The 57,671-nt window shown below is 55.7% G+C and carries 44 protein-coding genes, 8 pseudogenes and 1 riboswitch; of the genes and pseudogenes, 35 read left to right on the forward strand and 17 right to left on the reverse strand.

Features of this window, described 5'->3' with window-relative positions; genetic code table 11:
• From GT019_RS28465 to gyrA, 9 genes are all read left to right on the forward strand, one after another.
• The coding region (locus tag GT019_RS28465) for a dynamin family protein (RefSeq protein ID WP_201755633.1) at window positions 1–1,965 on the forward strand (1,965 nt) is incomplete at its 5' end.
• Window positions 1,966–2,390: 425 nt separating this feature from the next.
• Window positions 2,391–4,172, forward strand: coding sequence for an ABC transporter ATP-binding protein (locus tag GT019_RS28470; protein ID WP_161746843.1), 1,782 nt, complete (start codon window positions 2,391–2,393; stop codon window positions 4,170–4,172).
• On the forward strand, window positions 4,169–6,004 hold the full coding sequence (locus tag GT019_RS28475; protein WP_328804055.1) for an ABC transporter ATP-binding protein: 1,836 nt from the start codon (window positions 4,169–4,171) through the stop codon (window positions 6,002–6,004). The genes GT019_RS28470 and GT019_RS28475 overlap by 4 nt, the downstream gene beginning before the upstream one ends.
• A gap of 117 nt (window positions 6,005–6,121) precedes the next feature.
• Window positions 6,122–7,303 (forward strand): formate-dependent phosphoribosylglycinamide formyltransferase, encoded by a 1,182-nt coding sequence (gene purT / locus GT019_RS28480; protein ID WP_161746844.1) that lies wholly within the window; start codon window positions 6,122–6,124, stop codon window positions 7,301–7,303.
• Between the two features lie 201 nt (window positions 7,304–7,504).
• Entirely contained in the window at window positions 7,505–8,332 is an 828-nt protein-coding gene (locus GT019_RS28485; RefSeq protein ID WP_161746845.1) for a GDSL-type esterase/lipase family protein, read from the forward strand.
• Between the two features lie 11 nt (window positions 8,333–8,343).
• Window positions 8,344–9,312: an ABC transporter ATP-binding protein gene (locus GT019_RS28490; RefSeq protein ID WP_161746846.1), complete on the forward strand. Its 969-nt coding sequence runs from the start codon at window positions 8,344–8,346 to the stop codon at window positions 9,310–9,312.
• Complete coding sequence (locus GT019_RS28495) at window positions 9,305–10,291, forward strand: ABC transporter permease (protein WP_161746847.1); 987 nt, start codon at window positions 9,305–9,307, stop codon at window positions 10,289–10,291. The genes GT019_RS28490 and GT019_RS28495 overlap by 8 nt, the downstream gene beginning before the upstream one ends.
• A 209-nt stretch (window positions 10,292–10,500) precedes the next feature.
• A complete protein-coding gene (parE, locus tag GT019_RS28500; RefSeq protein ID WP_161746848.1) occupies window positions 10,501–12,474 on the forward strand; it encodes a DNA topoisomerase IV subunit B in 1,974 nt (657 codons plus the stop codon).
• 21 nt (window positions 12,475–12,495) lie between these two features.
• Window positions 12,496–14,952, forward strand: coding sequence for a DNA gyrase subunit A (gyrA, locus tag GT019_RS28505; protein WP_161746849.1), 2,457 nt, complete (start codon window positions 12,496–12,498; stop codon window positions 14,950–14,952).
• Here gyrA and GT019_RS31670 read toward each other — a convergent pair.
• A complete protein-coding gene (locus GT019_RS31670; protein WP_201755634.1) occupies window positions 14,949–15,116 on the reverse strand; it encodes a hypothetical protein in 168 nt (55 codons plus the stop codon). The genes gyrA and GT019_RS31670 overlap by 4 nt on opposite strands.
• Before the next feature lie 196 nt (window positions 15,117–15,312).
• Between GT019_RS31670 and GT019_RS28510 the strand changes: the two genes are divergently transcribed.
• Window positions 15,313–15,720, forward strand: coding sequence for a MarR family winged helix-turn-helix transcriptional regulator (locus GT019_RS28510; RefSeq protein WP_161746926.1), 408 nt, complete (start codon window positions 15,313–15,315; stop codon window positions 15,718–15,720).
• Window positions 15,721–15,779: 59 nt separating this feature from the next.
• Here GT019_RS28510 and GT019_RS28515 read toward each other — a convergent pair whose 3' ends face one another.
• The 4 genes from GT019_RS28515 to GT019_RS28530 are packed head-to-tail and all read right to left on the reverse strand — an operon-like array spanning window position 15,780 to window position 19,524.
• The gene (locus tag GT019_RS28515) at window positions 15,780–17,183 is read right to left on the reverse strand and encodes a CapA family protein (RefSeq protein WP_235949574.1); all 1,404 of its coding nucleotides are present in this window, start codon (window positions 17,181–17,183) and stop codon (window positions 15,780–15,782) included.
• Entirely contained in the window at window positions 17,180–17,938 is a 759-nt protein-coding gene (locus tag GT019_RS28520) for an RluA family pseudouridine synthase (protein ID WP_161746850.1), read from the reverse strand. The genes GT019_RS28515 and GT019_RS28520 overlap by 4 nt, the downstream gene beginning before the upstream one ends.
• A gap of 1 nt (window position 17,939) precedes the next feature.
• A complete protein-coding gene (locus tag GT019_RS28525) occupies window positions 17,940–18,806 on the reverse strand; it encodes a class I SAM-dependent methyltransferase (RefSeq protein ID WP_161746851.1) in 867 nt (288 codons plus the stop codon).
• Window positions 18,793–19,524 carry a response regulator transcription factor gene (locus tag GT019_RS28530; protein WP_161746852.1) on the reverse strand — a complete coding sequence of 244 codons (732 nt, stop codon included), beginning with the start codon at window positions 19,522–19,524 and terminating at the stop codon, window positions 18,793–18,795. The genes GT019_RS28525 and GT019_RS28530 overlap by 14 nt, the downstream gene beginning before the upstream one ends.
• Before the next feature lie 49 nt (window positions 19,525–19,573).
• Here GT019_RS28530 and GT019_RS28535 point away from each other — a divergent pair, with 49 nt between their 5' ends.
• A complete protein-coding gene (locus tag GT019_RS28535) occupies window positions 19,574–21,718 on the forward strand; it encodes a sensor histidine kinase (protein WP_161746853.1) in 2,145 nt (714 codons plus the stop codon).
• Here the strand turns inward: GT019_RS28535 and GT019_RS28540 are convergent.
• Window positions 21,702–22,025, reverse strand: a complete 324-nt coding sequence (locus GT019_RS28540) for a helix-turn-helix domain-containing protein (RefSeq protein ID WP_161746854.1) — start codon at window positions 22,023–22,025, stop codon at window positions 21,702–21,704. The genes GT019_RS28535 and GT019_RS28540 overlap by 17 nt on opposite strands.
• 373 nt (window positions 22,026–22,398) lie before the next feature.
• Here GT019_RS28540 and araA point away from each other — a divergent pair, with 373 nt between their 5' ends.
• The gene (gene araA, locus GT019_RS28545; protein ID WP_161746855.1) at window positions 22,399–23,892 is read left to right on the forward strand and encodes an L-arabinose isomerase; all 1,494 of its coding nucleotides are present in this window, start codon (window positions 22,399–22,401) and stop codon (window positions 23,890–23,892) included.
• Between the two features lie 190 nt (window positions 23,893–24,082).
• Here the strand turns inward: araA and GT019_RS28550 are convergent, their stop codons facing one another.
• Entirely contained in the window at window positions 24,083–25,984 is a 1,902-nt protein-coding gene (locus GT019_RS28550; protein WP_201755636.1) for a terpene cyclase/mutase family protein, read from the reverse strand.
• A 373-nt stretch (window positions 25,985–26,357) separates the two neighbouring features.
• On the opposite strand from GT019_RS28550, the gene GT019_RS28555 reads away from it, so the two are divergent.
• The 4 genes from GT019_RS28555 (at window position 26,358) to GT019_RS28570 (ending at window position 31,347) form a co-directional block, all read left to right on the forward strand.
• Window positions 26,358–28,073 carry an ABC transporter ATP-binding protein gene (locus GT019_RS28555; RefSeq protein WP_161746857.1) on the forward strand — a complete coding sequence of 572 codons (1,716 nt, stop codon included), beginning with the start codon at window positions 26,358–26,360 and terminating at the stop codon, window positions 28,071–28,073.
• Window positions 28,074–28,219: 146 nt separating this feature from the next.
• Window positions 28,220–29,455 (forward strand): aminopeptidase, encoded by a 1,236-nt coding sequence (locus GT019_RS28560; protein ID WP_161746858.1) that lies wholly within the window; start codon window positions 28,220–28,222, stop codon window positions 29,453–29,455.
• Window positions 29,456–29,671: 216 nt separating this feature from the next.
• Window positions 29,672–30,316 (forward strand): nicotinamide riboside transporter PnuC, encoded by a 645-nt coding sequence (pnuC, locus tag GT019_RS28565; RefSeq protein WP_161746859.1) that lies wholly within the window; start codon window positions 29,672–29,674, stop codon window positions 30,314–30,316.
• Window positions 30,313–31,347 (forward strand): AAA family ATPase, encoded by a 1,035-nt coding sequence (locus tag GT019_RS28570; protein WP_161746860.1) that lies wholly within the window; start codon window positions 30,313–30,315, stop codon window positions 31,345–31,347. The genes pnuC and GT019_RS28570 overlap by 4 nt, the downstream gene beginning before the upstream one ends.
• A 69-nt stretch (window positions 31,348–31,416) precedes the next feature.
• On the opposite strand, the gene GT019_RS28575 is transcribed toward GT019_RS28570, so the two are convergent.
• From GT019_RS28575 to GT019_RS28600, 6 genes and pseudogenes are all read right to left on the reverse strand, one after another.
• A complete protein-coding gene (locus GT019_RS28575) occupies window positions 31,417–31,959 on the reverse strand; it encodes a GNAT family N-acetyltransferase (protein ID WP_161746861.1) in 543 nt (180 codons plus the stop codon).
• 68 nt (window positions 31,960–32,027) lie between these two features.
• The gene (locus GT019_RS28580; RefSeq protein ID WP_161746862.1) at window positions 32,028–32,660 is read right to left on the reverse strand and encodes a hypothetical protein; all 633 of its coding nucleotides are present in this window, start codon (window positions 32,658–32,660) and stop codon (window positions 32,028–32,030) included.
• 12 nt (window positions 32,661–32,672) lie between these two features.
• Window positions 32,673–33,080, reverse strand: coding sequence for a permease prefix domain 1-containing protein (locus tag GT019_RS28585; RefSeq protein ID WP_161746863.1), 408 nt, complete (start codon window positions 33,078–33,080; stop codon window positions 32,673–32,675).
• A 2-nt stretch (window positions 33,081–33,082) separates the two neighbouring features.
• Window positions 33,083–33,409 (reverse strand): PadR family transcriptional regulator, encoded by a 327-nt coding sequence (locus GT019_RS28590; RefSeq protein ID WP_161746864.1) that lies wholly within the window; start codon window positions 33,407–33,409, stop codon window positions 33,083–33,085.
• 451 nt (window positions 33,410–33,860) lie between these two features.
• Window positions 33,861–34,346: pseudogene (locus tag GT019_RS28595) on the reverse strand (transposase); the annotation flags it as partial.
• A 31-nt stretch (window positions 34,347–34,377) separates the two neighbouring features.
• Window positions 34,378–34,533, reverse strand: a pseudogene (locus GT019_RS28600) (IS3 family transposase); the annotation flags it as partial.
• Window positions 34,534–34,558: 25 nt separating this feature from the next.
• Here GT019_RS28600 and GT019_RS32730 point away from each other — a divergent pair.
• The 11 genes from GT019_RS32730 to GT019_RS28650 all read left to right on the forward strand — a co-directional run bounded on the left by GT019_RS32730 (window position 34,559) and on the right by GT019_RS28650 (window position 43,892).
• Window positions 34,559–34,789 carry a sulfite exporter TauE/SafE family protein gene (locus GT019_RS32730; protein WP_407945111.1) on the forward strand — a complete coding sequence of 77 codons (231 nt, stop codon included), beginning with the start codon at window positions 34,559–34,561 and terminating at the stop codon, window positions 34,787–34,789.
• Complete coding sequence (locus GT019_RS32340) at window positions 34,786–35,100, forward strand: TSUP family transporter (protein ID WP_161746867.1); 315 nt, start codon at window positions 34,786–34,788, stop codon at window positions 35,098–35,100. The genes GT019_RS32730 and GT019_RS32340 overlap by 4 nt, the downstream gene beginning before the upstream one ends.
• A 146-nt stretch (window positions 35,101–35,246) precedes the next feature.
• The gene (locus GT019_RS28615; protein WP_407945112.1) at window positions 35,247–36,023 is read left to right on the forward strand and encodes an alcohol dehydrogenase catalytic domain-containing protein; all 777 of its coding nucleotides are present in this window, start codon (window positions 35,247–35,249) and stop codon (window positions 36,021–36,023) included.
• Window positions 36,024–36,061: 38 nt separating this feature from the next.
• Window positions 36,062–36,184: a hypothetical protein gene (locus GT019_RS32345; RefSeq protein ID WP_268896098.1), complete on the forward strand. Its 123-nt coding sequence runs from the start codon at window positions 36,062–36,064 to the stop codon at window positions 36,182–36,184.
• A gap of 44 nt (window positions 36,185–36,228) precedes the next feature.
• Window positions 36,229–36,408 (forward strand): metallophosphoesterase family protein, encoded by a 180-nt coding sequence (locus GT019_RS32150; RefSeq protein WP_161746869.1) that lies wholly within the window; start codon window positions 36,229–36,231, stop codon window positions 36,406–36,408.
• On the forward strand, window positions 36,396–36,710 hold the full coding sequence (locus GT019_RS28625) for a metallophosphoesterase family protein (protein WP_161746870.1): 315 nt from the start codon (window positions 36,396–36,398) through the stop codon (window positions 36,708–36,710). Before GT019_RS32150 ends, GT019_RS28625 begins: the two co-directional genes overlap by 13 nt.
• On the forward strand, window positions 36,707–37,204 hold the full coding sequence (coaD, locus tag GT019_RS28630; RefSeq protein WP_161746871.1) for a pantetheine-phosphate adenylyltransferase: 498 nt from the start codon (window positions 36,707–36,709) through the stop codon (window positions 37,202–37,204). Before GT019_RS28625 ends, coaD begins: the two co-directional genes overlap by 4 nt.
• 73 nt (window positions 37,205–37,277) lie before the next feature.
• A riboswitch (ZMP/ZTP riboswitch) is annotated at window positions 37,278–37,357 on the forward strand.
• A 66-nt stretch (window positions 37,358–37,423) separates the two neighbouring features.
• Window positions 37,424–38,272, forward strand: coding sequence for a bifunctional 5,10-methylenetetrahydrofolate dehydrogenase/5,10-methenyltetrahydrofolate cyclohydrolase (locus tag GT019_RS28635; protein WP_161746872.1), 849 nt, complete (start codon window positions 37,424–37,426; stop codon window positions 38,270–38,272).
• 196 nt (window positions 38,273–38,468) lie between these two features.
• Window positions 38,469–38,702: a class I SAM-dependent methyltransferase gene (locus tag GT019_RS28640; protein WP_161746873.1), complete on the forward strand. Its 234-nt coding sequence runs from the start codon at window positions 38,469–38,471 to the stop codon at window positions 38,700–38,702.
• A 45-nt stretch (window positions 38,703–38,747) separates the two neighbouring features.
• Complete coding sequence (locus tag GT019_RS28645; protein ID WP_161746874.1) at window positions 38,748–39,092, forward strand: hypothetical protein; 345 nt, start codon at window positions 38,748–38,750, stop codon at window positions 39,090–39,092.
• Between the two features lie 387 nt (window positions 39,093–39,479).
• A complete protein-coding gene (locus GT019_RS28650; RefSeq protein WP_161746875.1) occupies window positions 39,480–43,892 on the forward strand; it encodes an S-layer homology domain-containing protein in 4,413 nt (1,470 codons plus the stop codon).
• Between the two features lie 135 nt (window positions 43,893–44,027).
• Here the strand turns inward: GT019_RS28650 and GT019_RS28655 are convergent.
• Window positions 44,028–44,504, reverse strand: a pseudogene (locus GT019_RS28655) (transposase); the annotation flags it as partial.
• 54 nt (window positions 44,505–44,558) lie between these two features.
• On the opposite strand from GT019_RS28655, the pseudogene GT019_RS32735 reads away from it, so the two are divergent.
• Window positions 44,559–44,924, forward strand: a pseudogene (locus GT019_RS32735) (GerAB/ArcD/ProY family transporter); the annotation flags it as partial.
• Here the strand turns inward: GT019_RS32735 and GT019_RS32800 are convergent.
• Window positions 44,905–45,212: pseudogene (locus tag GT019_RS32800) on the reverse strand (transposase); the annotation flags it as partial. The pseudogenes GT019_RS32735 and GT019_RS32800 sit on opposite strands and share 20 nt — an antisense overlap.
• A 655-nt stretch (window positions 45,213–45,867) precedes the next feature.
• On the opposite strand from GT019_RS32800, the gene GT019_RS28665 reads away from it, so the two are divergent.
• The 6 genes and pseudogenes from GT019_RS28665 to GT019_RS32740 all read left to right on the forward strand — a co-directional run.
• Window positions 45,868–46,566 carry a Crp/Fnr family transcriptional regulator gene (locus tag GT019_RS28665; RefSeq protein WP_161746878.1) on the forward strand — a complete coding sequence of 233 codons (699 nt, stop codon included), beginning with the start codon at window positions 45,868–45,870 and terminating at the stop codon, window positions 46,564–46,566.
• A 350-nt stretch (window positions 46,567–46,916) separates the two neighbouring features.
• The gene (locus GT019_RS28670; protein WP_161746879.1) at window positions 46,917–47,774 is read left to right on the forward strand and encodes a pyridoxamine 5'-phosphate oxidase family protein; all 858 of its coding nucleotides are present in this window, start codon (window positions 46,917–46,919) and stop codon (window positions 47,772–47,774) included.
• Window positions 47,775–48,613: 839 nt separating this feature from the next.
• Window positions 48,614–48,787 (forward strand): annotated as a pseudogene (locus tag GT019_RS28675) (diaminobutyrate--2-oxoglutarate transaminase); the annotation flags it as partial.
• A gap of 446 nt (window positions 48,788–49,233) precedes the next feature.
• Window positions 49,234–49,665, forward strand: a pseudogene (locus tag GT019_RS28680) (NADPH-dependent F420 reductase); the annotation flags it as partial.
• Between the two features lie 645 nt (window positions 49,666–50,310).
• The gene (locus GT019_RS28685; RefSeq protein WP_161746881.1) at window positions 50,311–54,108 is read left to right on the forward strand and encodes an S-layer homology domain-containing protein; all 3,798 of its coding nucleotides are present in this window, start codon (window positions 50,311–50,313) and stop codon (window positions 54,106–54,108) included.
• Window positions 54,109–54,162: 54 nt separating this feature from the next.
• Window positions 54,163–54,267, forward strand: a pseudogene (locus tag GT019_RS32740) (cupin domain-containing protein); the annotation flags it as partial.
• 170 nt (window positions 54,268–54,437) lie between these two features.
• On the opposite strand, the gene GT019_RS28690 reads toward GT019_RS32740, so the two are convergent.
• Window positions 54,438–55,289 (reverse strand): aldo/keto reductase, encoded by an 852-nt coding sequence (locus GT019_RS28690; protein ID WP_161746882.1) that lies wholly within the window; start codon window positions 55,287–55,289, stop codon window positions 54,438–54,440.
• 175 nt (window positions 55,290–55,464) lie between these two features.
• On the opposite strand from GT019_RS28690, the gene GT019_RS28695 reads away from it, so the two are divergent.
• Complete coding sequence (locus GT019_RS28695; RefSeq protein WP_161746883.1) at window positions 55,465–55,914, forward strand: MerR family transcriptional regulator; 450 nt, start codon at window positions 55,465–55,467, stop codon at window positions 55,912–55,914.
• Between the two features lie 634 nt (window positions 55,915–56,548).
• Here GT019_RS28695 and GT019_RS28700 read toward each other — a convergent pair.
• Window positions 56,549–57,292 carry an SDR family oxidoreductase gene (locus tag GT019_RS28700; protein WP_161746884.1) on the reverse strand — a complete coding sequence of 248 codons (744 nt, stop codon included), beginning with the start codon at window positions 57,290–57,292 and terminating at the stop codon, window positions 56,549–56,551.
• Between the last annotated feature and the right edge of the window lie 379 nt (window positions 57,293–57,671).

Below are 57,671 nucleotides of genomic sequence, written 5' to 3' on the forward strand. Positions count from 1 at the left end.
GCGATGCCCGCGGCCGCGGCGCGCGGCGGCGGCACGGGCGCGCCCGCGCCCGAGGCGGCGGCGGCAGTCCCCGCCGCCTCGGAAGCCCTCGCGCCCCAGCGCCAAGCGGCGGAGCGGCTGAGCCGTGCCGCCGCCCTGCTGGCGCCGCATCCGTCGTTGGCCGCGGCCGTGGAGGGCATGCGCGACAAAGCGGAGCGTCTGCGCAGCAGCCGGTTCACGATCGCGCTGTTCGGGGCGTTCAGCGCGGGCAAATCCTCGCTCGCCAACGCCCTGCTCGGCGAAGCGGTGCTGCCGGTCTCGCCGAATCCGACGACGGCGGCGGTCAACCGGATCGTGCCGCCGACGGCGGAGCGGCCGCACGGCACCGCGGCCGTCTGGATGAAATCGCGCGACGCGATGCTCGGCGACCTGCGCTATTCGCTCGGCTTGCTGGGTGAGGATGCCGCGAAGCTGGGCGACGCCGCGCTGCTGCAAGCGATCCACAAGCTCTCGCCGGACGGCGTGCACGCCGGCGGGCGGCCGCATTACAGCTTCCTGAAGGCGGCCGCCAAGGGCTGGGCTCAGCACGAGGCGCTGCTCGGGCAGCAGCTCGCCGTCAGCGGCGAGGAATACCGCCGTTACGTCGCGGAGGAGTCGCGTTCCTGCTTCGTGAGCGAGATCGAGCTCTATCATGCCAATCCGTTGACCGCGCAAGGCATCGTGCTCGTCGATACCCCGGGCGCGGATTCCGTCAACGCGCGGCATACGGGCGTGGCGTTCAATTACATCAAGAACGCCGACGCGATCCTGTTCGTCACCTACTACAATCACGCCTTCTCGCAGGCCGACCGTCAATTCCTGATGCAGCTCGGCCGCGTGAAGGATCAGTTCGAGCTCGATAAGATGTTTTTCATCGTCAATGCCGCCGACCTGGCCGCGAACCAGGAAGAGCTGGAGGGCGTGCTCGCGCACGTGGAGCGCAACCTCCAGCAGCATGGCATCCGTTTCCCGCGGATGTTCCCGGTGTCGAGCCTGCAGGCGCTGGACGGCAAACGCACGGGCGTGAGCCGGCTCATCGCGGAATCGGGCATCGGCGCGTTCGAGGAAGCGTTCCTCGGCTTCACGCGCAACGATCTGGGCATGCTCGCGGTCGCGTCCGCGGAGCAGGAGCTGGAACGCGCCCGCCGCACGATCGCCAACTGGCTGGAAGCCGCGTCCGGCGACGAGGCGTCGCGCGAGCGCGCCCGCGCTGCCCTCTCGGCCAACGCCGAGCAAGCGCTGCGCCTGGCAGGGGAGCTGGATCAGCCGAAGCAGCACGCGCAGCTGCAGCAGGAGCTGAAGGAGCTGCTGTTCTACGTGCTGCAGCGGGTGCAGTTCCGCTTCGGCGACCATTATCATTTTGCCTTTAATCCGGCCGCGCTGCAGGACGACGGCAGAGATTTGAAGAAAGCGATGTGGACGTCGTGGCTGGAGCTGCAGCGGCTGCTGCAGATCGAGCTTGCCCAGGAGCTGGAGGCGACATCGCTGCGCGTCGACAATACGCTCAACCGGCTCGCGGCGAAGCAGCATGCGGATACCGCGGAGCAAGCGGCCGAATTGCTGGACGGCTTCGCACCGACCCCGTATAAACCGCTGGCGCTGCCGACGCCGGAGGAACAGCCGGCCTGGACGGCGGATTCCGTCGACCTCAAGCTGCTCTGGAGCAAATTCAAGTCGCCGAAGCATTTCTTCGAAGGCGAAGGGAAAACCGCGCTTCGCGCCGTGCTGGAGAAAGAGCTCGCCGGGCCGCTGCAGGCGTGGATGCAGGAGGCGGAGCTGGCTTGGAGCGGCCGCTACGACGGCCTCATGCAGCAGGCGTCCGCCGCCGGCGCCGCCTTGCTGCGGGCCGATATCGAAGCGTTCTGCCATGGCAAGCTGGCCTCCTTGTCCGGCACGACGGATTTGAACGAGCTGCGCCGCGTGCAGGGGGAACTGCTCGCGCTGTAACATTTTCCGCTAACCATGCAAAGAAGCTTATCTGCGCCTTTAAGAGGCGATAGATAAGCTTCTTTTTGCTAGGCGGAGAAAGAGCGGCGCGCCAGGCGCCGAAGCGCGTGTCGGAAGAGGGCGCGGCCCCCTTCGTTTCCGCATGAAAATAATCATGCAAAAACGAAGGCAAATGTGCAAAAACGGAGGAATATGGCCCTATTTGCCACGATTTCAGACGATATCGAAGAATACCCCCTTACTTTTGAGCAGGATGGAAGCGGAAGCGAATATTGTCAACTATATGCCCCCGCACTCTGTTTGCCGTACCGGACGGAGGCTGTTAATATTCAGTCATATCGCGAAGAACGGCCGACGTCCAGCGCGGCGCGGCGCGTTTCTTCCCAGAAAAAACTCTATATCAGCACAGGGAGAGGGTTACCCAATTGGAAGTCTTCAGGCAGCTTAAACCGTATTACTGGAGCGAACGACGAAGTTTGATCGCGTCGATCGCCTTCATGATCTGCGCAACCGCGCTCGGACTCGTTTATCCGAACATGCTGCGCGTGCTCATCGACGACGTTATCGTCCCGAAAAATTTCACGTGGGTGCCGGGACTGTCGCTCGCGGTGGTCGGGGTCGTATTCATTAAAGGAAGCATGGCGTTCCTGTCCGGGTTGTTCGGCGGACGGTTAGGGAACCGGGTCGCGTACCGGCTGCGCAATGCCTGCTACGAGAAGCTGCAGTCGCTGTCTTTTCAGTATTACGACACCGCCAAGACCGGAGACCTGATGTCCCGGCTGACGGCCGATCTCGAGGCGGTCCGGAACTTCATCGGCTTCGGGTTTACCCAGATGCTGAACATGGTGCTCATGATCGTGTTCGGGGCGGCGATGATGTTCTCGATCCACTGGCAGCTGACGCTGATCACGCTGTGCACGATGCCGTTCCTGGCCTTCACCGCCATGCGGTTCGAGAAGCTGATTCACCCGGCTTTCCGCGAGATGCGGCAGGCGATGAGCAATCTGACGACCGCGGTCCAAGAGAACATCACGGGCGTGCGCACGGTCAAATCCTTCGCCCGCGAATCGTTCGAGATGGATAAATTCTCGCAGCGGAGCGAGTCGTACAAAAACAACCAAATCGGCGCGTCCGGCCTATGGGGCCGCTACTTCCCGGTCATGGAGCTGCTCGGAAGCCTCTGCGTCGTCATTCTGCTCGTCGCGGGCGGACGGCTCGTCATCAATCATTCCATCACGCTCGGCCAGATGGTCGCTTTCTACAGCATGCTGTGGTACATCATCGGACCGATGTGGAGCATCGGCTTTCAAATCAATAACTATACGCAGTCCAAAGCGTCCGGCGAACGGCTGGTCGGCCTGCTGAACGAGTATGTACACGTCAAAGACAACGAGCATGCGATCGTGCCGGACGAAGCGAATGTCAAAGGCCATGTGGAATTCCAAAACGTGACCTTCAACTACGCCGACAAAGCGCCTGCGCTGACCAATGTCAGCATCGACGCCAAACCGGGCATGGTCATCGGCCTCCTCGGCGGCACCGGTGCCGGGAAATCGACCGTCATTCAACTGCTGATGCGGGCATACAACGTCAAATCGGGCAAAATCCTGCTCGACGGCATCGATATCCGCGACTTGTCGCTGGAGAGCCTGCGCGGCCAAATCTCGACCGTCTTCCAAGAAACGTTCCTGTTCTCCTGCTCGATCCGGGACAACATCGCCTACGGCGTCGATGGCATCACGACGGAGCAGATCATCCAGGCGTCGAAGCTGGCGAAGGCGCATGATTTCATCATGGAGCTGCCGGAAGGCTACGACACCGTTGTCGGCGAACGCGGCATGGGGCTGTCCGGCGGGCAGAAGCAGCGGATCGCCATCGCGCGGGCGCTGATCAAGAATCCGCGCATCCTCATTCTGGACGACGCGACAAGCGCCGTCGACATGGAGACGGAACACGAGATTCAAGCCGGGTTCAAGGAAGTCATGGCCGGGCGCACCACGTTCATTATCGCGCATCGGATCTCGTCGCTTCGCCATGCCGACGAAATCATCGTGCTCGAGGAAGGCCATGTCGCGCAGCGCGGCACGCACGATCAGCTGGTTAACCTTCCGGGACGTTACCGGGACACGTACGACATTCAATATGCCGACCGTCCTTTGACCGCCGAGGAGATTATCGCACGAGTGGAAAGAGGGGTCGTACAGTGAGCGAGCAAGACGTAAAAAAGCCTCGCGGCGCGCATGAACGATTTATTTACAAAGATGACGACGCGATCGAGAAACCGTTCAACTGGTCGCAGATCAGACGATTGTTTACCTACATGAAGCCTTACCGCAAGCAGCTGCTGCCCGTCATCATCATCACGATGGTGCTGGGCACGCTGACCCGGCTGGCCATCCCGGCCTTGTTCATCAAGGCGATCGACGATGCGATCCAGCCGAAGGACGGCGGCGCGCCGAGCCTTCAGAGACTGTACGCGTACGCCGGAATCATGCTCGCGCTCTATATTATTCAATGGGCGGCTAACACGTTCCGGATCAAATTCACGAACATGATCGGCCAACAGGTCATCTACGACCTTCGCCATGATTTGTTCCGGCATATCCAGAAGCTGTCGTTCCGCTTCTTCGACAAGCGCCCGGCGGGCTCCGTCCTCGTCCGGGTCACGAACGACGTCAACGCGCTGCAGGACTTGTTCACGAACGGCGTCGTCAACCTGCTCATGGACATGGTGCAGCTGGTCGGGATCGTCATTATCCTGCTCGTCTGGAACTTCAAGCTCGGCCTCGCGATCATGATCACCGTGCCGCTGATGTTCGTCGTCTCGACGGCGCTTCGCCGGCGGATCCGGTTCGCCTGGCAGGACGTGCGGATGAAGCAGTCCCGCATCAACGCGCATTTGAACGAAAGCATCCAGGGCATGCGCGTCACGCAGTCGTATACGCAGGAGAAATCCAATTTTCAATTCTTCGAAGGCATCAACCAGACGAACATCAAAGCATGGAACAAAGCGTCGGCGCTCAACCAAGCCTTCGGTCCGATCATCGAGGTCACCTCCGCGGTCGGTACGCTGATCCTGTTCTGGTACGGCTCCCATCTGATCGCGATCGGCGCCATCACCGTCGGCTTGCTCGTCGGCTTCGCCAACTACGTCGGCAACTTCTGGGATCCCATCAACCGCCTCGGCCAGATGTACGCCCAGCTGCTCATCGCGATGGCTTCCTCGGAGCGGATCTTCGAGTTCATCGACGAGAAGCCGACGGTCGGCGAGCTGACGGAAGCCCGTTCGCTGCCGCGAATCTTCGGCGACGTTCATTTCGAGAACATCGTGTTCGAATACGAGAAAGGGCGTCCTGCCCTCAAGGGCATCGACCTGCATGTGAGAGCGGGCGAGACGATCGCGCTCGTCGGCCATACAGGGTCGGGCAAGAGCACGATCATGAACCTGCTGTGCCGGTTCTACGATCCCGTCGAAGGCGCCGTCAAGATCGACGGCGTCGACATCCGGACGGTCAGCCTCGAGAGCCTGCGCTCGCAAGTCGGCGTCGTGCTGCAGGATACGTTTATCTTCTCCGGCACCATCCGCGAGAACATTCGGTTCGGCCGGCTGGACGCGACCGACGACGAGATCGTCAAGGCCGCGACCGCGGTCGACGCGCACGATTTCATCATGAACCTGCCCGACGGCTACGATACGGAAGTGCAGGAGCGCGGCAATATCTTGTCCATGGGCCAGCGCCAGCTGTTATCGTTCGCCCGGGCGCTGCTCGCCGATCCGCGCGTGCTTATCCTCGACGAAGCGACGGCGAGCATCGATACCGAGACCGAGCTGAAGATCCAGGAAGCGCTGAAGAAGCTGCTTCAAGGCCGGACGTCCTTCATCGTCGCGCACCGGTTGTCGACCATCCGCAACGCCGATCGCATCGTCGTGCTGGATCACGGCCAGATCGTCGAGCAGGGCAGCCATGACGAGCTGATTCGTCACAAGGGCACGTATAACGGTTTGATCGAAGCGCAGTACCGGTTTTTATCGGCTTGATTCTTGATTTTTCGGCAAGGAACCTCCACAATGGAAGAAAACGCGCGCGACGGCAGGAATTGCGGGAACGATATCCCGGTCCTGCCCGCGCGATCTTCCAGGAGGTTCTTTTTTTCTATGCATGGATCGCCGCTTTCCGTTAATGCCCGTAAAATCATGCTGCTCGGCTCCGGTGAGCTCGGCAAGGAAGTCATCATCGAGGCGCAGCGCCTCGGCATCGAGACGATTGCCGTCGACCGCTACGAGAACGCGCCCGCGATGCAGGTCGCGCACCGCGCTTATGTCATCGATATGCTGGATCCCGAAGCGCTTCGGGAGCTGATCCTGAAGGAAACGCCGGATCTGATCGTGCCGGAGATCGAGGCGATCGCGACGGGCGCGCTGGTCGAGCTGGAGCAGGAGGGCTGGGGCGTCATCCCGACGGCCCGCGCCGCGCTGCTGACGATGGACCGCGAAGGCATACGCCGGCTGGCCGCGGAGACGCTCGGTCTGCCGACGGCGCCGTACAGGTTCGCCGACACGCTCGAGGAACTGAAAGCGGCCGTCGCCGAGCTCGGCACGCCGTGCGTGATCAAGCCGATCATGAGCTCCTCCGGCAAAGGCCAGAGCGTCTGCAAAACCGAAGGCGATGCCGAAGCGTGCTGGCAGTACGCAATGGACGGCGGACGCGCCAAGAAGCAGCGCGTCATCGTCGAGGGCTTCGTCCATTTCGACTCCGAAATTACGCTGCTGACCGTGCGCTCCGCGTCGGGTACCGCGTTCTGCGCGCCGATCGGCCATGTGCAGAAGGACGGCGACTACATCGAATCCTGGCAGCCGCACGAGATGCCGCAGGGACAGATCGTTCAAGCCGAGGAGATCGCCCGCAGGGTGACGAACGAGCTGGGCGGCTACGGCATTTACGGCGTCGAGCTGTTCTTGACGAAGGACGGAGTTTTATTCAGCGAAGTGTCGCCGCGTCCGCACGATACCGGCATGGTGACCATGGCGACCCAGGATCTGTCGGAGTTCGCGCTGCACGCGCGCGCGATTCTGGGCTTCCCGATTCCGACGATCCGTCTGCTTACGCCGGGGGCGACGCATACGCTCAAGGCCGACCGCGACGCGGACGCGTTCCGGATCGACGGCCTGCAGGAGGCGCTCGCCGTGCCGAACACGCAGGTGCGCGTTTTCGGCAAGCCGGTCACGAAGCCGGGGCGCCGGATGGCCGTCGCGCTGAGCACGGCCGCAGACACGGAGCAGGCAAGGGCGCTGGCGAAGCAAGCCGCGCAATCCTTGACGATTCATTACGACGAATAAGCATGCACGCATTCCGAGCATCCCGATTGCGGCTTTCTCCCCTAGGAGAAATGCCGCGGGCATGCCCGGATTTTTTATTTGCCGGCGATCCGCGGCGCTTCCTTTCGGTGGATGAATTTGCAAATTGAACCAGAAAGCATTAACTTAAAAAGACTAAGAAATTGTTAAAGCAGTTGATTTCGAATTGAGGAGAGCACCGAGATGAGAACGTTATCCTCCGCTAACTTGTGGAAATTCATCGGAATCGCGGCCGTATTGTGCACCGTGATGCTGCTTGCGGGATTCGGCTACGCCGTGAAGGACATGCTGTATCCCAAGAGCGAAGCGTATTCGGGAAGCGAAGACCTTCCCGCGCTGCCGGCAGGCGGCAATTTGAGCGAAAGCAAGGAAATCAACGTCACGGCCATCGGCGATTCGCTGACCAAAGGAACCGGCGATTCGAGCGGAGAAGGCTACGTCAAGCAGCTGGTCGCCCTGCTGAAAACCAAATATCCGGACACCGCCGTCCGGCTGAACAATAACCTGGCCGTCAACGGCATGAAGGCCGACCAACTGGCCAAGCTGCTGGATACGGACAAAGGCTATCGCTTCGCGCTTCGGCAAGCGAATTTGATCGTCTTCACGATCGGCGGCAACGATCTGTTCCAGATCGCGGCGGGCGCGAGTCCGAGCCGGATGACGGGAGAATTGAAGCTGGACAAGCTGCAGGCGGAGCTCCCGCAGGGACTCGATCGGTTGGACGCAATCACGAAGCGGCTGAACGCGATCAACCCGAACGCGCATGTCGTCTACGTCGGCTTGTACAATCCGTTTTACGATATCGGCGACTACCGCGAAGGCTCCCTGCAAATCCAGAAATGGAACGAGCGGGCGTACGCGCTGCTGCACCGGTACCCCAACATGTCGATGGTGCCGACGTTCGATTTGTTCGAGAATACGATCAGCCGTTACCTGTCGTCCGACCATTTTCACCCGAACCATAACGGTTACGCGCAGATTGCCGCCCGAATCGTGCAATCGCTGGAGTAGGAGGAAGCGCCATGCAGAAGACGAACCATTCCGACGTCGTGTTGTCGGTCAAGAACGTCAAGAAACAGATCGGCGGCAAGCCGATCATCAAGAACGTCACGTTCGACGTCTACGGCGGGGAGATTTTCGGCTTTCTCGGTCCGAACGGCGCGGGCAAAACGACGACGATCCGCATGCTCGTCGATCTGATCAAGCCGACCTCCGGCGAAATCACGATCTGCGGCGAGGACATTCAGCGGCACCCGGAAGCCGCCCTGCGGAGCGTCGGCTGCATCGTCGAGAATCCGGAAGCCTACTCGTACATGACGGGCTGGGATAACCTCGAACACTTCGCGCGCATGCAGCGCGGCATCGACGAGGCCCGAATCCGGGAAGTCGTCGCCATCGTCGGCCTTGAAACCCGCATCCACGACAAGGTGAAAACCTTCTCGCTCGGCATGCGGCAGCGGCTCGGCATCGCGCAGGCGCTGCTCGGCCGTCCGAAGCTGCTCATTCTGGACGAGCCCACGAACGGCCTCGACCCCAAAGGGATCAAGGAGCTGCGAGAGTTCGTTCGCATGCTGGCCGATCAGGGCATGAGCTTGTTTATCTCGAGCCACCTGCTGAGCGAGATTCAGCTGATGTGCGACCGCGTCGCGATCATCAGCCGCGGCGAGGTGCTGGCCGTCGGCACGGTGGACGATCTCTTACGCGGCACGGACAATTACGTCGTCTGGCAATTCGAGCAGCCCGATGCGGGCAAGCGGCTGCTGGCGGGCGAGCGGGACGTGCGCATCGTGCCCGGGAACGAGCATCGGATCGACGAAAGCGTGCTTGCCGGCATGAAGGACGCGCAGATCACGACGATGAACCAGGACCGGGTCGCGGCGCTGGTCGCGAAAGCCGTGCGCGCGGGGATCGGCGTCGTATCGGTGCAAAGCATCGCGCCGACGCTGGAACAATTATTTTTGCGGATGACGGAGGGTGAAAGCATTGGATAGGCTGTTGCCTCTCATTCAAAATGAGACGCTCAAGATATGGAAAAAGAAACGGTTTTTCGTGATCGTCCTCGTGCTGTTGATCCTGATCCCGGTCTTTACGTACGCGCAGCTGCGAATCGCCGAGACGAACAAGAAGAACTTCAAGGACTGGCACAATCAGCTGGTTCAGCAAATCAACGAATATCAGAACATGCTCTCGAGCGACCGGATTCCCGACGAGTGGAAACGCTCGCGGCGGATCGCGGTCCAGCAGCTCCAATATTATCTGGATCACGACGTCAACCCGAATTCGCCGGACGGCGTGACGTTCACGCGCAGCTTCATGTCGAACGCGGTGACGCTGTTTTTCCCGCTGCTGGTGCTGGCGATCGCGTCCGATCTGGTGTCGGGTGAACGGACCTCGGGGACGATCAAGATGCTGCTGACAAGACCTGTAAGAAGGTGGAAGATATTGCTCAGCAAACTCGTCGCGCTCACCTTCTATGTTTCTTTGACCGTTGTAGTCAGCGGCGTTCTCTGTTATCTTATATCAGGCGCGGTATTCGGCTACAATGGCTGGGAAATACCTGTATTTACAGGTTTTGTCATTCAAGGCTCCTCCATCGAGAGCAGCTTCGTGCATGCGGTTCCCCAATGGCTCTATATGTTGATGGAAGCCGGGCTCATCTGGGTTTCTTCCATGACGGTGGCCATTCTCGCCTTGATGGTGTCAGTTCTCGTCCGCAGCACGTCGGCCAGCATCGTCACGATGATGGCGGCCGTCATTTCCGGGACGATATTGTCCAGCATGTCTTCCTCCTGGCACAGCGCCAAATTCATTTTCTCCGTCAACCTGCAGCTGACGGATTATTTAGCGGGCTCGCCGCCGCCGATCACGGGCATGACGCTCGGGTTTTCCCTGCTCATCCTGGCGTTTTGGGCCGCCGTGTCCCTGGCCGTTTCGTTCTCCGTCTTTACGAAACAGGACATCATGAATTAGAATAGCTTGAAGCAAGCGGCGCGGAACGCGATGAATCGAAGATGGCTTTCGAAGCGCTCCGTGCGCGGAGAAGGTTTATGGGCAAGACATAGCGAAATCATTTATCGCCATTGAAGCGCCTTGGATTGGCGACTGCATCCGGCGCGGGCAATGTCGCGTCAGGAAGGCATACAAGCAAGGCTATCGAAAAATCTGTTAGGAGGCTCTCTATGACTGATCAGCTGGATCTGTTTGCGGGCGAGAAAAATTCGGCTGCCGGCAACTACGACGCGGATGACATTCAGGTGCTGGAAGGTTTGACCGCCGTTCGCAAACGCCCTGGGATGTATATCGGGAGCACGAGCACCTCGGGCTTGCACCATCTTGTCTGGGAGATCGTCGACAATGCCGTCGACGAGCATCTGGCCAAGCATTGCTCCGCGATCGACGTCACGATCAACGGCGACGGCTCGGTGACGGTCCGCGACAACGGCCGGGGCATCCCGACCGGCATGCACAAGACCGGCATCCCGACGCCGCAGGTCGTCTTCACGATGCTGCACGCGGGCGGCAAGTTCGGCGGCGGGGGATACAAGAAATCCGGCGGCTTGCACGGCGTCGGCGCATCCGTCACGAACGCGCTGTCGGAGTGGCTCGAGGTTGAAATCTATCGCGACGGGAAGATACATAAGCAGCGCTTCGAATACTGGGTCGGCAAGGACGGCAAGGAGCATGTCGGCGAACCGGTGACCGGCCTCGAGGTCATGGGGAACACGAACCGGACCGGCACGAAGATCACGTTCAAGCCGGATGCCCGCGTATTCCACGGCCATACGTCGATCAATTACGAGACGCTTTCGGAGCGTCTGCAGGAAATCGCCTTTCTGAATTCCGGCTTGAAAGTGACCGTCAAGGACAACCGGAACGGCAAAGAGGATCAATATTACTACGAGGGCGGCGCGAAGCAGTTCGTGCAGTTTCTGAACGAAGACAAGACGGTGCTGCACGACGTCGTTCATTTCACCGGCGAGCGGGACGATATCGAGGTCGAAGTGGCGCTGCAATACAACGACGGCTACACGGAAACGATGGCTTCGTTCGTCAACGCCATTCCGACGCGGGGCGGCGGCACGCACGAAACGGGCTTCAAAACGGCCTATACGCGCGTCATGAACGATTATGCCCGCAAAAACGCGCTGCTCAAGGAAAAAGACAAGAATCTGGACGGCAACGATCTGCGCGAAGGCATGATGGCCGTCATCAACATCAAGATGGCGGACGTGGAATTCGTCGGCCAGACGAAGGATCAGCTCGGCAGCTCGTCGGCCAGAAGCGCCGTCGACGCGATCGTGTCCGAGAAGATGCAGGTTTTCCTGGAGGAAAACCCGCAAGTGGCCCAGCTGCTGCTGAAGAAAGCGGTACAGGCGTCGAGAGCCCGCGAAGCGGCCCGCAAGGCGCGCGACGAGATCCGCAGCGGCAAGAAGAAGAGCGAGAGCTCCAACCTGAACGGCAAGCTTTCGCCCGCGCAGTCGAAGGACGTGTCGCGGACGGAATTGTTCATCGTGGAAGGCGATTCCGCCGGCGGTTCCGCCAAGCAGGGACGCGATTCCAAATTCCAAGCCATTCTTCCGCTCAAAGGCAAGCCGATGAACCCGGAGAAGGCCAAGCTGCTGGATATTCTGAAAAACGACGAATACAAGGCGGTTATCGCGGCCATCGGCGCCGGCATCGGCCCCGAATTCGACGCGGAATCGTGTAATTATAGCAAAATCATCATTATGACGGATGCCGATACGGACGGCGCGCATATCCAAGTGCTGCTGCTGACGTTCTTTTACCGCTACATGAAGCCGCTCATCGATTCCGGACGCGTCTTCATCGCCCAGCCGCCGCTCTACAAGATCACCCGCAAAACCGGCAAGCTGGAGACGGTGCGTTACGCCTGGTCGGACGAGCAGCTTCAGAACTACCTGAAGGAATTCGGGAAGAACTTCGAGCTGCAGCGCTATAAAGGACTCGGCGAGATGAATCCGGAGCAGCTGTGGGAGACGACGATGAACCAGGAAACCCGGACGCTGCTGCAGGTGCAGATCGAGGATGCCGCGAAGGCGGAACGCCGCGTCTCCACGCTGATGGGCGACAAGGTCGATCCGCGCAAGAAGTGGATCGTGGAGAACGTCGACTTCACGGAGTTCGAGGAATAATCAATTGAGGAGAGTATCGGCATGAGTATGCTGGAACAGTTTTTACCGGCGTTTCTGGAGGAGGTCGTCGGCGACCGCTTCGGACGCTACTCCAAATACATCATTCAAGACCGCGCCATTCCCGACGTTCGCGACGGGCTGAAGCCGGTGCAGCGGCGGATTCTGTACGCGATGTACGATGCGGGCAACACCCCGGACAAAGGCTACCGCAAATCCGCGAAAACGGTCGGAGACGTCATGGGCAATTACCATCCCCACGGCGATTCGTCCATTTACGAGGGCATGGTCCGGATGGCGCAGCCTTGGAAAATGGGCCATATGCTGATCGACGGCCACGGCAACTGGGGCTCGATCGACGACGATCCGGCCGCCGCGATGCGGTATACGGAAGCGCGTTTGTCGTCCATCGCCATGGAGCTGCTCCGCGATATCGAGAAGCGGACGGTCTTGTTCAAGGATAACTTCGACAATACGACGAAGGAGCCGGTCGTGCTGCCTTCGCGCTACCCGAACCTGCTCGTCAACGGCGTAAGCGGCATATCGTCGGGCTTTGCCACGGAAATCCCGCCGCATAACCTGCGCGAGGTCATCGACGCCTGCAAGGCGATCATGGATAATCCGGCGATCGAGCTGGAGCAGCTGATGACGATCGTGAAAGGCCCCGATTTCCCGACCGGCGGCATGATCATGGGCGAGGACGGCATCCGCGACGCGTATCAAACCGGAAAAGGGCGCATCTATCACCGTTCCAAAACGGAGATCGAGGAGCTGAAGGGCGGGCGCCAGCAAATCGTCATTACCGAGATTCCGTTCCAGGTCGTCAAATCCCGCCTCGTCACCGCGATGGAAAACATCCGGATCGAGAAGCGGGTGGAGGGCATCGCGGAGGTGCGCGACGAGAGCGGCCGCAACGGGCTTCGCATCGTCATCGAGCTGAAGAAGGAAGCCGACGCGCAGGGGATACTGGCCTATCTGCTGAAGAAAACGGATCTGCAGGTCGCGTACAACTTCAACATGGTCGCGATCGTCAACAAAACGCCTCAACAGCTTGGCCTGAAAGCCATCCTCGACGCGTATATCGCGCATCAGAAGGAAGTCGTCACGTTCCGGTCCCGCTACGAGCTGGAGAAGGCCGAGGACCGCGCCCACGTGCTCGAGGGCTTGGCGAAGGCGCTGAACCTGCTGGACGAGATCATCGCCACGATCAAGGGATCGAAGAACCGCCAGGATGCGCAGAACAACCTGGTTGCCCAGTTCGCGTTCTCCGAGCGCCAAGCGGACGCGATCCTGACCTTGCAATTGTACCGTCTGACGAATTTGGAGATCACGTCGATCGAGAAGGAACTGAAAGACATCCAGAAACGGATCGCTTACCTGCGTTCCATTCTCGACAGCGAGAAGAAGCTGCTCGGCGTCATCAAGGACGAGCTGACGGAGATTCGCGAGAAGTACGGCATCGACCGCCGCTCCGATATCCGGGGCGAAGTGGAAGAGCTGAAGGTCAATCTGGAAGTCATCGTCGCGGCCGAGGACGTGTTCGTCACGCTGAGCCAGGACGGTTACATCAAACGGACGTCGAAGCTATCGTTCACGCGCTCGGGCGGCGAATTGGCCAGCGCGGGGGTCAAGGAAGGCGACGTGATCCGCACGCTGCTGGACGTGAATACGATCGACCAGCTGCTGCTCTTCACGCGCAAGGGGCAGTATTACCAACTGCCGGTTCATCTCATACCGGAGTTCAAGTGGAAGGATACCGGAACGGCGGTCGTGAACGTCGTGCCGATGCCGAAGGACGACAGCATCGTCAGCATCGTTCCGGTCAAGGATTTCGAGATCCCGGGCCGTTCGCTCGTCTTCGTGACGAAGCGCGGGCAGGTGAAGCGCTCCGAGCTGAAAGATTATAAATCCTCGCGCTCGACGGCCATCGCGGCCGTCAAGCTCGCGGAAGGCGACGACGTGCTGCGCGTCATGCCGAGCGACAACGCGAAGGAGCTGCTCCTCATCACGAAGAGCGGCATGAGCATCCGTTTCGCGGAAAGCGAGGTCAGCACGATGGGCCGCGTCGCCGCGGGCGTCCGCGGCATCGCGCTTCGCGAGGACGACGAGATCGTGGCCGCGGAAATGGTCAGCGGCGACGAAGGAGAAGTGCTTGTCCTCACGGAGCTGGGTTACGGCAAACGCTCGCTGCTGCTGGATTATCCGATGCAGGGCAGGGGCGGCAAAGGCGTGGCGACCTTCGAGTTCAAGGAAGGCAAGCGCGTGCGTTCCAACGGGGAGCATCTCATCGGCGGCCTGCATTGCAAGGACGAGCGGGAGCTTGTTCTGCTGACGGCATCGGGCGCGGCGCTCTCGGTATCGACCGAGAAAGCGCCGATCGAGGACCGCAAGTCGACCGGACGCGCATTGTCCGCGATCGATAAGAAGGACGTCCTCGTCGCCTTGTTCGTCCGGGCGGATTTGCAGCAGCAGCCGGATTAATCGAACGGTTGATGCGGGGAATCCCGTTGCTCGAGCATCTCCACCAGCAATTCAAGCACGACCCACAATGGCGCCGGTTCATCAAGCCGGTCCAGCCATTGCGGGTCTTTTTGTATTCCGAATCGGGTCAGCTTGCGCAATAATTCCAGCTTGCGATCCTCCATATGCGATCACGCCCCTGTTCGATGATTCGAGCCGGTACAACAGCCTATGGCACCAGTGTATGTCTAAAGCTGTCAAATGGTTCTCTATTATCGCGATTAAGGGGACAAAATATTAACTGCATTAACCTTAAATTCGACAATGGCCCATGGTATAATGAGGTATAAGCATAAATCGGACAGAAAGCGGGTGATGGTCATCGTTTCTGCGGAATTTGCCCGGCTGTGGATGAAGATGACGAAGGAGTGGAAGACGCATCTGGAGGATGAGCTTGCGCCTCACTTGACGGAAGGCCAGTTGGTGGTATTGGAGCTGTTGGAGCAGCATCAGCCGATGAAGCCGTCGGATTTGCTGGCTTATTTGGCCACGACCCCGGCCGCGATCACGACCCTGCTCGACCGCATGGAGCGCGGCGGCCTCGTGGTCCGCAACCGGGACGAGAGCGACCGGCGGATCGTCTGGGTTACCTTGACGGAGAAAGGAACGACGGAAGCCTCGCGCGGCGTCGCCATCCGCGATGCGTACATCACCGAAGCGCTTGACCGGATCTCCCTGCACAATCAGCAGCTGCTCGTGTATTTGCTCGGCAAAGTCGCCAATTCGTAAGACCGTTCCCGACAAAAAAACCGTCCAACCCGGAATGAAGGTTGGACGGTTATTTGCCGTTACGGGGCGGCCTGCAGCTGCACCGGCACGCTGTGCATCGACGCGATCCGCTTCGATACCTGCGCATAGGTGCTCTTCAGCGTCGCGTAATCGGCGGCCGTCAGATCAGGCAGCGATTTGGCGGCCAACACGTCCGCGACCGGAACGACCGCATAGCGGCTGACGCCTTTGACGGTCGTGCGATGCACCCATGTCGGAATCGTCGCGACGCCGCCGATGGTCGCCAGGCCGTGTTCCTTATGGATCCGCACCTTGTAGATCACGCCGTAATCCTTGGTGTTCCCGCGTTGGTTGGAAATAAAATTGCCCATGGAATAAATGATAAGGCCTTTTCTGACGGAGCCGTCCGGATTGGTTACCTCAGCGAACTCGTAAGGCTGCACGACATGGGGGTGGGAGCCGGCGATGATATCGGCCCCGGCCGCGACGAGCGCGCGCGCCAGCTGCTTCTGGGCGTCGTTCGGCATCGTCTGGTACTCCGTGCCGAAATGCAGGCACACCGTAACGAAATCCGCGCCTGCCGCCTTCAGCCGGCCGATATCCCGAATCATCGCCTGCTCGTCGATCAGGGAGACGGCATACGGCTGCTCCTTCGGGAGCGGGATGCCGTTTGTGCCGTACGTGTACGCCAGCAGACCCATGGAGATTCCGTTATGCGTCACGATCGTCAGCTTGTCCGCTTCCGCCTTGGAACGCGCGGTGCCCTTCGTATCGAATCCGAGCGCCTGCAGCTTCGCAAGCGTCATGGCGATGCCCTGGGCGCCGCGGTCCATGGCATGGTTATTGGCGTTGGTCACCGTCGTGAAGCCCGCGTATTTCAGCGCGTCCGCCAGCTCGGGCGGCGCATTGAAGCGGGGATAGCCGGACAATCCGAGCGGCTTGCCGGCGATCGGCGTCTCCAGGTTGGCGAGCGTCCAGTCGCCCTGCTCGAGAATCGGTTTGACTTGCGCGAAGAAGGGCTTGAAATTGTACGTCTTCGTGCGCGCGTCGTAGGCGCCGGGAAGCTGCGGCGCGTGCATCATCACGTCGCCGACGGCGATCAGCGTCGCGTCGGACGGGCCTTCGTCGGCCGGCGGAGGGGGCGAACCGCCTTCGTCGTGGCCCTCGCTCGGCTGGTCCCCGGTTTGCTGGCCGTCGGCGTTCCCGCCGCCCTTCGTTTGATCGGCATCCGAAGGCGAGTCGCCCGCGGGCGTTTGATCGCCGCCGGGCGATGCGGGTTCGGACGGATGCGCGTCAGCGCCAGGCTGGCCGCCCTCCGTTTGAACCGGCGGTTTGCCCGTGTCTGCGGACGGTTCGGGCTTCCCGGGATCGAGCTCGATCCGCGACATGCAGCTGCCGATCAGCACGAGGGCGATCAAGCCGAGGAGGATCAAGTTGAGGCGATGATGCCGGCGGCGTTTCATCGGGATTCCCTCCCTTCGCGTCCCGGCAAGGCCAGCGCTGCGGCGAAATCCTCCTCCTCGAAACGGGTCCAAGGCTCGGCTGCGGGCGGCTGCGCGACGATCGTCAGCCATTCTTTCGAGACGGGATGCGCGACGCCGACGGACGTCGACCATAAGGCGATATCCTGTTCCCCTTGCACGGGAGGCGCGCCGTATTTGCGGTCGTAGACGAGCGGGCAGCCGACGGCCGCCAGCTGCGCCCGGATCTGGTGCGATCTACCGGTCAGCAGCCGGACCGCGATCAATGCGTACGGGCCTTTGCGGGCGATCACCGTGTAATCGAGGATCGCTTCCTTGGCGTCCGGCACCGGTTTGTCGTGAACGGTCACGACATTGCGCGCGGCATCCTTGCGCAGGTAATGCTTCAGACGGCCGGAAAGGGCCGCTGGAGCGCCGTGCGCGACGGCGAGGTATAATTTGTCAAAGCTGCGGCTGCGCACGGACTCCGAGAGCCGTGAGGCCGCCTTCGACGTTTTGGCGAAGAGCATCGCGCCGCCGACGGGACGGTCCAAACGATGGACAAGCCCGACATAGACGTTGCCGGGCTTGTCGTAACGCATCTTCAAATCTTCCTTGAGGAGCGTCACCATGTCGGGCTCGCCCGTCTCGTCGGCCTGGGACAGCATGCCCGGCGGCTTCACGACGGCGAGCAGATGGTTATCCTCGTACAGCACGGGCAGCAGCGGAGCAGGAGCGGGCCTGCCGGCGCCGCTCATCCTACTGGCCCTCCCAGCGGCCCAGTATGCCGCAGGGCAGCGTCAAGCCCGACGCGGTGATCGGAATCCCGATTTCCCCGCAGTGGATGCTGCCCTTGAATTTGCGGCTGACCGTCATTTGCAGCATGTTGTGGAGCACGGTCGGCGACAGTCCCGTCGTGTACGAGTTCACCAGCACGAACAGCGGGTTCTCGGAGAGAATCGTCGTGCAGAATTCCAGGAACGGAAACAGGTTTTGCTCGAGCTTCCACATCTCGCCGTTCGGGCCGCGGCCGTAGGAAGGCGGATCCATGATGATCGCGTCGTACCGTTTGCCGCGGCGTTCCTCCCGCTGCACGAATTTGAACACGTCGTCCGTGATATAGCGGACCGGGGCGGAGGCGAGCCCGGACAGCTCGGCGTTTTCCTTCGCCCACTGCACCATGCCCTTGGAGGCGTCGACGTGGCAGACCTCGGCGCCGGTGGCCGCGGCGGCGACCGTCGCGCCGCCCGTGTAGGCGAATAGGTTGAGCACGTTGATCGGCCGGCCGGCATTGCGGATCTTGTCCATCATCCACGTCCAATTGACCGCCTGTTCCGGGAACAAGCCGGTGTGCTTGAAGCTGGTCGGCTTGATATGGAATTTCAGCTCGCCGTAGGAGATCGACCAGCGATCCGGCATCTTCGTGCGGAACTCCCATTCGCCGCCGCCCGAGGAGCTGCGGTGATAGTGGCCGTCGGCCGTCTTCCAGCGGCCGGTCTCGCTCGCGATCGGCCAGATGACCTGCGGATCTGGCCTGCGGAGCACGAAGGACCCCCAACGTTCCAGTTTTTCACCGTTTCCGGTGTCGAGCAATTCGTAATCTTTCCATAAATCAGCGTTGTACATGCGTGTTTCCTTCCTTGATGTTGAATTTATAGCCTACGCCGCGGACCGTCACGATGTAGGTCGGATTGGCGGGATCGGGCTCGATCTTCTTGCGGAGATTGCTGACGTGCACCATGAGCGTCCGCGTATCGCCCATGCTGTCGTGACCCCAGACGATCGTGTACAGGTCATCCAAGGCGAATGCGCGGTTCGGCGTCTTCGCCAGGCGGACGAGCAGCTCGAACTCTTTGGTCGACAGGAACACTTCCTTGCCCCTGACGTGAACGGTGCGTCCGGGCAAATCGATGACGAGCCCGTCGAAGCGGAGCACTTCGCCCGCGGCCCTGTCGTACGGGCGCTGCCGGTCGTTGACGGACTGACGGCGCAGATGCGCCTTGACGCGCGCGACCAATTGGCTCGGACTGAACGGTTTCGTCATGTAATCGTCGCCGCCCACGGTCAGACCATGTATAATGTCAGTATCGTCGCTTTTGCAGCTGACAAACAGGATCGGGACGTCCGATACCGCGCGAATTTGCTTGCAGACGTCGAATCCGTCCATCTGCTTCATCTGCACGTCCAACACGATCAAATCCGGCTGAAACGAATCGGCGAACGCCAAGGCGTCCTCGCCGTTGTCCGTCGTTTGCACGAGGTAGCCTTCGCGCTCCATATACAAGGAAATCAGCTCGGTAATATCCGCTTCATCATCGACGACCAATATTTTGCTCCCAGACATTTTCCAGCTCCCCCTCTTCCTCGAACTATTATAGCGAATGTGGGGAGGGGTGGGCAATCCACGTTTTCAGGAGGGTTCAGCCATTCGCCGCTTATTCGCGCCATTCATGCTCGTGATCTTCCTTATTCTCTTTCTTTCCGGCTGCGCGGTTCAGACCGGCGGCAGCAATCCGACGGCCCAGGACGGCGTCATCGACCTGAGGCACTGGTCCTTCGAGACCGACGGGCAGGCCGAACTGTCGGGACAATGGTCCTTCTACGGCGGCCAGCTGCTCGTCCCGGGCGACCCGCAGCTGCAGCAGGATTTGCGCCATGTGATGGTGCCAAGATCCTGGAACAGTTACAAGGGCAAATTCGGCATGCAGAAAGGGGAAGGCTACGCCACCTACAAGCTGACGGCGCTGTTGACGCCCCGGGAACGCGTGCTCGCGCTGCGCGTGCCGAACATCTTCAGCAGCTATACGCTGTGGATCAACGGCAAAGAGATGGCGCGCCAGGGCCAAGTGGGGACAAGCCGGGCCACGTCGGTGCCGCAGCAGTATCCGCGCATCGTTTCCTTCGCATCCGATTCGGACCGGGTCGAGATCTTGATCCAGGTATCCAATTTCCAGCACCGGAAGGGGGGCATCTGGGTACCCATCCTGCTCGGCAACAGCGATACGGTCGTCGACGGGCAGATGAAAACGACGGCCAAGGAAATGCTGATCCTCGGCAGCCTCGTCATCATCGGCGTCTATCACATCGGGCTTTACGCGTTTCGCAGGCAGGAGAAGTTCACGATCCATTTCGGCCTGCTGTGCCTGTTCGTGGCCGCCAGGTCGAGCGTCACGGGCGATAACTACCTGCTGCAGCTGTTTCCGATTCCGTGGGAGGGCGGGCTGAAGATCGAATACATCTCCTTCGCGCTCAGCGCCGTCTCCGGCTATCTGTACGTATACCGGCTGTTTCCGATGGACGCGTCGAAGAAAGTCATCCGGTACGTCATCGGCATCGGCGTCGCGCTCTGCGTCTTCGTGCTCGTATGCCCGGCCATCGTCTATTCGCGACTGCTCTCGGTCTTCCAACTGTATGTCATCGCGGTCAGCGCGTTCACCCTCATCGTGCTGATCACGGCCAAGATCCGCAAACGGATCGGCTCCACGTTCGTGCTTGCGGGCGTCGCCGTGTTCGTCGTCACCGTGCTGAACGACATGCTGTTCTACAACGAATGGCTCGTCTACGCGCAGCTCGTGCCGTTGGGGTTGTTTTTCTTCATGCTCATGCAGTCCTTCATTATATCCAAACGGTTCTCGAGCGCCCTATATCAAATCGAGCACGTATCGAACGAGCTCCGGGAGTTGAACGTCCATCTGGAAGAGCGGATCGAGGAGCGCACGGTGGCGCTGAGCGAAGTGAACGAGTCGCTGGCGCAGACGAACCGCGACTTGCAGCGCTCGGAGACGTCGAGGCGCCAGCTCATGACGAATATCTCGCATGACCTGCGCACGCCGATTACGCTGCTGCAGGGGTATTTGGAAGCATTTCAGGATGGCCTCGTCCAATCGGAGGAACAGCGGCAGCGCTACATACGCATGATGCTCGGGAAGGTCGGGGGCTTGAATCGGCTGATACGGGATTTGTTCGAACTGACGAAGCTGGAGGCGGGTCAAGCGCGGTTTGATTTTGCCGAGGTGGCGCTCGGACAGTGGATCCGGCAGCTGCACGACCTCTACGAGATCGACGTGATCAGCAGCGGGCTGCGGTTCAGCTGCGATTACCTCAGTGAAAACGTGCCCGCGGAAGGGCATTCCCATGGGATCGAGCAGCAGAACCGCATCCGGCTGAACCTGGATCTGTCCCGCATGGATCAAGTCATGGCGAACATCATCTACAATGCCATCAAGCATACGCCGAGAGGCGGAGAGATAACGCTTTCGTTTTTCTTCGAAGCGTCGACGAACCGCGTGATCGTCACCGTGAGCGATACGGGGACCGGGATCGAGGAGGAGCACCTGCCGTTTATCTTCGACCGGTTCTACAAGATCGAGGCCTCGCGCAACTCCGCCGACGGCGGAAGCGGTCTCGGACTCGCGATCGCGAAAGAAATCGTGGAGGCGCACGGAGGCACGATCGGAGCGGTCAGCGCGCTGGACAAAGGCACCATGATCTGGTTCATGCTGCCGTGCACCGTCAAGGAGCTCAATCGGCCTGTTTGAGAACGGCCATCATCCGGTCGATGGACTGCTTGCGCCGTTCCTGATCCATCCCGTTGAGAATGCGGATAATTTCGATCGCTTCGGGAGTCACCGGCGTATCCGGCTTGGCGGGCTCTCCGCCGATGATATAATCCAGCGAAACATTGAACAGCACCGCCAGTTTTTTCAAGGTTTCATAGACAGGCTGGCGGTTGTTGATTTCGTAATGACTGTACGCGGACCGGGTGATGCCGATCTGCCTGGCGACTTCTTCTTGAGAAATGTTTTTTCGCAGCCTCAGTTCCCTTAATCGATCTCCCATCGTCATCGTTTATAGCTCCTTACGTCAATCTAGCCATCTAGTACTAGTACAGAAGGTATCCTTCTGGCCGTTCTATTAGTAATTTATGATACAAAGTGTATCAATGTCAAGGGAATTGTAGAAACTATAAGGGATATTATAATTTTCTAACGTTCGGAGAACGGCGCGGAGGCCGAAATAAAGGTTGAAATGAAAGCCCTGTCATCGTACAATGAAGGAAGTTTTAGTTGTACGTACAAGTTGAGGCGGCGTCCTTATTGCATTGCCTGCAGGACTGAGGGGAAAGTTCGCGGATACCTGCATAAGTTGAGCCGATATCTTCCAATCATGTGCGTACAAGTGGATGGACGCTTGGAATCGATGAAGGAGGAATAATGACATGTTGAGCGCAAAACCTTATCAATTTTGGTTCGTGACCGGCAGCCAGCATCTATACGGACCCGAGACGCTTCTGGAGGTCGCCGATCATTCCCGCATCATCGCCGAGGGTCTGGACCGCGACGAATCCGTGTCGCACGAAGTGGCGTTCAAGCCCGTCGTGACGACGCCGGAAGAAATCCGCAAGCTGTGCGCCGCCGCCAACGCAGACGAGAGCTGCGCGGGGATCATCGCGTGGATGCATACGTTTTCTCCGGCCAAAATGTGGATCGCGGGCTTGTCCGAGCTCCGCAAACCGCTGCTGCATCTCCATACGCAGTTCAACCGCGACATTCCGTGGGACGCCATCGACATGGATTTCATGAACCTGAACCAATCCGCGCACGGCGACCGCGAGTTCGGCTTCATCGGCGCCCGCATGGGCATCGCCCGCAAAATCGTCGTCGGCTATTGGGAAGACGCCGCCGTTCGCGCCCGGATCTCCGGCTGGATGCGCACCGCGGCCGCGTTTACCGAGAGCCGCTCGTTGAAAGTGGCCCGCTTCGGCGACAACATGCGCCAGGTCGCGGTCACCGAAGGCGATAAAGTGGAGGCGCAGGTGAAGTTCGGCTGGGCGATCAACGGATACGGCATCGGGGATCTGGCGGAATACGCGTCGAAGGTGACGGACGAACAGCTGGACGCGCTGATGGACGAGTACGAATCGCGCTACGACATCGCGCCGGCTACGCGGAACGACGCCGCCAAATGGCAGGCGATCCGCGAGCAGGGCCGGATCGAGCTTGGCATGCGGGCGTTCCTCGAGGAGGGCGGATTCACGGCGTTCACGACCACGTTCGAGGATTTGCACGGCATGAAGCAGCTGCCCGGGCTTGCCGTGCAGCGGCTGATGGAAGCGGGCTACGGCTTCGGCGGGGAGGGCGACTGGAAGACCGCCGCGTTGACCCGGGTCATGAAGATGATCGCCGGCAACAAAGGCACGTCCTTCATGGAAGACTACACCTACCACTTCGAGCCCGGCCGCGAGATGGTGCTCGGCGCGCATATGCTCGAGGTCTGCCCGACGATCGCGGGCGACCGCCCGCGCCTCGAAGTGCATCCGCTCGGCATCGGCGGCAAGGCGGATCCGGCGCGCATGATCTTCAACGGCCGCAGCGGCCAAGCCGTCAACGCCTGCTTGATCGATCTCGGCAATCGCTTCCGTCTCATCGTGAACGTCGTCGACGCGGTCGACGTTCCGCACGACATGCCGAAGCTTCCGGTGGCGCGCGTGCTGTGGAAGCCGCAGCCGTCGCTGAATGAATCGGCCGAGGCATGGATCCGCGCAGGCGGCGCCCACCATACCGTTTTCTCCTACGAGGTGACGGCCGAGCAGCTGCTTGACTGGGCGGAAATGACGGGCATCGAATGCGTCGTCATCGACAACGCGACGAACCCTTACGCGTTCCGGAGCGAGCTGCGCCTGAACGAGATGTACTGGCGCATGCGCCAATGATCGACGGCCGCCGATATCGGGCGGAATTACCTTCGAAGCAGGATAACGATTCGAGGATGCGTACGCGTAGGAGATGAAGTTTTGCCCTGGCCTATTACATGGACGGAGACTTACCTTGGCGGCGAGCAGCCGGCAAGGGGGTCTTCTTTTTTTTTGCCTGGCGCCGCCGGCCAAGCCGCAGCCGTGCGGATTAGCCGCTGCCGTATTTGTCGCGGTAGTGGGCGAGCGCGATCAGCGGCCAGACGAGCGAATAGCTGTCGTACCGCGTGTACAGGCAGCCGGGCAGTCCCGCGCCGGTCGGATAATCGGCCGCGGGTCCGCCGTCCTGCGCATGCCGGAGCAGGTAATCGCAGGCCCGTTCCATCGCGGGCAGCGGCAAATCGTGAACCGCGACGAGCGCGTCGAGCGCCCACGCGGTCTGCGAGAGCGTGCCGTGGCGGAGCGGCACGTATCGTTTCTCCGCGTCGCTGGCGCAGGATTCGCCGAAGCCGCCGTCCGGCTGCTGCACGGAGAGCAGCCAGTCCACGGCTTTGCGGATCCGCGGATGCTCGGCCGGTTCCCGCGCCGCGGCCAAGCCGGTCAAGGCGGCCCACGTGCCGTAGATGTAGCACACGCCCCAGCGTCCGTACCAGGAGCCGTCTTTTTCCTGATGCGCGTACAGCCAATCCGCTGCGCGGCGGACATAGGCGAGCCGGGACGTCAAGCCCGCGCTGCGGCCGAGGTACTCCAGCGTCCGGCCGGTCAAGTCCGGCGTAGAGGGGTCGGTGGCGGCATCCTCGGCCCCGTCGAGCGGCACCCAACGGATGAGCCGGCTGTCGACGTTGCGTTCGAACGCGCCCCATCCGCCGTCGCGGTTCTGCATGCCGAGGATCCACTGAAGTCCGCGGTCGGCCGCATCGCGGGCTTCGGGGAGGGGAAGCCCCCGCACGGCGCGCAGCGAGGCGGTCGTATCGTCGAGATCGGGATTGATCGTATTAATATCCGAGAACCCCCATCCGCCGGCCATGGGGTTGTTCACGTTGCGCTTCCAATCGCCGAGCTTGCGATGCTGGCGTTCCAGCAGATAACGTCCCGCCTTCGCGACGGCGGGATGAACGGCAGGCAGGCCGGCATCCTGCAAAGCATGGCTGACAAGGGCGGAATCCCATACCGACGCCGTCGTGACCTGCATGGATAGCCGCGACCCGCAGTGCGCGTCCGCGAAGAGCAGCGACTCGAGGCCGCGCACCGCGTTCTCCATGACGGGATGGGTGACGGAATACCCGACCGTGCGCAGGGCATGCAGCATGAGCAGCGTGGCGCTGGAGTAGCTGTAGAGGGTGCCGTCCGATTCGAGCCGGTCCAGGATGAACCGTTCGGCGCGCAAGGCTGCGCGCTCGCGAAGCTTGCCCGTCAGATTCCACGGGGCTTTACGGCGGCGGGTATCCGGCGCTTCAGGGGCAGGGCCGCCGAGGAAATGATCGTTCCAGCCAAGCTGCAGCTCCTTCCATTCGCCGCCGCCGCGGGTTAGCTCCGTCAATGGCCGGATATGCGGCAGCCTGCGGATCGGCTTGCGGTCGGCAAGCAGCAGCATCGGCGCCATATGAACGCGGGCGTAGCCCGAGAATTGATAGAAATGAATGGGAGACGACGACGGAAGCAGCAGGATGGCCAGCGGCACCGGAAACCAGCGTGGCCACGGATAACGGCCGATCAGCGCGAGCTGGAATTTGGTCAGGAGGCTGTTGATGCGCGGCAAGCCGCCGAGCTCCGCGAAGGCCTCCCTTGCCCTCAGCATGAACGGTTCGTCCGGCGAGAGCCCCGCGTATTGCAGCGCGTAATAGCATTCCGCGGTCGCGGACGCATTGCCGTTCGCTTCGTCGGGGTAGACGCGCCAGGCGCCGTCCGCGGATTGTTTGGCGACCATCCGTTCCGTCAGTTCCTTGACGAGTCGCGGCCTGCGGATCCCCGCGCTCTGCAGCTGGAGGATCGACGCCGCGTCCAGGGACGTGCCGGATTCGATGAAGCCCATCCGCCAGCTTCCGTCCGCGGATTGCCCTCGCAGCAGCCGGCCGACGAGCCGGTCGATCCCGGTTTGAATGCGCTGAAGCATGACGTTCACCTCGTTCTTCCGGTCCCGGAGTCCGGGCGACGCGGATGCGCGGTTATTCGCGCGGCGCGGCTGGGAGCTCCGGAGGCGGCGATTCTTGCAGCCGTGGTTGGCTGCATCGCGCCGGACCGGATATATACGTAAGTTTATGACGGACGCGACCCGGTTCATGATGCTTCGCGCGAAAGTCGCGGTGCGCGTTTGCAACCGCGCGAAACTTGCATGCGACGCAGCCGAAAGGATGGACAAGTCGCGCCGAACTCTTTATTATGAAAATGATTCTCATTGCTGGAAAAGCGTGCCGCGTCCGCGGCTGCCGACGCGATATCCCGTTCATTCAATTGCCGCGCCCGCATGACGGAGGAGGAAAGGTTCGATGTTGTCTCGATTCATCGCATACTACAAACCGTACAAGAAGCTGTTTTACCTCGATTTTTTCAGCGCCATCTTGGCCGGCTTTCTGGAGCTCGGCTTTCCCGTGGCGGTCAATCAATTCATCGACAAGCTGCTGCCGGGCAAGGATTGGAGCTTGATCGCCTGGGCCTGCGCGGGCCTGCTGTTCATCTACATGCTGAACGCCTTCCTGAATTACGTCGTGACGTACTGGGGCCATATGCTGGGCATCAATATCGAAACGGACATGCGCCGCAAGCTGTTCGACCATATCCAGAAGCTCAGCTTCCGCTTCTTCGACAATACGAAGACGGGACACCTGATCGCCCGGCTGACCAACGACTTGATGGAAATCGGCGAAATGGCGCATCACGGGCCGGAGGATCTGTTCATCGCGGTCATGACCTTGATCGGCGCCTTCGCGCTGATGCTCCTGATCAACTGGAAGCTCGCGCTGCTGACGTTCGTCGTCGTGCCGGTCATGATCTGGCTGGCGATCTACTTCAGCGCCAAGATGACGAAGGCCTTTCACCGGCTGTTCTCGGATATCGCCGACTTCAACGCGCGCGTCGAGGACAACGTCGGCGGCATGCGCGTCGTGCAAGCGTTCGGGAACGAGGCGTTCGAGAAGATTCTGTTCAACGAGAACAATCTGCGGTTCCGCCTCACGAAGCTGATCTCCTACAAAATCATGGCGTCCAACACGTCGATCAGCTACCTGCTGAAACGGCTCGTCACGTTGTTCGTCATGATCTGCGGCACCTGGTTCGTCATCCGCGGGGAATTGACCTCGGGCGAATTCGTCGGCTTCCTGCTGCTCGCGAACGTGTTCATCGGCCCGATCGAAAAGATCAACGCCGTGATCGAGAGCTATCCGAAAGGGTTCGCCGGCTTCAAGCGCTACGTCGAGCTGATGGACACGGAGCCTGACGTGAAGGACCGTCCGAACGCCGCGACCATCGACCGGCTGCACGGGAATATCGCGTTTCGCGACGTGAGCTTCGGCTACGGCGGAGAAGCGAAGGTGCTGCGCCATATCGATCTGACGATTCGCGCAGGGGAAACCGTCGCGTTCGTCGGCCCGTCGGGCGCGGGCAAAACGACCTTGTGCAGCCTGCTCCCGCGCTTCTACGACGTCTCCGGCGGAAGCATCTCCATCGACGGGACGGACGTTCGCGACATGAAGCTCGCCTCGCTGCGCAAAGGCATCGGCATCGTGCAGCAGGACGTCTTCCTGTTCTCGGGGACGCTGCGGGAAAATATCGCCTACGGCAAAATGGACGCCTCGGAGACGGAGCTGCGGGCCGCGGTGAAGCGGGCGCAGCTGGAGGCGTTCGTCCAGTCCTTGCCGGACGGACTGGATACGATCGTCGGCGAGCGCGGCGTCAAGCTGTCCGGCGGGCAGAAGCAGCGCGTCGCCATCGCGCGGATGTTCCTCAAGAATCCGCCGATCCTCATCCTGGACGAGGCGACGTCCGCGCTGGATACGGAGACGGAATCCGCCATCCAGCAGTCGCTCGCCGAGCTGTCGCAGGGCCGCACGACCCTCGTCATCGCGCACCGGCTGGCGACGATCAAGAACGCGGACCGCATCATCGTCGTCACGGAGGAAGGGGTCACCGAGCAGGGCAAGCACGAGGAGCTTCTGGCCGCGGGCGGCCATTACAGCCGGCTTCACATGGCGCAATTCCAATCCTGAGCGTGCCGGCATGCCGTTTCCCGAAGACCGTTCGCTCGCGAACGGTCTTCTTCCTTTTTGCAACGCTTGCGGGCGCGCTGATATAATGGAGTTCGATTCCCAATAATTGTTTTGCTATTTTATGAATACGAGGGAGCCAGGTACCTATGAAAAACTTTCAACAACGCTTGGAGCGTTACGCGGCGCTGGCCGTGGAGGTCGGCGTCAACGTGCAGCCCGGCCAGAAGCTGTGCATCATCGCGCCGGTAGCGGCGGCCGAATTCGTGCGCGAAGCGGTCAAACGCGCCTATCAGCTCGGATCCCCTTACGTCCACGTCGATTGGAGCGACGAAAGCGTCACCCGCGCCAGGCTTGAATTCTCGCCGGAGGAAGGGTTGTCCGGCTATCCCGCTTGGCATGCCCAAGGCCGCGTGCAAATGGCCGAAGAGGGCGCCGCGTTCCTGGTGGTCACGGCGGAAGATCCCGATCTGCTGAAGGGCATCGATTCCGCTCGCATCGGTCTGGCGGTCAAAGCGCAGCAAAACGCGCTGCAGCCGTTCCGTAATTTCATGTTGAACAACGAGGTCGCCTGGTCGATCGTCGCGGTGCCGACGAAGCCTTGGGCGGACAAGGTGTTCCCGGATCATGCCGACGGCGAGCGGGTGAACGCGCTCTGGGAGGCGATCTTCGCGGCCGTGCGGGTCGACGCGGACGAGCCGGTCGCGACATGGAGGGAGCACGCCGCAGGCTTGCGCGCCAAGGCCGACAGGCTGAACGAGCGCCGCTACAAGGCGCTTCGTTACCGCAACGAATCGGGAACGGACGTGTCGATCGGCCTGCCGGAAGGGCATATCTGGGTCAGCGCCGGGACGCGGAACAAGCAGGGCACGGCGTTCATTCCGAACATGCCGACGGAGGAAGTGTTCACCTCGCCGCTTCGGACGAGCGTCAACGGCACCGTCGCGAGCAGCAAGCCGCTCAGCTACAACGGCAACCTGATCGACCGTTTCGCCATGACGTTCGTCGATGGGCGCGTTACCTCGTATGAGGCCGAACAGGGCCAGGAAGCGCTTCGCCAACTGATCGAGACGGACGAAGGCTCGCATTTCCTGGGCGAGATCGCGCTCGTGTCCTTTCATTCGCCGATCTCGGACACGAACGTGACGTTCTACAACACGCTGTTCGACGAGAACGCGGCCTGCCATCTTGCGCTCGGCTTCGCTTTTCCGTTCTGCTTGGAAGGCGGGTTGTCCTTGAGCAAGGAGGAGCTGCGGGAGCGCGGGCTGAACCAGAGCTTGACGCACGTGGATTTCATGATCGGTACGCCCGATCTGGCGATTGACGGGATCCGGGAAGACGGCAGCAGCGAGCCGTTGTTCCGGGGCGGAAACTGGGCATTTTAAGGTGCGAGGGGCTCTCCGGCGTCATGCGAATGACAAGGCCGGGGGCCTTTTTTTCGGTGATCGGGGTTGACATCCGATTTTAATATGTCATAATGACAATATCATAAGGCGATTGCGATTTGCATTCGCGGAAGGAATCGAATCATTCGTATCGCGTGCGTTCTGATATTGTCATAACGATAGTTTTAAATGACGCCACAAATCGGGGGATTGCGCATGAACAGGGTGTGGGTGTTGCCGGTATTATTCGTTTTCATGATCGCGATCGCGGTCTACACGTCATCGACGCCGCTCGAGGTCGCGGCAACGACGACGGGCTTGCTCAGCGTCTGGCTGACCGCGAGGGAGAACATTTGGGCCTGGCCCGTGGGGCTGGTCAACGTCGCCTGTTTCTTCTACATGTTCGAGGACGCCAAGCTTTACGCGGATATGCTGCTGCAGGTGTTCTTCTTCGTTCTCAGCATCTACGGCTGGATTGCCTGGCTGACGGGCAGAGGCGCCTCGAAGGTTCGTCCGACGCGCAGCCTGTCGCGGCGGCAGGCGCTGCTGCTCGGGGCGCTGCTCGTCGTCGCCACGTTCCTATGGGGCTACGCGCTGACGAGCTACACCGACGCTTCGATCCCGTACGCGGACGCGCTGATCGCCACGCTCAGCATCATCGCGCAGTATCTGCTCTCGTCCAAGGTGTTCGAGAATTGGCTTTGCTGGATCGCCGTCGACATCCTGTCGATCGGGATGTACGCCTACAAGGAATTGTACTCGCTCGCGTTCCTGTACGCGATCTTCCTGGCGATCGCGATTGCGGGTCACCTGTCGTGGAAGCGGGAGCTCGTCCGCGCATCGAAGGGGGCGACGGCATGAACGGACCGCGTACGGGCTTGACGCTCGGGAAATTCGCGCCGCTGCACCGCGGACATCAATTCATGATCGAAACCGCCATCCGCGAAACGGACGAGGTCATCGTCGTGATCTACGATTGTCCCGATACGACGGACGTTCCGCTGCACGTCCGCGCCGATTGGATCCGCTCGCTTTATCCCGGCGTTCAGGTCGTAGAGGCATGGGACGGTCCGAGCGATATGGGCGACACGCCGGAGATCAAGCGGCTGCAGGAGAACTATATCCTCGGCTTGCTGAACGGAAGGAACGTCACGCATTTCTACTCCAGCGAGTTCTACGGCGAGCACATGAGCATCGCCCTCGGCGCCGAGAATCGGCAGGTCGATCCGGCGCGGCTGCGGGTTCCCGTCTCGGGGACGAAGATACGGCAGGCGCCTTACGAGAACCGGTCGTATCTGGATCCGCTCGTCTATCGCGATTTGGTCGCCAAAATCGTCTTTCTCGGCGCGCCGTCGACCGGCAAGACGACGCTGGCGGCCCACATGGCGGAACGGCTGAATACGGCGTGGATGCCGGAGTACGGACGCGAGTACTGGGAGCGGCACCAGGTCGAGCGGCGCTTGTCGCCGCGGCAGCTGGAAGAGATCGCGGTCGGACACGTCGAGCGGGAGGATCGGATGGCCTTGGAAGCGCGCGAGCTGCTGTTCGTGGACACGAATGCCTTGACAACGCAGATCTTTTCCATGGATTACCATGGGGAGGCGACGGCCGGCTTGACGGCATTGGCGGATCGGGCGGCTTCGCGGTACGATCTGGTGTTTCTCTGCGGGGACGACATTCCATACGACGATACTTGGGATCGTTCCGGCGACGTGCACCGGGCGGCGTTTCAGAAGCGATTCGCGGCGGATCTGCATGCGCGCCGGATTCCGTACGTCCCGCTGCGGGGCACGCTGGAAGAACGCGCGGAGCAGGTGACGGCGGTGCTGCGGCAATTCCGGAAATACCGCAATCCGTCGGAGTGGCTGGGAGCGGGGCTTGGTTCTTCTTAATGCGGCGCGGAATGGCGTACAAAACGAAACAAGCGGACGGGCTGACCCATCCGCTTGTTTCGTGTGCGATCAGCGGCTCGAAAGCTGCTTCTCGTAGAGGCAGAACCCGCTCGGCGAGGTGCCTTTGTAGACGTAGCCGAGGCCGCTGTAGAAGGCGTTCAGCTTGGGGTTGCTGGCGATGCAGTCGAGACGCATCACATGCTTGCCGGGAAAGGAGATTCCGGTCTCCGCCCAGCGCACCATGTCGGCGCCAAGTCCTTGGCCGGCATAATCGCGATTGATGGCCAGCCGGTGGAGGTAGACGTTCGGCTCGTGGCCGTCCGGTCCCCACAGCCCGAGGTCCCATTCGCCCGGCACCTGCATGAGCAGCACGATGCCGGCCAGCGCATCGCCGTCTTTGAACATGAACAGCTCGCCTTTATCGATATGGCCGACGACGTTGTGGTGGTCGTCGCCGGTGAGCAGCGCGTCCCACTGCTTGGAACCCGTGCTCTGCAGCCATCTGGCGGTGCCGACGAGCAGCTCCATGACGGCACCCGCATCGCCCGGTTTCGCTTGCGAGACGCTGATGCGCGCGTTGGCGTGGTCGTTGTGAAGGATGTAGTTCAACATGTCGGTTCCCTCGTTTGCGGTTTGATACTTGCTTGGACGTCTATTGTACCATCCCGCGCGGCGCGGGTTCAAACGGTCGGTTTCTTGACGAAATAATACATGCTGAGCGGCCACCAGATCACCGCGAAGACGGGATAGATCGCCCAGATGTCGTTCGGCGACGTGACCGCGTTGACCGCGATGAACATCGCGCTCGTGAGCAGCGAGGCGCATAAGGCGAACGTGAACCACTGCCGGCTGCGGGAGAAATAGATGGACATCGGCCACCAAAGCACGGCGTACGCCGGGAAGATAATCCACGGAAAATGAGGGGCGAGCAGCAAATTCAGCATGCCGTAGTACACGATGATGCAGAAGCTCCCGACGAGCGCCATGGCGAGCGTGCCGGCGAATCGGCCGGCGTACATGATGATCGGCCACCAGACGACGGCGAAGCCCGCGTACAGGATCCACGGATAATCCGGGGTGCTCACGATGTTCTCGTAAGCGAGATAGAGGAGGAGGATGACCGTCGTGACGGCGGAATACGCCTTTAGCCTGCCGTTTGCCGCAAAGTGCAGGGAAATCGGCCATTGCAGCAGGGCGAAGGCGGGATGAACGAACCAAATCTCGCCCGGCGTCGTTAAGTAGTTGACGAGAAAGAGGAAGAAAATGCTCATGATGCTCCCGGATGCGGCAAAAGCAACGCGGTGCTTGCGCATGGTATCGCCTCCTTATTTCCAGCCCAGCCATTTGTAGAACATCACGAGCGGCCACCAGGCGACGGCAAAGGTCGGGTACACGAACCAAATATCGTCGGGCGTGTAGTACACGTTGATGAAGATGAACAGCGCGACGATCAGGCCGCTGCCCCAGAGCGAGAAGCCGAGATGGAGGCCGAACTGCTTGCGGGAAGAGACCGGCTTGCCGTTCTTTACGCCAAGCTCCTGCTTGATGTCCGAGATATCGCCGAATTCCACGATCGTTTTGTTGATCGCGTCTTCTTCGGTCTTGCCGCCGCGGACGAGATCGAATACCTTCTCCTCCAGGTTCTGAATGATTTCCTCTTGAATGGCCTGCTTCGTCTCGCTCTCCGGAATGTCGGAGAACCATTCTTCCACGTGCGTCTTGATCTTCTTCATTGTTAGAGTCCCTCCATGAAAATATTGACGATCTCTTTGATCTCGTTCCATTCCTCCACCGTTTCCTTGAGGTAGGCTTTGCCGAGCTTCGTGATCTTGTAATAGCGCCTCTTGCCGCCGTGCGAGATATCGCCGAGATACGATTCGATCAGCTCTTTGCGCTCCAAGCGTTGAAATACCGCGTAGAGCGTCGCTTCTTTGATTTGAAACCGGTCGTCGGTCCTGACGCTGATTTCTTTGGAAATCTCGTACCCGTAACGGTCTTCCTCGTAAATCAACCGCAGTATGATGGCGTCGAGATGGCCGCGGATTAGATCGCTTCGGATCATGCGGGGTCCTCCTGTTCATGAGCTTGACTTCGTTAAGAGCCCCGACAGCCAGTGCTCTGTCAGGTAGTGCTCTGTCTCATAGTGTTCTGTCTGATAGTGCTCTATCTGATAGAGCTCTATCTGATGGAGTAAATGTAACACATCGATAATCCGCGTGTCAAAACAAATGTGTGATGTCATAATTTTTGAGAAGAGTTTCAAAATTAATGAGACAAGATATTCACAATTTATGAGAAGATGACTGTATTTGAATAAATATGCAATTATGTGTATGAAAGTGGGCGGGAAATTGAGTCCTTGTTGTTATTGATGAGGGGGAATAGGAGCTGCTTCAAGCGATAAGTGAAAGCGAATAAGTTCTTAAGTCTAATGGTTTCATTTGAAAACAAAAGACAACTACTCATCCAATTTATAAACTGGAACCCTAGCAAGGACATTTTTAAAAAAAGAATTAGGCTGCACTTAAGAGATGGTTCCTGTACTGAACAGGAGTCATCTTTTTTAGTCCCCACTGATATCTGTGGTGATTGTAATAACGAATATAGCGGTTGATTTCTAGCTGCAAGTTATCCAACGTGGCACAATTAAGACTCTTAACATGATCTTTCATATGACCAAAAAAGGATTCCTGCGGAGCATTGTCGCAACAGTTTCCACGTTGTGACATCGACTGTCTAAGACCCTTTTTCTTTAATAATTTCTGGTAAGTTGGGCTCGTGTAGTGGCTTCCTTGATTGGAATAGATGAAGGCATCCTTATGAAGTTTCAAGCGTCCTTGACTCATTAAGGATTCAATGGTTTCGGTGGCTAGTGGAAGATGGAGAGATTCGGAGAGAGTATGGGCGAGTAACCCGTCTGTGGAGGCATCCAAAATGGTCGACAAATAAGCCATCTGCAACTTGCCATACGGTAGATAAGTAATGTCGGTGAGAAGCGTATTGGATTGTCAACAGAAAACTGGACAACTTTTATGAGGTCAATCGTCTGGCTTCCCCAGGTGTAAGATAGCCCAGCGTGCCGTGAATACGATGGTGGTTGTACCAATTCACATAATCGCTAAGCTCCAGTGCCAGTTGCTCCGAATTCTGAAAATGAATCATATCGCTCGGTGCTCTCGTACTTACGTCGTTCACGTCGACGTTGACGTTTGTGAAGGAAGGCAAAGCCGACCTGCGCAGCGCATTTTTTTTCTCGCTGTCGAGTGGTCCGTTATCGGTAGTTGGCGCTGGCCTGACCTCGCTCTTCAACCCGGACGTCTTCCGGCGGGCATTCGGGTTTTTCATGCTGATAATGGTCATGCTGCTCTTGTTCCGAAATCGAATTAAACCGTATAAGGGAAAATGGCGCTACGTGCGTAGGTTACCGACACCGCTGGTTTGAAACAAAAATACGGGTATAACGCGCTTCCGGCGCTGATGATCGGCGGGGCTGTCGGCTTGATCGCAGGATTGCTCGGCATTGGCGGGGGGATACTGCTCATCCCGACCATGCTGCTGTTGTTCCGCTTTCCGCCTCATATCGCTACCGCTACATCGATGGCGGTTATTTTCGTCTCGGCGCTGTTCGGCAGCGGCATGCATTTGATTCGCGGCGAATGGGACTGGTTTCTCGTGCTGTCTTGGCTCCGGGTGCGCTACTTGGCGGCTGGATCGGCGCACGCATCTCGAGGCGTATCGGCAGTGTACTGCTGATTCGCATCATGTGCGGCACCTTACTGCTATTCGCGCTGCGGATGATTATATAACCTAGGGGACTCTCGCATGATAATGAAAAACCTGCTCAATAACTGAGCAGGTTTTTTCGGGAAGTCGATCTTCCCGCCTCAGGTGAAGACGACATCTTGATCCGTGTCGCGTACTCCGGCATATGCTGTTCGGAGCTAAGCGGATATCTAGGCAAAAACTCGCTGCGCAAGCCGCCGATGATCTTCGGCCATGAATTCTCCGGCACGATCGCAGCCATTGGCAGCCGGGCGGAAGCCGGCGGCAGGTGGCACATCGGGCAGCGCGTCACCGCGAACCCGCTCGTTACCTGCGGGCACTGCGAGCCTTGCCTCAGCGGCAGGCAGCAGCTGTGCCTGTCGCGCCAGCTATTGTCTGCGGCGCTGCCTGGCAGTAACGCGGAATACGTGAAGCTGCCGGCCAGGTTCGTCTATGCGGTGCCAGATGAGATGACCCTTCGGCAGGCCGCCATGACGGAGCCTGCCGCCTGTGCGATTCGCGCAGCGGAGCTTGCTGCGCCTAAACCGGCCGATACGGTACTCATCCTCGGGATGGTCCCGATCGGTCTGCTCGTGCTGCAGGCCGTGCAGCAATACGGCGTGCGGGAGATCATCGCCGTCGATATGAACGAGGAACGCCTCGCGATCGCCCGCGCGCTGGGCGCGAAGCATTTGATCTGTCCCGCGGCGGTCGATACGCTGGAGGAAGTGAAGCGATTGACGGGCGGGGCCGGCGTTCATGCCGCAATCGATGCCGTCGGCGCGGGCTTGACGCGCAAGCAGGCTGTGCTCGCCTGCAGAGGCGGCGGACGCACCGTATTCACGGGCCTGCATGAGGAGGAATCCGTGCTGCCGATCAATATTGCGATCGCGCGTTCGCTTATTCGGCATTAAATTTCAAGACGGCGCTGAAGTGGATTGCGGAAGGCCGGATGGGTCTGTCCGAGGGGGTCGTGAAAGCACCGCTGCACGAAGGCGGGTATTGGTTCGAGAAGCTGTTGAACCAGCCGGGCCAAGTCTCGAAGGTGCTGCTTGTACCGGGAGGCGCGGTCTGATACCAGCAGAAGTAGCTGATTACTTATGGAGAGGCGGTCACGCAATGCAGAAGGTATTCTTCATATCCGATCATTACTTTGGCCATAAGCATATCATTGACTTCGAATCGAGGCCGTTCACTGAAGCGGAGGAAATGAACGAGGCGATGATTGAGAAGTGGAACGCGGTCGTCGGCAAAGGGGACAAAGTGTTTCACCTGGGGGATTTCTCGTGGAGCGACTGAACGGGTATAAGCATCTCATTCTCGGCAACCATGACCGCGGCCACTCCCTCGCTTGGTGGTTGAATGTCGGCTTCGACGAGGTGAGCGAGCATCCTATCATCTACAAGAATTTCTTCTTCCTCTCGCATGAGCCGATGTATATGAATAAGCATATGCCATACGTGAACGTGCACGGTCATATTCATGGGCAGAAGTACGCGGGCGTCAACTATTTCAACGTCTGCGTGGAGCACTGGGATTATACGCCGCTTACCTTCGAGCAGATCCGCGATGCCGTCGTGCCGAGCGAGGAGCAGGCATGAGAGTTGTCTACGCAGGAAGCTTCGATCCCATTACGCTCGGGCATATCTCGGTTATCGAGCGGGCGGGTAGCCTGTTTGATGAAGTGCATGTCATCATTGCGAACAATCGGGGCAAGAAGCATTATTTCGATATCGCGCAGCGGACGGAGCTCGTGCAGCTGTCAGTAGCAGGTATGGGCAATGTGAATGTTGTCCCGTTCGAAGGCATCGTGGCCGATTACGTGAATGCGAATGACGTCAAGGCCGACATTCGCGGCATCCGCAATTCCACGGATTTCGAATACGAGCTGCAGCTGGAGCAATACATGCGCTGCACGACGAAAGCGGACACCGTCTACCTCTCGCCGTACACGAAGGACATTCAGACGAGCAGCTCGCTCGTGCGAATGTTTATCCAATCGAACAAGATCGAGCAGGCCGAGGCCTATATGCATCGAGATGCGTATGCGAAAATGGTGTACCTATACGGCGTAGGGGCGACTTGCGCTGCATAGGCCGGATTAAGCTGGCGGATCAACATGAAGGATTGATAACCTGCCCTCCGCAGGACTATAATAATCGATAGATACATGCGAGTGTGACTGGCGTAACGCGGGGAACCGCGGGGGAGCACATCGTTCATACGGCCGTACGCCTGGGCAGAGGTAAGGGGGAGATCCCCTTGCCTCTTTCTGTTTTTATAGGACCATTTCATGTTGGAAGGATGATTGCACATGGTGAACGGGGAAAAGTTGATTTTGGACGGCAATGCCGTTGCGGACAGCATGAAGCTTCAGCTGGAGGGGCGCATCAAGCGGCTGAAGGAGCGCGGCATTACGCCGTGCCTGGCGACGATTCTCGTCGGGGATGATCCTTCTTCAGCGACGTACGTGCGGATGAAAGGCAATGCGTGCAAGCGGCTTGGAATGACTTCCATGCGCGTCGAACTGTCGGCAAGCACGACAACCGAAGCGCTGATCGCCGCCATTCGAGAGCTGAACGAAGATCGTTCCGTGCACGGTATTCTGCTGCAACATCCCGTTCCGCACCACATCGACGAGCGTGCGGCGTTCGAAGCGATCGCCATCGCGAAGGATGTGGACGGCGTAACGGCAGTCGGTTATGCGCAGAACGCGTTTGGTTACGCGGATTATCCGTCGTGTACGCCGGCGGCTATCATGGCGATTCTGGCGTACTACCAGCTGCCCATCGGAGGCAAGCATGCCGTCGTCATTGGCAGGAGCCCTATTCTCGGCAAGCCGGTGTCCGTTATGCTGCTTAATGCGGATGCGACGGTCACGACCTGTCATTCGCGCACCTCGGACTTGGCGGCGTTGGTGCGGATGGCGGATATCGTCGTCGCAGCCGTCGGTAAGCCGAAATTCGTGCAAGGTGACTGGATCAAGCCCGGCGCGGTCGTGATCGATGCCGGCTACAACCCCGGCAATGTCGGCGATGTGGATTACGAGGCATGCTTGGCGAACGCGAGTGCCATCACTCCGGTTCCCACGGGCGTCGGCCCGGTTACGATTGCAACGCTGCTCAAGCACACGGTGCATGCGGCGGAGAAGCTCGGGGGTTGAAGCGATTATTGAAGAATGGCTGTACAGCCATGCCGGCGTGGCTTATTCTAATATTATTCAAATAAGGAAATGGGGTTATGGCATGAATAAGAGAAAATCAAAGGCGATCGGTTATATGAAGGTAAGGAAGGGTTAGATAATCGAATAGCATACCCTTCCAGCGCGATTACTAATTGAATTGGAGGGTACCCAATAGATGTCTTCTACTCAGGGATATTATCAAGGCATTGCTGCAAGCGCCTATGATATTTGGTTTGCGGGGGAGCACTTTTTCGACACGGATTTCTACATGAAGGCAATGGACGAAGTGCCGGGAGCCGCACTTGAACTCGGATGCAGAACGGGCAGGCTGCTCATCCCATATGCCAAGGCTGGCTACGACGTCGAGGGCGTCGATTGTTTGGAAGAAATGCTGGGTATTTGTAAGTGAAAGGCTTCGGATCAAGGCGTAATTCCGGTATTGCACAACTAGCTGATGCAGGAGCTGCGTCTGGCGAGAACGTACAAAACGATTTATATCCCGTTGGCATCGTTCATGTGCATCTCTGATCGCGATGTTGCCATGCGAGCATTGGAGCAGATTTTCCAACATCTCGATGATGGCGGCCAAGTCCTCATTCCATTGTTTGTCCCAAGCAACGTCAACAAGAAGGAATGGACGGTCGGACGCAGAGGAATGCGCGACGACGGGGCCGAGGTGATCGTAAGCTCAATTTCCAGCGTTCAGTTCCATGAGCAAGTGCAGCGCAGCGACGATCGGTACGAAATCATCAGAGACGGCCGCTTGATCGACACCGTATTCAGCACATCAAAATTATGATGGTATTACAAATACGAATTTACGATGATGCTCGAAAAAATCGGTTTTCGCGACATGACCATCTACGGCGGCTATGGGTTTCAACCGATGAACGATGATCAGAACTTTATGATTTTCAGAGCTAGAAAATAAGATGTGAGAGGCAAGGGGGAGTTCCTCCTTGCCTCTTTCTGTTTCTCAGGCACAAAAAGTATACCTTACGCTAATATGTGATAAATTGTGACATACATTACAGACAATATATCGGAAATTTATGTATTATGTATGTTATATCTATTTTAATTTAATAAACTTACCTGCATTAAATTAGGATAACAGTTTTTTTGGCTTATATATGAGCCTTTCTTTAAAAAGGATTACATATAAATATAATTTAGGAGGAAAGTCATGCATCATCGGAAGGTTGTCAGAAAAGCTCTATCATTGTCGCTTGTATTAGCCGTACTTATTGGTTCGTTGTTCGGCAGCATGGCTTCTGCCTCACCAAGCACGGGAATCGGCGTCGAGCCGGGGAACGCGCAAGAACAACCGGCCGTTCAGGATGCGGCGTCCGCGCAGTTCGACACGCTGACGCCAAGCGAGACGAACGTTGCCTTCGCCTTATCGGAGGGAAGCCATCCAGTGACGGTCGAAGCGAAGTACAAGGACGGTTCGGCGAAAGACGTGACGACGCAAGGCGTCTGGACGTCCATGAATACCGCCGTCGCGGTCGTCGATCGGGGCGTCATTACGGCCAAAGCGGCCGGAACGACGGAAGTACGCCTTAATCTCGGCGACGCCGTTGTCAACGTTCCTGTTACGATCACGGGCGCCGGAGCGCCTGAAGCGAAAGAGCCTTCGGAACCGACGCTTGTCACATACCTGCTGTCGACGCTGAACGTGTTCGTTGAGGCGGACACGAACTATCCGCTTCATCTGTATGGGACGTTCACGGACGGGGAGAAGCGGGATATTACGGCCAATGCCGTCTGGAGCACGGACGATGCCGCGGTCGCGACTGTGTCGCACGGGATGATCAAGGGTATCCAAGCTGGCAAATCGACATTCATCCACGTGAAATACGGCAGTATGCCGACGCTGTCGATCGCGGTCACCGTTCAGAAGGATCCGATTCCGGCTCAGTTGTTCGGTCTTACGATGTCGGAAAACTTACTGAAGATTATGGAGACCGACGCGCCGCATCAATTATATGCGGATCTGGAATATCCCGACGCGGATCGTTACGAGGTGACGAATCTGGGCCGATGGTATTCGAGCAACGAATCCATCGTCACCGTCGACCAGAGCGGCGTCGTTACGCCGGTCGGCAAAGGGATGGCCTATGTTTACTTCGAATATAAGTATACGGCGCCGTCCGGCACGGAAGGGCAAGACGGATACGACGACGGCCTGCTGGTCGATTCTGCGCTGGTGTTCGTCGGCGGACCATTCAAGCTGGAACGCTATACGCCGGACATGATAGCGCAGCTGGAGCTGGACACGCCTGTTACGCTCGCGCCGCGGAGCTATCAGGAAATTACGATCATGGGCGTGTACTCCGAGGATCCTCGGACAGGCGTGAACTATATCGCCGATGACGTCACGGGCGATATTGAATGGACCGTCGCGGATAAATCCATCGCGACCATCGGCGAATCCGGCCGCATCTTTGCAGGCGGCAAGGAAGGTACGACGACCATTACGGGCCATTATTTAGCGCTCGCGCCTTTCACGTTCAAAGTGACGGTGACGAAGGCCGCAGCAGCAAACAAGGTGCTGAATTTGGTGGCCGAGCCGGCTTACGTTGAAATTAAAGACGGCAAGCCTGTTCAGTCGCCGACCATCAAAGCCATTTACAACGACGGCACGGTAGTGGATGTTACGTCCAAAATCGCGGACAGCGATTGGCTCGCATCCGATGCAACGGTAGCCTACCACAGCGACAACGATACGATCGTTGCCGAATCCGTCGGATCGGCCGTCCTCGGCGCGATCTACAACGATGCAATCGCCATTATTCCTGTTATCGTGAAGCAAGCGGAGCCGAAGACGGCGGTCTCCCTCTCCGTAACGCCAGGTTCGCTGAACCTGCAGCTTGGCAAGCATGAAGCGTTGTCGGTCGAAGCAGTGATGTCCGGCGGCGAGAAGCTGGATAAAACGAAGGCTGCCGCATATCGTTCATCCAACCCGCAGGTAATCACCGTTAACCGCAAAGGTGAGATCGCGGCTGTCGGCAAAGGAACGGCAGACATCGAGGTGTCGTATGGCGGACAGCAGCAATCGGTCACGATCGAGGTTGCAGCTACTGAAGGATTGCCGCCAGTAGCAGAGACGCCGAAACAGATTACTGGCATTACCGTAAGCGATCCGAAAATAACGCTGGACGTTACGGCTGGTCCTCGCCCGGTCTCCGTGCAGGCAGCCTACAATGACGGCACGAGCGCGGACGTAACGGCGAAAGGCAAGTGGTCGACGCAGGATGCCGGCGTGGTTACGGTTAAGGACGGCGTCTTGACGCCGGTGGCTCCGGGTTCTACCCTCGTTCATCTGGTACTGGACGGCGCGGTCATCGCAGTTCGCGTAACCGTTAAGGAAGGCGACTACTCCTCCACCGTCAGAGTGGCAGACGAAGGCGCGGCGGCGGAACCGACAGTTGACGCGCTGCTTCTGTCGACCACGAAGGTTTTGGTGCAAAAAGGGAATAAATACCCTGTTCAGCTGCTCGCTGTGAAGAGCGACGGCACGACGGAGGACGTGAGCGATCAAGCGGATTGGTCAGTCTATGATACTGAAATTGCCGACGTGGTGAAGGAGAACGGCGCTGTCAGCATCCTCGGAAAATCGACAGGTGACGCCAACGCAGAACCGGGCTATCAGAAGTTCGGCAGAACGACGCTTAAAGTCGGATACGGCGATTTTAAGCCGACGATCGTGAACGTGTCCGTTAGCGAGCAGCCGGATAAGCCCGACGTGGTTGACATTGGCTTCCGGACTTCCGAGTACGAGTGGTACTTCGACAATGCGTCTTTCAGATTGTACAAAGGGCAATCGCCTTACGAGCTGAAACCGTTCGCTTTGGATACGACACGCCAAACGTTCGAGGCGCAAGGTGTATGGACGTTCTCGCAGCCGGACATCGTAAGTGTCAACACGGACAGCGGCTTTGAGGCCGTAGGGACCGGGGAGACGGATGCCGTGTTCACGTACGAGCGTTTCGGCGTAACCTACACGCGTACGCTGCACTTCGAGGTCATCGACCTGCAGGGCATCGCTGCCGATGCGGACGAAGCAGGCGGCGTCTACGCTGACGAAGTTCATCCGCAAGGCTCGTCGCTCGTCGCCTTGAATGAAACGTATACGGATAAAGACGGCCAATCGCATACGGATCCGCTGTCCGGATTCGTCAATTGGCAGGTCGAGGACCCTTCGATCATCGCCGTCTACGACGAACATCCTTACGTCGCTTTCGTTGCCGGCACGCAAGAAGGCACGACGCGTGTAACCGGCGATTACTTCGGTCATACGATCGCATTCGACGTGACGGTCACGAAGAATCCGATCAAGCCGAAAATCATGACGCTTGTTGCGGATCCGACGTATTACGTGTTCGATGACGCCGACGATCAGCCGGTTACTCCAGTCGTCAAAGCCATCTACAGCGACGCGACCGTTCAGACGCTGAACAATACGGATTTGACGTGGTTAAGCGAGGATCCGACGGTTGCCGATCTTACGGAAGACGGCAAGATCAAGCGGACGATCCACAAGGGCGGTATCAACATCGTTGGCCAATATAAGGGGATCGGCGTCAGGGTGCCTGTTATCGCAACCTACTCGAATGAAGCGCCGTTTACCACGCGCCTGGATATTACGCCCGATCTGACATCGATGACGGTCGGCGGAACGCAGCAGTTGAAGGTAACGGAAACGATGAGCGATTTGAGCGAGTCTGACGTGACGTTTGCTGCGCACTTCGAGTCGAAGAATCCGGACGTGGTTAGCGTCAGCCAAGATGGTCTAGTCACTGCCGTCAAGCCGGGTACGGCGAAGCTTCGTGTGTACTATTATGGCTTCAACGAATACCTGACGATTACGGTTACGCAAGCGAGCAATGGCGGTTCGGGGCCGATCGTAACGCCGCCGGCGCCTCCGGTGACCGATCCAGTTACGGATCCTGCACCGGTCACGCCGACGCCGGAAACGCCGGTATTGAACGCTTCCGTGAACGGGGCAGCGGTGAAGGACCGTATCGGCAAGGCGAAAACCGATCCGGCATCCGTTACGTTTAGTGACGTACCATCTGCTTCTTGGAGCGCATCTTCGATCGAATTGGCTGCGAAAGCCGGCTTAGTCCAAGGCTATGCGGACGGCTCTTTCCTGCCGAAGAAGAACGTGACGCGTGCTGAATTTGCTTCGATGCTGGCAAATGCGTTTGGCCTGACAGGATCGGCACCGGTGTCGTTCACGGACGTGAAAGACAACCATTGGGCGCATGACGCCATCAGCGCGCTTCAAGCATTGGGCTTCATTAAGGGATACGGCGACGGCTCCTTTAAGCCGAACCAACAGATTACGCGCGCGGAAATGGTAACGATTCTGGCGAAGGTCATCGACTTCGGCAAAGCCGCCCATAGCAGTGCGTTCACCGATCTGAATAACCACTGGGCAGCTCAAGCGATCGATGCCTTGACCGAAGCGGGCGTCGTGAAAGGCAGAGGGGAGCATACCTTTGCCCCGAACGCCAATGCAACGCGCGAAGAGGCTGTGGTCCTCATCCTGCGTGCGCTGGATGCGAGCTTGGATTTGGGGTTAACCGAATAAGCGGCTAGGCAAGGAAAAAAGGAAGCGCGAACGCGCTTCCTCAGAGTGTCGAGAACCCCACGTTTTTTCAAAACGGCGGGTTTCTTTTTTGCTTTTTAGGGGATAAAAATTAAGTTTCCGAGAGCTTCGCTCCGCCTACGCCCTCCGTTCAAGATGGAGGGCGATCTTTTTCATGTTCTGTACGGCTGCGGTCATCAACGCTTGCTCCATGACGTTGTGCAGCCCCCGCAAACGGCAATAGCGAAATCCATGGTGCTGTTTAGCGTCCGCGAAGCTTCGCTCAATCGTTTCTTTTCGTTTTCGGTACAGCTGTTTGCCCGCCTTGCTTAGGCGGTTCAAACGTACTTGCTCTTTACTGTCCTCCCAAATATGCCGGGTGACGATCTTTCGCGTGTTTCGGGAGCGTGTGCACTGCTCCAGCACCGGGCAAGAAGCGAATTGTTTCGGATCCGAAGCATAGTGCCTGTAGCCCTCACGGTCTATTGTTCGGTAAGGCAGCTCTTGTTGCTGCGGACAGACGTACAAGTTGCGCTCGGCATCATAGGTAAACTTCCATTTTGGAAACAGACCCTGTATCGGTTGAAATCTGCGATGCGCAATAACATCAAAAATACGTTGATTTCTTATCTTACTTTAAGCTCTTAGGGGTTTTACTATGTAGACACTTCGACGAATCCTTTTTTTTCGACGATCCAAGTGGTGAAATTAGGGGAATACTTAGAGCGATTCGAAGTTTTGTTAGTGGGTCTATGGACGTTCCTTACGATGGTATATATCGTGGTCTTGCAATATGTGTTTACGCTTGTGACAGGGCATTTTATTGGAGTTTCTAAAATGAGGCCTTTTGTATTTGTAATAGGGCTTCTTTTTTTCGCGCATGCTTCTAAAAGCTTTATTCGCACCGCAGATCATTTTACGGATGGAACAAAAATATATCCACTTTCATCATTGATTCCGTGTGTTGTTTTTCCCGTAGTGTTAGCCGTAATGACCTTGATAAAGAGGAAGAGAGACGATTCTGCCATTCCTTGATGAGAGGGATGATTTTGTTCGTGACGTTCGAAATCATCGTCGGAGAGACGGCGCTACCTTACAATTGCTGAAGATGATCCTGAATTTCTTGCTTGCTGACGCCTTTGGCGTACTCTTACGATTAGTGCTCGTCTTCTTGTTCTGTACCTAGTGTTTTTCATAGCCTAGATGTGTATCCATCTTCGCTTCAAGCTTTTCCTACAGTATTTCGGTGAACAAGTCTATCAACGCATTCTGAGCGTCCTGAGCGGTAACGAGCTTGTTCTCCCTCAGGAGTATTGGCTTCATAATTTGACTATAAACACAATGGCAGCCGGCTACTCGAAAGGCTGCCGTTGTTCATTGAACGGGCAGGAAAACGCAAACTCGTTGTATACCATGTATAGCAGACAATTGGTGATAATGGAATGGGGATCTTGAATCCTTATATGAAGGTGAAAATATTAAGATATAGCATAGACGAGAGCTAAAAACTCACACGGACGTCATCCTCTAACTCAGAAAGTTCAGTTACTGATTCTGAATTTTTTTGATAATTCAACCCTCACGGAGCAAACATTGTAATCTGTATTACGGAAGAGTGAATTAGGGTGGTTTATGATGAAGTGACAATCGACTGCAGGGTATTCAGGAAAATTGTCACGGATGCCGTCTTGGTAGCAATAGGAAGCAAAATCGAATATAGAGGGCCTGCAATTGCAAAAAGCGGTTGTTACCAACACTGATCTGTTGCGCTATCCATGTGAAGAATATGTGCAATCGACAGTTCTCATATCTACGTTCTTGGCGGCGCCGATGTACGCTGAATTCCAATTTTGCTCGTATTCAAAAATGGTCACCAACTGGATCAGTTGCATAATATATTCGCAAAACGCCGACTCAAATCAGTGAATATCTTAAAACTCGATGTTTCCTCGTCAGAAAATTGATCGGAGATATACATATGGTACAGGACAACAGTCAAACGTCAATATTGTCTGGATTCAAAATCTTCGAATCGCTTCCAATGACAATTGTCAATGAAATTGAACAGCTTATTAGTAAGTCAAATATCAATAAGTTTCCTAAAAATTACCTCATTCAACCTCCTGACAAGGAGAAGCTAGGACTATGTTTCGTAATTGCCGGCAAGCTTCGATTATACAAAGCTAATTCAACCGGTAAACAATATACGGTTTGCATCGTTATTGAGGGTGGGGTATTTGGTGAAGGCGAATTGTTTTCTCTTGGCGCAAGCGGGGCTTACGCGGAAACAATGGAGGAAACGATAATATATTCCATTCCGACTGAACAGTTCGAGCCGGTTTTAAGGAAATATCCAGAACTTGCTTTAAGATTTTTATCTGAAATGAGTATGAGGATGCGAGATCAGGATGAATTAGTGGAAAAGCTTATTTTTAAAGATCTTCGAGGAAAAGTGTTATATTTCCTAATCAGGCTTTCTAAAAAATTCAGCGTTGAAGAAAATGGATATAAAAAGATTGATATTCCACTAACTCATCAAGAGTTGGCTAATATGATCGGTGTTACAAGAGAAGCGGTATCACTTACTTTACAGGAATTATCAAATGAGGATATCCTCGTAACTAGCAGGAAAATGGTCATGATTCATATTGAAAAAGCCATGGAGGAACTTGCTTGATACAGGAATAAATTAACTTCGGATGTGACATGGTTGAGTGATTTCCATTAGTGAGGAATTATTCATCTAGGTTAGTGGTTGCACAAAATTACGAAGGAACATTAGGCAGCTTAATCGTTGATAGAAACGTCAATTGAATGGAACCGAATGGCGAATGGGAAATAAATAACGAGTGTTTAATATTGGATTAAATTGGAAAGTGTGAACTTCAAAATTTACATTAGGCAGAGGAGGCAATAATACTCCCTGTCTGATTTTATACTTCGAGGTTGTTGTGCTTCGTACCCTTGAACTACTGATTCTCCCGGCCTTTCGCTAAATCAATTCCAATTCAAAATGCGGTTCAGAGCTTGACAGGTGAAGGGTGGATTGCTGAACAAAATGCAAAAATGATCAGCAGCCGATTTTCAAATGGTGTTATTCACTTTCTTAAAAAACAGAGATTTGCTGTCATGTCATATAAGGACCAGCAAGGCAACGTTTGGGTGACTTTCCTTTACGGAGACCCTGGTTTTGTTGAAGTGAGAGGTGAACGAAGCATGGTGATTAACTCAAACTCATTTGTAGGGAAGACATGGATATCCTCAAGTGTGCCTGAGCAGATCGGGCTCATAATTATTGATACGGAACGTAGAATTAGGCTGCGCATTAACGGAATCGCTAACAGAGAATCGGATCACTTGGTCGTGACTGCGCACCAAATCTACGGTAACTGTCCGAAATACATTCAGAAAAGAACGCTGTTATCAGAGAATAACGTTAATACCAGATCTCCAACAGAACATCGCAATAATCGACTGACTCGAGAACAGGAGAGATGGATTTCAAAAGCAGACACGTTTTATATTGGCAGTACCAATGTTAAAGGGGAAATGGATGTCTCGCACCGAGGAGGTAATTCTGGTTTTATACATATCGTAGATGCAAGGATATTAATTATTCCTGATTATCAAGGAAATTCATTGTACAACACGTTAGGAAATATTCAATCCAACCCTTCATCCGGACTGCTGTTTATCGATTATGACCATGGTCATTCACTTCAGTTGACTGGAGTTGCTAGTTTGATTTGGGATAAAGAAATGACCGCTTCTTTCCCCGGTGCAGCTCTTAATTTTGAAATAAGAAAAGTCGTACAATTGGATAACTCTACAGAACTGAGGTGGGGAGATAAGGAAATGTCACCCTATAATCCAGACTTGGGGTAGTGATCAGGTATAACCTTGAACGCCGCAAAGATGGTTACCCTAGTCAGGGAAACCATCTTTGCGGTTATTTCTAAGATGAGTGAGGATTTATTTAGTTTTAAACCTATCCGCACCATGCCAAATGAGTAATTTTTTCTATGAATCGAATAGCTCATCGTGGGTGAAACTCGGCTCATCAGTAGCGATTTCGAACAGGCATCCACCATTTTCCCAAAAGTAAATCGCGCTGAGAAAATGTCGATCGATGATTTCTGTCGGTTTGTATCCACTTTCAATGACATAATCCCTCTATTTGAGGTTTCCTCATAATTGGCTGCACGCTATACAATATGATGCATAGTACCTCCACGGATCCGCATGGTTGTCGATAATGTTGCCGATATAACCAGATGCACGTTAACGAACGAAGCCGTTTTCTTGATTTGAGTCATGAGAACTTTGGTCTACTTATGTAGTGGTTTTTGGACGATAGACGAAGCTATTGGCTAATAAGTGTATCTAAAGGATATTGTTAATATCGAAAGTCAAAATAACGTGTAAAAAGTTGAGGACTCCACGAGCGTGTGGAGCCTTTTGTATTTTAAGCTGAATCCGTCAAAAACTTGATCCGTGGTTCCATTACATCTAAGGTATTGCGAAATATATTGTATTGATTAGTAGTACTTCTCGTTGTGCACTTATTAATAATATGTAATTATTTGTTGTTTGTGTAAAGCTTGGGAATTTGTAATCCGGATTAATGAAGGGGAAATTATGGTGGTTTATGATAAATGTAATGATTCTCATCATGCTATATCGTGGATAATATCAATTTTACCTAAACTTGGAGGATAGCTATCATGGACATATTTGCGCAACATGAATCGAATGTCAGATCTTACTGCCGAAAATTCACCGATGTTTTTCTTCATGCCAAGGGATCGGTAATGGTAACGGAGAATGGAAAACAATTTATCGATTTTTTTTCAGGCGCGGGCGCGTTGAATTATGGGCACAACCACCCTTATTTAAAACGAATTTTTCAAACAGAAATATCTTTGTGAAAAAACTATATCAAAGGAACTTGGGATACCTGCTCGAAAAATTCCTTTCTTGCTAATGCAAAATGGAATTGTCCCTATTTCTGGTCCAACAATAGATGGGTGTAGAAGGTATCTATTCAATAAAAACGAGTCTGAGAAAGTATTATTTCACATTAAATAAAAATGGCTTATGAGTGCTTAAGCAGTGGTGTTTCCCACCATTACTTAAGCATTTTTATTAGTGCAGCGGTGTATAGTTGTGTATAATTATTCATTTTTTATATCTACGGTTTTTATCATAAATTTTGAAAATTGCATTGATCTGTTCAGTTTACGGCAAACAGGGCTCGCAATAATTATGAAAACTCCCCTTATAAAATCAAGGTTTGCACCGGTATATCTCTCACTAATTCTGACACCACACAACAAAAAAAAATATAGAAGAAATTAAGAACGGTATGGAAAGGGTATCACAGCAATTAGGTAGACCGATTATAAAAGCCTTTAACAATTTATTAGCCTATACATTGGAATATAAAGGAACTCCGGAAGGAACCAGTGAACGTCTTGCCATAGCGATTGCTGGTGATAACCAGTCGCATAAACAAATCATCATGAACGTCGTTAATGAGGTAGGCTTTGACCCAGTAGACGGCGGATCTTTAGGTGAATCATGGAGGCAACAGCCAGGAACCCCCGGCTACTGCACAGAACTTACCAAAGAGGAGCTAACCGCTGCATTGAAAAGAGCAAATAAAGAAAAAGCCCGGTTCCAACGGGATAAAGTGTTAGAGCAGCTGCCAGCATTTACTAAAGGGATTTCGCATCAAGACCTTGTGAATCTGAATAGAGAATATCAGTTATATTGATAATCATTTCAACTAAACATTCCTGCAGAACATAAAATTGAGCTTTAAAAAATGGAGCGCCTCGTTATGATAGGTTTGTCGACAACACATCAAGGAGGCGTTCTTACGATCTGTATACGACTTTTTTAGCGGTAACAAAGCCGCCAATCGGCGGACTTTATTCTTTCGGATTACTTCGATTTTTTCTTGGCTGCAGATCTAAAGGTAAACCCGCATTCGTATGAAAAAGGTAACTTAATATGTTATAAATAATCACATCAAAGCTTGAGAGATCAAGCTTTTTTGTTTTTATGTCCCGAATGTTGTGTCGTGGTGAAACACACAAATGCGGGGGACATTGCGCTCAGACGACACAAATCAGGAGACATTGTCGCGAGTTCCTAAAATCGAATATTTAATATTCGTTAATGTTAGAAATATTGACATGGAATATAGAGGTAGCTATACTCAAGTAGTTGCATAAACTTACCTTACGGTTAGTAAGTTTCGCTGCGTAAATCACATCAAAAAGGAGCAAACAAAAGAAAACAAATCAAAGCAGGAAAGATGTACCGGAATTTCATAAGTGTATGCCGCTGCTAGAAGAATCCATAAAATACGACGGGCTCCGCATTTTTTTACAAACATCATAGGAGGTATACACACGTGAAATTGAATAATTGTACCAGAGGAATTATGACTGCTTTTCTAGCCGGCACAATTGTATTATCGTCCTTCAGTTCATCGGTATTCGCTTCGGAATCAGGTGCTATTTTAGCTATTAATTCAGCGGATTCAGTAGCAGGTGCTCCAACCCAGGATTTACCGTTAGATCTTTCGGTTTCTCCTATGGAAGCTAATCCAATAGAAGTTCCTGGCGACGCCGAAATTCCATCCGATTCCGCGACCGATTCAACGAATGCCGTTAGGTTAGCCCCGGATGCTGAACCTGTTTCTTTGATGTTGGACACGCCGGTCAATAGTTCTCTGACGGAGGGCGATGACCAAGAGGTTCATCTGAAACAGTTATATAGCGATGGCTCCATGCAGGATGTGACCCAATTTGCCACATGGGTGACTCAAGACGATTCCGTTGTCTCGATAACGCCAGCGGGCAATGAAGACGGACCTGCAATCGTGCATGCTGGAGCAGCCGGCGTTTCCGTTATTTCGGCTACATACAACAACGGGCCTGCAGCTTCGTTCTTCGTGACCGTTAACCCGAAACCGCTGCCGGATGAGACGCTTGATATTCTCTTGTCCACGGAGAAAGCAAGGTTGAAGGTAGGCGATATTCTACCGATGACGGCGGTGCGGGAGAATATCAGCCTGATCAGGAACGATGTAACGACCAAAGGAACATGGCTGTCGCTGGATCCGAGCATTGCATCCGTTACGGAAGACGGACTGATCCAGGCCAACAAGCTTGGTCAAACCTATATTCATTTCAAATATGAAGATCTTACTTACACGGTTCTGGTCGATGTTGTCGAAACCGTAGGTCTTTCCGCAAGCGAGACCAGCGTGGAGGTTATGCCTAACGACGGCATAGAGATTAAATCTATAGCTTCCTTTAACAACGGAACGCAAGGCGATGTAACGCAGTTTGCGTATTGGACGGTTAAAGATCCGGAAATCGCTACCGTGGATGCCGGTGCAATCTATGGAGTGTCCGAAGGCGAGACGACCGTTACGATCTCATACGATTCCTTCACTCACGACATTCCGGTGAAAGTAACTAGCAATCCCCAAAAACCGGTACTTCTAAGCTTGGATGTAAGCAAACCAAGCTACACGTTGGAGTTCGATCAGAAATCGGCTCCAATGGTCGTGACAGCCATCTATAGCGACGGTTCCACCAAGAACGTTACGGATGAGGTTGAATGGTTAGTCGGCAACGTTCTTGTTTCCATTGAAGACAACGCCGTCGTAACAACGGGTGCGGGGTTCGGAGGAAGTCTTGTTTCGGCAACTTACCTAAACCGGACGGTCTACGTGCCGGTTTATGTAAAACCGGCTCCAGGCACGCCTCCGGTAGAAACGCACACGTTTACTTCTCTTCAAGTTACGCCCGACGTGAAGACGGTGAAAGTCAACGATGCGCCTCTGCAGTTAAACGTAAAAGCAATTTACAATTACGGAAGTGATCCGTCAAAGGATTTCGATTTAGGAAGCTCGGCTTTGTATACTTCGATGAATCCGGACATTCTGACAGTGAGCTCCGACGGAAAACTTACTGCGGTCAAAAAAGGGAAGGCTACAATTACCGTTTCGGGTTTATCGATGACGAAGCACCTGACGATCGAAGTCCTCCCGGAAACGACGTCTTCTTCATCCGGAGCAGATACCTTCAAACAAATGATCGGTCTTGCGCCGAGCCAAGCGAAAGTTACGCTCGACCTGGGTTCCAAAGGTTATGGAATGACATCCCAAGCCAGATATGACGACGGTACTTCAGAAAATGCGACCTCGGCGAGCGTGTGGACCTCTTTGAACCGGAACATTGTTACGGTTCGCAACGGCGTATTGACGCCCGTAGGTAAAGGAACGACGGATGTTCTGGTTCAAGACGGCCAGTTTAGTTCTCTTGTTGAAGTATCGGTAGGAGTAAACGGCGACTTTGAGGCTCCATCCGAGAACCAAATCGAAGTTTTTTATCGGCCTTCGCACATCGTCGTTCAGCCAAGCGGAGTATACCCTGCTCGTTTGCAAGCCTCGCTCTCCGATGGAAGAATTGTTGATCTTACGGAAAGCAACGGCGAATCGGAGTTCTATCCTACGGTGTGGAGCATTTCCGATAACTCGATCGCTACCATTAAGCAAGGTAAAGTGAAAGGCGTTACTACAGGGGAAGCGACTGCGACTGTCCGATACGGCGACTATCCGGCTATTGAGATTCCGGTAACGGTGCAGGCTGAATCCGGGTCCGTCGTGCTCGAAGGAATCATGATCGACGGTGCGGATCTTGTTATTCAACCGGATACCGCGGAGAATGCGCATCCCGTATTCGCTATGTATAGCAATATAACGATTGAAGTGAATGACGATGGCAGGTGGAGTACCTCCGACCCGTCTGTCGCAACCGTTGATTCGCACGGTAACATTGTTTCTCATGGAACCGGCGAAGCCTACATCAAATTCGAGTATGACGATCCTCGGCAAGAAACTCCGCTAAACGATCAAATATTCGTCAGAGTAGCTAAACCGAGCTATTTAACCCTTTTTTATGGCGAAACGGAAATATCGCTCCCTGCTAAAACTGAATATTATACGTTAGTACAATTGATTTATGAAGGCGTTCGTCACTTGACCTCGGCCGAAGTACAAGATTTAGGGACATGGACATCGTCGGATGATTCCGTAGTTGTCGTTAACGATTCAGGGGTCTTCCTCGCGCAAGCTCCCGGCCAAGCCGTTGTCACGTTCAGCTATATGGGGTTGTCTCTGGATGTCACGGTCAACGTGGGTGAACCGATTGCGGACCCGGATTCGGCTCCGCTCGTTTCGACTTATGCGCTTCCTGGATATGTCATAGCTAAGACGGGCGAATCCGTGGCGCCGAAGGTTATGGCCATGTTGATGGACGGTACGGAGAAAGATATCACATCCAAAGTCTCATGGCTGGAGTCGAGTCCGAGAGTGGCCAGTATTCAGAATGGCGCGATTAAAACTCATGATCAAGGAGCTGCCGTTGTCGGTGCGTCTTACAACGGTGATCTTGTCATCATTCCGGTAGTCGTAGTAGCCGGCGATGGGAATAACGACGGCGGAACAACGCTACCACCCTATACGCCACCTGCGACACCAACTGAAACGCCAGCACCGCCGGCACCTGAAACGGGTAGACCGTCCCTCGTTGACGGCGTGGACGTAGATGCCGTGAAAGCAAACATTGACAAGGCGTTAGCGAATCCGGCTCCGGTAACTTATTCGGATTTACCATCCGCGTCTTGGAGTGCTTCGGCCATTTCGCTAGCTAGCCGCATCGGCTTTGTAAAAGGCTACCCGGACGGGACCTTCCTTCCGAAAGCAAACGTGACGCGGGCGGAATTCGCAACAATGGTGGCGCGCGCGCTTGGCGTAACCGGCAAAAAGGGAGCTTTGTTCTCCGACGTAAGCAGCACAAGTTATGCTGCCGATGCAATTGAAACCCTGCATGCAATGGGGTTGATCAACGGTTACGGCGATGGAAAGTTCAAGCCGAATCAGATTGTTTCCCGCGCGGAGATCGCCACGATTCTGGCTAAAGCCACGAAGCTCGGGAAACCTGCCGCAGAGGGCAAATTTACGGATGTGAAAGGCACATGGGCTGCGGACGCGATCAACTCATTGGCCGAACAGCAAATCATCGAAGGCAAAGGCGCGCAACAATTCGCTCCTAATGCCAGCGCTACCCGCGAAGAGTCAGTCGTTCTGATTCTCCGCACTCTGGGTAAAGCGTTGGAACTTGATTTGAATTTATAATTATAATAAGAAGTAAAGCTCAGTGTATCAACACAAACGGAGCGATCCTTCCCTGTATTAAAGGGGAAAGGTCGCTCCGTTTTTTTTGTAGCGAAACAAAACAACACGTTCCGTACCGCTTTATGGACAGGAGATCAATTCCAAGTCATCGTCATGACGCGAATATAATCCGCTCAGCTCTCTCTAACGGGAGATTGGCGCAATACCTAGTGCGTGAGGTTTTGTAGGTTACCGTTATCGATTGGTTGGAGTATGGACATCGTTACGCCGGTTAAAGTAAAGAAAGGACAGAGGATAAACGCGTGATGCGTTTACGGTTCGATCAAGGTTTAAAGATCGACTCTCAAGGTGCCCAGGAACTTGGCGATTTCTGGATTTAGGTACGATCCGAAAAGACTTTCCCGCGTATCGAGGGCGGAAATATGTTCGATATCGTTTGCGCTCAACTCAAAATCGAAAATGTCGAAGTTTTCGACGATCCGTTCTTTACTCACCGATTTTGGAATAACAACGACTTCACGTTGAACAAGCCAGCGCAGCACGACCTGGGCAACGGACTTGTTGTGGTTTTTCGCAATCGAGGTCAGCACTTCGTTGCCGAACAGGTTGCTGCGTCCTTCAGCAAACGGCGCCCACGACTGGTGTTGCACTCCCTGCTCTTTCATAAAAGCAGCACTCTCGATCTGCTGATAGAACGGGTGCGTCTCAATCTGGTTGACGGCGGGCACGATTTCGTTATGCACGATGAGGTCCATCAAGCGGTCGGGTAGGAAGTTGCTGACGCCGATCGCTTTGATTATGCCTTCGCGATACAGGTCTTCCATCGCGCGCCACGCGCCGTAATAATCGCCGAATGGTTGATGAATAAGGTACAGATCGAGATAGTCGAGCTGTAGCTTACTCAAGGATTTGGCAAATGCCAGCTTGGCACTCTCGTAGCCGGCATCCTGAACCCAGAGCTTGGTCGTGATGAACAACTCTTCTCGCGGAATACCGCTGCGCTTGATCGCGCGACCGACCGCTTCCTCGTTCAGGTATCCGGCGGCGGTGTCGATCAGACGGTAACCGGCCATCAGCGCTTCATATACTGCGTTCTCGCATTCTTCAGCATCAGGAACCTGGTAGACACCGAAGCCGATGATCGGCATTTTTACTCCGTTATTCAAAGTTACGCTTTGCATCTTAATTCCTCCCATGATTCAAATGTAAAACGGCAAACGGCCTCGCACTGCAGGAATTGGGCACCGCAGCAGGGATTCCACTTAAGGCTGATTTGCATTAGAATAAGCCTATAGCCTTCGTGTTACACGAAGTCAAGCAATCTATAAAGTGTTTTTTTTTCAAGGAGGATTACGCATGCATACGGTAAAAGAAGCCGCCCTGATGACGGGGCTCACTGAACACGCTGTACGCTTTTACACGGATAAAGGCTTGGTGCCAAGCATACAGCGCAATTCAAACAACATTCGGATGTTCGACGAAGAATCGATCAACTGGCTGCATGGCGTAAAATGCCTCAAGCAATCCGGAATGCCGATTGAAGTCATTAAAATGTATGTCGATCTGTGTCTCGAAGGGGATTCGACCATTCCGCAACGCTCCGCACTCATGATGGAACATAAAGAAGCAGCACTCGCTAAGCTCGAAGAAGCCAAACGGCACATTGACCACTTGGAACAAAAAACCGCCCTATATCAGGCCATTCTGGAGCAGCGCACTCCAGACACGACAAATCCCGGTAACTGGGACAAAATTCAGCATATGCATGCTGACGTATTTTATTCTCCCCCTATGCGGAAGGCGTGAGAGATATTCGTGACTACATCAAAAGACCTTGAATAATTACCGAAGAGATAGTGAACAGAGCAGATCACAACAGTGGTCTGCTGTTTCAATGAAGTGATGGGCAGTATTATCCATACGAGTAGAACAGACAAGGGCATAACCATAGGTTATACCCTTGTAATATTTAAACAATATTATATTTTTATTCATAGCAATCGTGCACATACACGCTGCAATACAATGCAGCGGATTATTCCGGCAGCCAAGCGGAGCCTGTTATAAGGGCCATTAGTGTCGACCCGTTCCATCCCTACATAAATTTACGTTGAAAATCCCATGACTTGTTGCGCTAAATTGTCCGTTAGCGAAACGACGACAGCAGGTCATTCTGAGGCCGGCTAGGCCTACACAGAGGGCTTCCGACCGAACGGCGCCTCCGCCAACGGCGGATGCCGGCATGAGCAGCAGCTCACACTCCGCGGTTCGGTCATCCCGATCCCGTATGCCTATCCGTCCAAAACGATCTCGTTCCACCCGGTACAAGTACTACTGCAAATTGGCGGGAAAACGCAAACGCTCGAGCTCGTTTTATAAATATGAATATCAAAAAGTAATTCCCAAAAGTTCGAATATTTCCTCCCGAAGCGTATTTGTATTATGGCAGCAATGTCGGTCTAATAATCATCTCGTTGACTGCGGCGTCAGCAGGCTCATTTACAGCATAAGCGATCGCTCGGGCAATGCTGTATGGCGAGATGGCCATGCCTTTCAATTGCTCCACCAGCGCTTTGATCTCAGGATTGCTGATCTCAGTCGGGATCAGGTCCGTATCCGTCAATCCCGGGGAAATGATTGTGGTCCGAATATTCGAGGCTGGTGATTCCTCCTGGCGCAATCCTTCGGATATGGCCCGTACAGCGAATTTCGTGGCGCTGTATACAGCTGAGCTTGGGCTTACGTGATGACCGGCAACCGAGGAAAGGTTAATGACATGTCCTGCTTTCTGTGCTCTCATGGTCGGTAGAACAGCCGCGATGCCATATAGGACGCCTTTAATATTCACATCGATCATTTGATCCCAATCTTGAACGTTAAGTTCATTCAGATGAGTATTCAGCATAACGCCGGCATTATTCACGAGCACATCAATTCGCCCATAATGCGTCAAAGCAAACTGTGCCAGCTCCTGCATGGACCCCGCTGAAGTTACATCCGTCGCGATATATATCGCATCGCCGCCTTCTTGCTTGATTTCGTTCGCGATGACTTGCAGCCGCTCTACTCGTCTAGCCGCCAATACAACCTTTGCGCCGTTCTTGGCTAATAGTCTAGCCGTAGCTTCTCCTATTCCGCTGGATGCACCCGTTATGATGATAACTTTAGCCTTTACGTTTTCCATTCGTTTCTCGCTCCTTCTATCGGAAATGGTATGGGATAACAGCTATACAACTCACGCCGCATATATAACTTCAGTTGATTATTCAACCTCTGTGAATATTATTATATAGAGAAGCGCGGTTCGTTCAATCGCTAATGAAGGCGCGTTTGTTTCATATGCAACAATTGAGCTTGCAATGTTGATTTACCGGAGGAGGCAATGGAGAAATGGCAGCCGAAACAAAGATTGATCGATGCATCGTTAAAACGAGGGGATAGCGAATAAACCATCGCCAAGAAGGATGGTTATTTTTTATGTATTTGAATAAAACAAAAAAGCCATGAGGAAAGGGGATGAGATAACGTTCTTGTCATTTATGACATCAAGTTCTTGTCATCCG

Source organism: Paenibacillus glycinis (genome assembly GCF_009909185.1).
GTDB classification, from domain to species: Bacteria; Bacillota; Bacilli; order Paenibacillales; family Paenibacillaceae; genus Paenibacillus_Z; species Paenibacillus_Z glycinis.

Bases quoted from the DNA above. Each gene is read 5' to 3' on its own strand.
- GT019_RS32345 (WP_268896098.1), top strand. From the start codon at position 36,062: ATGGGTCTGTCCGAGGGGGTCGTGAAAGCACCGCTGCACGAAGGCGGG.
- GT019_RS31670 (WP_201755634.1), bottom strand. From the start codon at position 15,116: ATGGAGGATCGCAAGCTGGAATTATTGCGCAAGCTGACCCGATTCGGA.
- GT019_RS28650 (WP_161746875.1), top strand. From the start codon at position 39,480: ATGCATCATCGGAAGGTTGTCAGAAAAGCTCTATCATTGTCGCTTGTA.
- araA (WP_161746855.1), top strand. From the start codon at position 22,399: ATGTTGAGCGCAAAACCTTATCAATTTTGGTTCGTGACCGGCAGCCAG.
- GT019_RS28665 (WP_161746878.1), top strand. From the start codon at position 45,868: ATGGTACAGGACAACAGTCAAACGTCAATATTGTCTGGATTCAAAATC.
- parE (WP_161746848.1), top strand. From the start codon at position 10,501: ATGACTGATCAGCTGGATCTGTTTGCGGGCGAGAAAAATTCGGCTGCC.
- GT019_RS28570 (WP_161746860.1), top strand. From the start codon at position 30,313: ATGAACGGACCGCGTACGGGCTTGACGCTCGGGAAATTCGCGCCGCTG.
- GT019_RS28575 (WP_161746861.1), bottom strand. From the start codon at position 31,959: ATGTTGAACTACATCCTTCACAACGACCACGCCAACGCGCGCATCAGC.
- GT019_RS28530 (WP_161746852.1), bottom strand. From the start codon at position 19,524: ATGTCTGGGAGCAAAATATTGGTCGTCGATGATGAAGCGGATATTACC.
- GT019_RS28700 (WP_161746884.1), bottom strand. From the start codon at position 57,292: ATGGAAAACGTAAAGGCTAAAGTTATCATCATAACGGGTGCATCCAGC.
- GT019_RS28585 (WP_161746863.1), bottom strand. From the start codon at position 33,080: ATGAAGAAGATCAAGACGCACGTGGAAGAATGGTTCTCCGACATTCCG.
- GT019_RS32150 (WP_161746869.1), top strand. From the start codon at position 36,229: ATGCAGAAGGTATTCTTCATATCCGATCATTACTTTGGCCATAAGCAT.
- GT019_RS28640 (WP_161746873.1), top strand. From the start codon at position 38,469: ATGTCTTCTACTCAGGGATATTATCAAGGCATTGCTGCAAGCGCCTAT.
- gyrA (WP_161746849.1), top strand. From the start codon at position 12,496: ATGAGTATGCTGGAACAGTTTTTACCGGCGTTTCTGGAGGAGGTCGTC.
- pnuC (WP_161746859.1), top strand. From the start codon at position 29,672: ATGAACAGGGTGTGGGTGTTGCCGGTATTATTCGTTTTCATGATCGCG.
- GT019_RS28515 (WP_235949574.1), bottom strand. From the start codon at position 17,183: ATGAAACGCCGCCGGCATCATCGCCTCAACTTGATCCTCCTCGGCTTG.
- GT019_RS28525 (WP_161746851.1), bottom strand. From the start codon at position 18,806: ATGTACAACGCTGATTTATGGAAAGATTACGAATTGCTCGACACCGGA.
- purT (WP_161746844.1), top strand. From the start codon at position 6,122: ATGCATGGATCGCCGCTTTCCGTTAATGCCCGTAAAATCATGCTGCTC.
- GT019_RS28485 (WP_161746845.1), top strand. From the start codon at position 7,505: ATGAGAACGTTATCCTCCGCTAACTTGTGGAAATTCATCGGAATCGCG.
- GT019_RS28555 (WP_161746857.1), top strand. From the start codon at position 26,358: ATGTTGTCTCGATTCATCGCATACTACAAACCGTACAAGAAGCTGTTT.
- GT019_RS28635 (WP_161746872.1), top strand. From the start codon at position 37,424: ATGGTGAACGGGGAAAAGTTGATTTTGGACGGCAATGCCGTTGCGGAC.
- GT019_RS28580 (WP_161746862.1), bottom strand. From the start codon at position 32,660: ATGCGCAAGCACCGCGTTGCTTTTGCCGCATCCGGGAGCATCATGAGC.
- GT019_RS28540 (WP_161746854.1), bottom strand. From the start codon at position 22,025: ATGACGATGGGAGATCGATTAAGGGAACTGAGGCTGCGAAAAAACATT.
- GT019_RS28695 (WP_161746883.1), top strand. From the start codon at position 55,465: ATGCATACGGTAAAAGAAGCCGCCCTGATGACGGGGCTCACTGAACAC.
- GT019_RS28490 (WP_161746846.1), top strand. From the start codon at position 8,344: ATGCAGAAGACGAACCATTCCGACGTCGTGTTGTCGGTCAAGAACGTC.
- GT019_RS28645 (WP_161746874.1), top strand. From the start codon at position 38,748: ATGCAGGAGCTGCGTCTGGCGAGAACGTACAAAACGATTTATATCCCG.
- GT019_RS28690 (WP_161746882.1), bottom strand. From the start codon at position 55,289: ATGCAAAGCGTAACTTTGAATAACGGAGTAAAAATGCCGATCATCGGC.
- GT019_RS28560 (WP_161746858.1), top strand. From the start codon at position 28,220: ATGAAAAACTTTCAACAACGCTTGGAGCGTTACGCGGCGCTGGCCGTG.
- GT019_RS28520 (WP_161746850.1), bottom strand. From the start codon at position 17,938: ATGAGCGGCGCCGGCAGGCCCGCTCCTGCTCCGCTGCTGCCCGTGCTG.
- GT019_RS28590 (WP_161746864.1), bottom strand. From the start codon at position 33,409: ATGATCCGAAGCGATCTAATCCGCGGCCATCTCGACGCCATCATACTG.
- GT019_RS28550 (WP_201755636.1), bottom strand. From the start codon at position 25,984: ATGCTTCAGCGCATTCAAACCGGGATCGACCGGCTCGTCGGCCGGCTG.
- coaD (WP_161746871.1), top strand. From the start codon at position 36,707: ATGAGAGTTGTCTACGCAGGAAGCTTCGATCCCATTACGCTCGGGCAT.